General features: G+C 71.7%; 53 protein-coding genes (1 of these 53 only partly in view). 21 read left to right on the top strand and 32 right to left on the bottom strand.

Features of this window, described 5'->3' with window-relative positions; all coding sequences use genetic code 11:
- The 9 genes from ACIQCZ_RS05025 to ACIQCZ_RS04985 form a co-directional block, all read right to left on the bottom strand.
- On the bottom strand, window positions 1-1,365 hold the 5' portion of the coding sequence (locus ACIQCZ_RS05025) for a hypothetical protein (RefSeq protein ID WP_402279806.1). It extends 57 nt beyond the left edge of the window; 1,365 of the gene's 1,422 nt are visible here — the first part of the coding sequence; its start codon is at window positions 1,363-1,365; its stop codon lies off the left edge, out of view.
- An 85-nt stretch (window positions 1,366-1,450) separates the two neighbouring features.
- Complete coding sequence (locus tag ACIQCZ_RS05020) at window positions 1,451-3,283, bottom strand: DUF3492 domain-containing protein (protein ID WP_402279805.1); 1,833 nt, start codon at window positions 3,281-3,283, stop codon at window positions 1,451-1,453.
- A gap of 189 nt (window positions 3,284-3,472) precedes the next feature.
- Window positions 3,473-5,071, bottom strand: a complete 1,599-nt coding sequence (locus tag ACIQCZ_RS05015; protein ID WP_402279803.1) for a dipeptide ABC transporter ATP-binding protein — start codon at window positions 5,069-5,071, stop codon at window positions 3,473-3,475.
- On the bottom strand, window positions 5,068-6,057 hold the full coding sequence (locus ACIQCZ_RS05010; protein ID WP_402279802.1) for an ABC transporter permease: 990 nt from the start codon (window positions 6,055-6,057) through the stop codon (window positions 5,068-5,070). Before ACIQCZ_RS05010 ends, ACIQCZ_RS05015 begins: the two co-directional genes overlap by 4 nt.
- Window positions 6,054-7,043: an ABC transporter permease gene (locus ACIQCZ_RS05005; RefSeq protein ID WP_402279800.1), complete on the bottom strand. Its 990-nt coding sequence runs from the start codon at window positions 7,041-7,043 to the stop codon at window positions 6,054-6,056. The genes ACIQCZ_RS05010 and ACIQCZ_RS05005 overlap by 4 nt, the downstream gene beginning before the upstream one ends.
- A complete protein-coding gene (locus tag ACIQCZ_RS05000; protein ID WP_402279798.1) occupies window positions 7,040-8,764 on the bottom strand; it encodes an ABC transporter substrate-binding protein in 1,725 nt (574 codons plus the stop codon). The genes ACIQCZ_RS05005 and ACIQCZ_RS05000 overlap by 4 nt, the downstream gene beginning before the upstream one ends.
- 230 nt (window positions 8,765-8,994) lie before the next feature.
- Window positions 8,995-9,090, bottom strand: coding sequence for an Ms4533A family Cys-rich leader peptide (locus tag ACIQCZ_RS04995; RefSeq protein WP_322110005.1), 96 nt, complete (start codon window positions 9,088-9,090; stop codon window positions 8,995-8,997).
- A 167-nt stretch (window positions 9,091-9,257) separates the two neighbouring features.
- Window positions 9,258-10,511, bottom strand: a complete 1,254-nt coding sequence (locus ACIQCZ_RS04990) for a DUF3152 domain-containing protein (protein WP_402279796.1) — start codon at window positions 10,509-10,511, stop codon at window positions 9,258-9,260.
- 8 nt (window positions 10,512-10,519) lie between these two features.
- Window positions 10,520-11,482: an alpha/beta fold hydrolase gene (locus ACIQCZ_RS04985; protein WP_402279795.1), complete on the bottom strand. Its 963-nt coding sequence runs from the start codon at window positions 11,480-11,482 to the stop codon at window positions 10,520-10,522.
- A gap of 109 nt (window positions 11,483-11,591) precedes the next feature.
- Between ACIQCZ_RS04985 and ACIQCZ_RS04980 the strand changes: the two genes are divergently transcribed.
- The 4 genes from ACIQCZ_RS04980 (at window position 11,592) to ACIQCZ_RS04965 (ending at window position 13,492) form a co-directional block, all read left to right on the top strand.
- Complete coding sequence (locus ACIQCZ_RS04980; protein WP_351075510.1) at window positions 11,592-11,807, top strand: hypothetical protein; 216 nt, start codon at window positions 11,592-11,594, stop codon at window positions 11,805-11,807.
- A 168-nt stretch (window positions 11,808-11,975) separates the two neighbouring features.
- Window positions 11,976-12,617: a TetR/AcrR family transcriptional regulator gene (locus ACIQCZ_RS04975; protein WP_239227244.1), complete on the top strand. Its 642-nt coding sequence runs from the start codon at window positions 11,976-11,978 to the stop codon at window positions 12,615-12,617.
- Window positions 12,618-12,759: 142 nt separating this feature from the next.
- On the top strand, window positions 12,760-12,987 hold the full coding sequence (locus ACIQCZ_RS04970; RefSeq protein WP_218105578.1) for a DUF3107 domain-containing protein: 228 nt from the start codon (window positions 12,760-12,762) through the stop codon (window positions 12,985-12,987).
- A 235-nt stretch (window positions 12,988-13,222) separates the two neighbouring features.
- Window positions 13,223-13,492: a hypothetical protein gene (locus ACIQCZ_RS04965; protein ID WP_402279793.1), complete on the top strand. Its 270-nt coding sequence runs from the start codon at window positions 13,223-13,225 to the stop codon at window positions 13,490-13,492.
- 214 nt (window positions 13,493-13,706) lie between these two features.
- Here the strand turns inward: ACIQCZ_RS04965 and ACIQCZ_RS04960 are convergent, their stop codons facing one another.
- Window positions 13,707-14,441, bottom strand: a complete 735-nt coding sequence (locus ACIQCZ_RS04960) for a ferritin-like fold-containing protein (RefSeq protein ID WP_402279791.1) — start codon at window positions 14,439-14,441, stop codon at window positions 13,707-13,709.
- A gap of 471 nt (window positions 14,442-14,912) precedes the next feature.
- On the opposite strand from ACIQCZ_RS04960, the gene ACIQCZ_RS04955 reads away from it, so the two are divergent.
- Complete coding sequence (locus ACIQCZ_RS04955) at window positions 14,913-16,742, top strand: DEAD/DEAH box helicase (protein ID WP_402280225.1); 1,830 nt, start codon at window positions 14,913-14,915, stop codon at window positions 16,740-16,742.
- Between the two features lie 364 nt (window positions 16,743-17,106).
- Window positions 17,107-17,955: an alpha/beta fold hydrolase gene (locus ACIQCZ_RS04950; protein ID WP_402279790.1), complete on the top strand. Its 849-nt coding sequence runs from the start codon at window positions 17,107-17,109 to the stop codon at window positions 17,953-17,955.
- 54 nt (window positions 17,956-18,009) lie between these two features.
- Here ACIQCZ_RS04950 and ACIQCZ_RS04945 read toward each other — a convergent pair whose 3' ends face one another.
- The gene (locus ACIQCZ_RS04945; protein ID WP_402279788.1) at window positions 18,010-18,897 is read right to left on the bottom strand and encodes an NYN domain-containing protein; all 888 of its coding nucleotides are present in this window, start codon (window positions 18,895-18,897) and stop codon (window positions 18,010-18,012) included.
- 209 nt (window positions 18,898-19,106) lie between these two features.
- Here ACIQCZ_RS04945 and ACIQCZ_RS04940 point away from each other — a divergent pair, with 209 nt between their 5' ends.
- Window positions 19,107-19,259, top strand: coding sequence for a hypothetical protein (locus ACIQCZ_RS04940; RefSeq protein WP_015611185.1), 153 nt, complete (start codon window positions 19,107-19,109; stop codon window positions 19,257-19,259).
- A gap of 77 nt (window positions 19,260-19,336) precedes the next feature.
- Here the strand turns inward: ACIQCZ_RS04940 and ACIQCZ_RS04935 are convergent, their stop codons facing one another.
- The 3 genes from ACIQCZ_RS04935 to ACIQCZ_RS04925 form a co-directional block, all read right to left on the bottom strand.
- Window positions 19,337-19,942, bottom strand: coding sequence for a MarC family protein (locus ACIQCZ_RS04935; protein ID WP_093897497.1), 606 nt, complete (start codon window positions 19,940-19,942; stop codon window positions 19,337-19,339).
- A gap of 178 nt (window positions 19,943-20,120) precedes the next feature.
- Window positions 20,121-20,996: a PHP domain-containing protein gene (locus tag ACIQCZ_RS04930; protein ID WP_402279786.1), complete on the bottom strand. Its 876-nt coding sequence runs from the start codon at window positions 20,994-20,996 to the stop codon at window positions 20,121-20,123.
- 190 nt (window positions 20,997-21,186) lie between these two features.
- Complete coding sequence (locus tag ACIQCZ_RS04925) at window positions 21,187-21,825, bottom strand: DUF6758 family protein (protein WP_376216094.1); 639 nt, start codon at window positions 21,823-21,825, stop codon at window positions 21,187-21,189.
- Between the two features lie 157 nt (window positions 21,826-21,982).
- Between ACIQCZ_RS04925 and ACIQCZ_RS04920 the strand changes: the two genes are divergently transcribed.
- Window positions 21,983-23,215: an MFS transporter gene (locus ACIQCZ_RS04920; protein ID WP_402279784.1), complete on the top strand. Its 1,233-nt coding sequence runs from the start codon at window positions 21,983-21,985 to the stop codon at window positions 23,213-23,215.
- Between the two features lie 96 nt (window positions 23,216-23,311).
- On the opposite strand, the gene ACIQCZ_RS04915 is transcribed toward ACIQCZ_RS04920, so the two are convergent.
- Window positions 23,312-23,944: a suppressor of fused domain protein gene (locus ACIQCZ_RS04915; protein ID WP_402279783.1), complete on the bottom strand. Its 633-nt coding sequence runs from the start codon at window positions 23,942-23,944 to the stop codon at window positions 23,312-23,314.
- A 409-nt stretch (window positions 23,945-24,353) separates the two neighbouring features.
- On the opposite strand from ACIQCZ_RS04915, the gene ACIQCZ_RS04910 reads away from it, so the two are divergent.
- Window positions 24,354-25,469, top strand: a complete 1,116-nt coding sequence (locus ACIQCZ_RS04910; protein WP_402279781.1) for a magnesium and cobalt transport protein CorA — start codon at window positions 24,354-24,356, stop codon at window positions 25,467-25,469.
- A 12-nt stretch (window positions 25,470-25,481) separates the two neighbouring features.
- Window positions 25,482-26,003: a hypothetical protein gene (locus ACIQCZ_RS04905; protein WP_402279780.1), complete on the top strand. Its 522-nt coding sequence runs from the start codon at window positions 25,482-25,484 to the stop codon at window positions 26,001-26,003.
- A gap of 175 nt (window positions 26,004-26,178) precedes the next feature.
- On the opposite strand, the gene ACIQCZ_RS04900 is transcribed toward ACIQCZ_RS04905, so the two are convergent.
- Window positions 26,179-26,943 carry a hypothetical protein gene (locus ACIQCZ_RS04900; protein WP_402279778.1) on the bottom strand — a complete coding sequence of 255 codons (765 nt, stop codon included), beginning with the start codon at window positions 26,941-26,943 and terminating at the stop codon, window positions 26,179-26,181.
- A gap of 203 nt (window positions 26,944-27,146) precedes the next feature.
- Here ACIQCZ_RS04900 and ACIQCZ_RS04895 point away from each other — a divergent pair, with 203 nt between their 5' ends.
- From ACIQCZ_RS04895 to ACIQCZ_RS04885, 3 genes are all read left to right on the top strand, one after another.
- Complete coding sequence (locus ACIQCZ_RS04895; protein ID WP_402279777.1) at window positions 27,147-28,421, top strand: magnesium transporter MgtE N-terminal domain-containing protein; 1,275 nt, start codon at window positions 27,147-27,149, stop codon at window positions 28,419-28,421.
- Window positions 28,411-28,965 (top strand): DUF1003 domain-containing protein, encoded by a 555-nt coding sequence (locus tag ACIQCZ_RS04890; protein WP_402279775.1) that lies wholly within the window; start codon window positions 28,411-28,413, stop codon window positions 28,963-28,965. Before ACIQCZ_RS04895 ends, ACIQCZ_RS04890 begins: the two co-directional genes overlap by 11 nt.
- A gap of 95 nt (window positions 28,966-29,060) precedes the next feature.
- Window positions 29,061-30,194: an Mrp/NBP35 family ATP-binding protein gene (locus ACIQCZ_RS04885; protein WP_402279774.1), complete on the top strand. Its 1,134-nt coding sequence runs from the start codon at window positions 29,061-29,063 to the stop codon at window positions 30,192-30,194.
- A gap of 61 nt (window positions 30,195-30,255) precedes the next feature.
- Here the strand turns inward: ACIQCZ_RS04885 and ACIQCZ_RS04880 are convergent, their stop codons facing one another.
- From ACIQCZ_RS04880 to sigE, 5 genes are all read right to left on the bottom strand, one after another.
- A complete protein-coding gene (locus tag ACIQCZ_RS04880) occupies window positions 30,256-30,915 on the bottom strand; it encodes a hypothetical protein (RefSeq protein ID WP_402279772.1) in 660 nt (219 codons plus the stop codon).
- A 118-nt stretch (window positions 30,916-31,033) separates the two neighbouring features.
- On the bottom strand, window positions 31,034-31,528 hold the full coding sequence (locus ACIQCZ_RS04875) for a sec-independent translocase (protein ID WP_402279771.1): 495 nt from the start codon (window positions 31,526-31,528) through the stop codon (window positions 31,034-31,036).
- A 99-nt stretch (window positions 31,529-31,627) separates the two neighbouring features.
- Window positions 31,628-33,337 carry a trypsin-like peptidase domain-containing protein gene (locus ACIQCZ_RS04870; RefSeq protein WP_402279769.1) on the bottom strand — a complete coding sequence of 570 codons (1,710 nt, stop codon included), beginning with the start codon at window positions 33,335-33,337 and terminating at the stop codon, window positions 31,628-31,630.
- Between the two features lie 110 nt (window positions 33,338-33,447).
- Window positions 33,448-34,464, bottom strand: coding sequence for a zf-HC2 domain-containing protein (locus ACIQCZ_RS04865; protein ID WP_402279768.1), 1,017 nt, complete (start codon window positions 34,462-34,464; stop codon window positions 33,448-33,450).
- Window positions 34,461-35,222, bottom strand: coding sequence for an RNA polymerase sigma factor SigE (gene sigE, locus ACIQCZ_RS04860; RefSeq protein ID WP_402279766.1), 762 nt, complete (start codon window positions 35,220-35,222; stop codon window positions 34,461-34,463). Before sigE ends, ACIQCZ_RS04865 begins: the two co-directional genes overlap by 4 nt.
- A gap of 181 nt (window positions 35,223-35,403) precedes the next feature.
- Here sigE and ACIQCZ_RS04855 point away from each other — a divergent pair, with 181 nt between their 5' ends.
- Window positions 35,404-36,069, top strand: coding sequence for an O-methyltransferase (locus tag ACIQCZ_RS04855; RefSeq protein ID WP_402279764.1), 666 nt, complete (start codon window positions 35,404-35,406; stop codon window positions 36,067-36,069).
- Between the two features lie 198 nt (window positions 36,070-36,267).
- Here the strand turns inward: ACIQCZ_RS04855 and ACIQCZ_RS04850 are convergent, their stop codons facing one another.
- Window positions 36,268-36,435, bottom strand: coding sequence for a DUF3117 domain-containing protein (locus tag ACIQCZ_RS04850; protein WP_003966491.1), 168 nt, complete (start codon window positions 36,433-36,435; stop codon window positions 36,268-36,270).
- A gap of 313 nt (window positions 36,436-36,748) precedes the next feature.
- Between ACIQCZ_RS04850 and ACIQCZ_RS04845 the strand changes: the two genes are divergently transcribed.
- A complete protein-coding gene (locus ACIQCZ_RS04845) occupies window positions 36,749-37,561 on the top strand; it encodes an enoyl-CoA hydratase/isomerase family protein (RefSeq protein ID WP_402279762.1) in 813 nt (270 codons plus the stop codon).
- 31 nt (window positions 37,562-37,592) lie between these two features.
- On the opposite strand, the gene ACIQCZ_RS04840 is transcribed toward ACIQCZ_RS04845, so the two are convergent.
- A complete protein-coding gene (locus tag ACIQCZ_RS04840) occupies window positions 37,593-38,180 on the bottom strand; it encodes a DNA-3-methyladenine glycosylase I (protein ID WP_402279760.1) in 588 nt (195 codons plus the stop codon).
- Window positions 38,177-38,662, bottom strand: coding sequence for a DivIVA domain-containing protein (locus ACIQCZ_RS04835; protein ID WP_402279759.1), 486 nt, complete (start codon window positions 38,660-38,662; stop codon window positions 38,177-38,179). Before ACIQCZ_RS04835 ends, ACIQCZ_RS04840 begins: the two co-directional genes overlap by 4 nt.
- A 316-nt stretch (window positions 38,663-38,978) precedes the next feature.
- Between ACIQCZ_RS04835 and folP the strand changes: the two genes are divergently transcribed.
- Window positions 38,979-39,851 (top strand): dihydropteroate synthase, encoded by an 873-nt coding sequence (gene folP / locus ACIQCZ_RS04830; protein ID WP_351075575.1) that lies wholly within the window; start codon window positions 38,979-38,981, stop codon window positions 39,849-39,851.
- A gap of 464 nt (window positions 39,852-40,315) precedes the next feature.
- Here the strand turns inward: folP and ACIQCZ_RS04825 are convergent, their stop codons facing one another.
- Complete coding sequence (locus ACIQCZ_RS04825) at window positions 40,316-41,065, bottom strand: TIGR00730 family Rossman fold protein (RefSeq protein WP_402279757.1); 750 nt, start codon at window positions 41,063-41,065, stop codon at window positions 40,316-40,318.
- A gap of 100 nt (window positions 41,066-41,165) precedes the next feature.
- Window positions 41,166-42,245 (bottom strand): succinyl-diaminopimelate desuccinylase, encoded by a 1,080-nt coding sequence (gene dapE, locus ACIQCZ_RS04820; protein WP_402279755.1) that lies wholly within the window; start codon window positions 42,243-42,245, stop codon window positions 41,166-41,168.
- Window positions 42,246-42,339: 94 nt separating this feature from the next.
- Between dapE and ACIQCZ_RS04815 the strand changes: the two genes are divergently transcribed.
- Entirely contained in the window at window positions 42,340-43,290 is a 951-nt protein-coding gene (locus ACIQCZ_RS04815; RefSeq protein WP_402279753.1) for a hypothetical protein, read from the top strand.
- A 283-nt stretch (window positions 43,291-43,573) separates the two neighbouring features.
- Window positions 43,574-43,972, top strand: coding sequence for an ATP-binding protein (locus ACIQCZ_RS04810; protein WP_402279752.1), 399 nt, complete (start codon window positions 43,574-43,576; stop codon window positions 43,970-43,972).
- An 80-nt stretch (window positions 43,973-44,052) separates the two neighbouring features.
- Here the strand turns inward: ACIQCZ_RS04810 and dapC are convergent, their stop codons facing one another.
- Window positions 44,053-45,147, bottom strand: coding sequence for a succinyldiaminopimelate transaminase (gene dapC, locus ACIQCZ_RS04805; protein ID WP_402279751.1), 1,095 nt, complete (start codon window positions 45,145-45,147; stop codon window positions 44,053-44,055).
- A 297-nt stretch (window positions 45,148-45,444) separates the two neighbouring features.
- Complete coding sequence (gene fdxA, locus ACIQCZ_RS04800; RefSeq protein WP_018956287.1) at window positions 45,445-45,765, bottom strand: ferredoxin; 321 nt, start codon at window positions 45,763-45,765, stop codon at window positions 45,445-45,447.
- 117 nt (window positions 45,766-45,882) lie between these two features.
- Between fdxA and ACIQCZ_RS04795 the strand changes: the two genes are divergently transcribed.
- Both ACIQCZ_RS04795 and ACIQCZ_RS04790 read left to right on the top strand, forming a co-directional pair.
- Window positions 45,883-46,884 carry a GNAT family N-acetyltransferase gene (locus tag ACIQCZ_RS04795; protein ID WP_402279749.1) on the top strand — a complete coding sequence of 334 codons (1,002 nt, stop codon included), beginning with the start codon at window positions 45,883-45,885 and terminating at the stop codon, window positions 46,882-46,884.
- Window positions 46,885-46,900: 16 nt separating this feature from the next.
- Window positions 46,901-47,731 carry a tetratricopeptide repeat protein gene (locus ACIQCZ_RS04790; protein WP_402279747.1) on the top strand — a complete coding sequence of 277 codons (831 nt, stop codon included), beginning with the start codon at window positions 46,901-46,903 and terminating at the stop codon, window positions 47,729-47,731.
- 117 nt (window positions 47,732-47,848) lie between these two features.
- Here ACIQCZ_RS04790 and ACIQCZ_RS04785 read toward each other — a convergent pair whose 3' ends face one another.
- The 3 genes from ACIQCZ_RS04785 to ACIQCZ_RS04775 all read right to left on the bottom strand — a co-directional run bounded on the left by ACIQCZ_RS04785 (window position 47,849) and on the right by ACIQCZ_RS04775 (window position 53,797).
- Entirely contained in the window at window positions 47,849-50,176 is a 2,328-nt protein-coding gene (locus ACIQCZ_RS04785) for a HelD family protein (protein ID WP_402279746.1), read from the bottom strand.
- A gap of 202 nt (window positions 50,177-50,378) precedes the next feature.
- A complete protein-coding gene (locus tag ACIQCZ_RS04780; protein ID WP_402279745.1) occupies window positions 50,379-52,481 on the bottom strand; it encodes a GTP-binding protein in 2,103 nt (700 codons plus the stop codon).
- Between the two features lie 143 nt (window positions 52,482-52,624).
- Window positions 52,625-53,797 (bottom strand): LacI family DNA-binding transcriptional regulator, encoded by a 1,173-nt coding sequence (locus ACIQCZ_RS04775; protein WP_402279743.1) that lies wholly within the window; start codon window positions 53,795-53,797, stop codon window positions 52,625-52,627.
- Window positions 53,798-53,952: 155 nt separating this feature from the next.
- Here ACIQCZ_RS04775 and ACIQCZ_RS04770 point away from each other — a divergent pair, with 155 nt between their 5' ends.
- Window positions 53,953-54,525, top strand: coding sequence for a sugar O-acetyltransferase (locus tag ACIQCZ_RS04770; RefSeq protein ID WP_402280223.1), 573 nt, complete (start codon window positions 53,953-53,955; stop codon window positions 54,523-54,525).
- A 367-nt stretch (window positions 54,526-54,892) separates the two neighbouring features.
- Here ACIQCZ_RS04770 and ACIQCZ_RS04765 read toward each other — a convergent pair.
- Window positions 54,893-55,862: hypothetical protein (locus ACIQCZ_RS04765; RefSeq protein ID WP_402279741.1), on the bottom strand; the 970-nt coding region annotated here is incomplete at its 5' end.

The following is a 55,862-nucleotide window of genomic DNA, read 5'->3' as shown; positions in this document are numbered from 1 at the left end:
GCAGAGGACGACGGTGGCGGTGATCAGCAGTCCGAGCGCGGCTGCGCCACAGGCGACGGCGGGTACGGCTCCGGTGCCCGCCGCCGCGACGAGGACGTCGACGGGGCGGGCGAGGAAGTGCAGACCGGGCAGCCGCCCGGCCAGCACCAGGGCGGGAGCCAGGGCTTCTGCGGCACAGGCGGCGGCGAGTCCGGCGGCGGCGTGCCCGGGGAGGCCGTGGACGCTCAGCAGCCGGGCCAGCAGGAGCAGCACCCCGAGCGCGGCCGCCCCGACGAAGGAGCCGCCGCCCCCGTGTCCCAGATGGGCGAGGTACAACAGCCCGGCGAGGGCGCCCAGGTGGAGCACGACGGCCCCGAGCAGCAGGGGGCGCACGCCTGCGGCGAACTCCTCCAGCGCACGACTGCCGTTGAGTCTGCGGTGCGCGTGGGCGGAGAAGAGGTGCGCGCACCAGGCGGCCGGGGCGACGGAGAGTGCCAGCCCCAGCAGCGGTGCGGGGGTGATCGTCCAGGGGCCTTCGGGGCCGCCGCTGAGGACCTGGTCGAGCAGCGCGTCGCCGTAGAGGACGTAGCCGAGGAGCCAGCAACCGTAGACATGGGCGGTGCCCGAGGAGCCCTTCCCGGCGTGCAGGGGGCCGCTGCGCAGGCTGAGGACGAGACCGATGAGTGCGACAACCGCTCCTATGAGGGTGATCACCAGCCGTCCCCGGCCGCCGAGAGCACCCTCCGTGAGCCTCAGCGTTCCGGCGGTCGCGAGGCAGGCAGCGCCCGGTACCAACGCGCGGAGCGTCCAGACGGCGCGTGTTTCGGTGTCACGCTCCGGCGCGCGGAGCCCTGTTGCGGGCTCCCCCGTGACGGCGGGTACCCGGGCGAAGAGCTCCTCGGCGAGCGAGAAGACATCGCGGTGCCGGTAGCGGGCGGCGGCCCGGTCGGTGACGCCATGGGCTTCGAGCCCGGCGGCGATCTCCAGCGGATCGACGGCCCGCTCGCACAGCGCGCGATGGCGGTGCATCAGCGTTTTCACGGGGTCGGCGGGACCGCGGCGCGAAGCGCCGGGCCTGCGTACCGGAGCGGCGCTCGCGATCTCGGGGGCGCGAGGGGCGGCCGCCTGCTCTCCGGCCTCCGGTTCTCCGGTGGGCTGCCCACCGGAGCTCTCCTCTCCGGCGGGCCGTTCTCCGGCACCCGGCACGTCGACGGACTGCGCTGCGGCAGCCGGCCCCCCGGCGACATCGTCCCCGGCGACTTCCTCCGCGACGACGGCCTCGTCGGGCGCGACGGACTCGGAGACCAGGGCCCGGGAGCGGAGGTCCCAGCTTCCGCCCGCTGCTGGTGCGGCGGGTGCGTCGGACACCCCGGTCGGGCGGCCCATGGTGATTCCTCCGTGATCGTCGCCGACTGCGCCGGACCGTCCGGGGGCGCCGCCGCGGCCCGGACCGGCCGTCCCCTGTTCCTGTTCACACATCGCCGCCACCCGCTCCCCGCGCCCCGGCGCAGACGGCGCTGGGCCCGACGGCCCAGCCGGGTGTGCGGTCGGCCGCGGCCGCCGGGGCAATGGCCGTCCACGGGCCCTGGACCTGCGCCTCCGGCGGGGTGGCGAACGGGCGCGGTTCGCCGTCGGCGTCCACCGCGTCGGCCTCCCTGTGCACCGGGGCGCGCGAGATCAGCTCCAGGTACATGCCGCGGAATGCCGCGAGGTTCTGCTCGACGGTGAAGAGTTCGATCGCGCGGGCGCGCGCCGCCGCTCCGAGCCGCGCGCGGCGCTCGGGATCGCGCAGCAGCGCCAGGCAGGCGTCCGCGAGCGCCTTGGGATTGCGCGGGGGCACCACCAGCCCGGTACCGCCGATGACTTCGACCACCGCGCCGACGTCCGTCGACACCGTGGCCCGTCCGCAGAACATCGCTTCGACCAGACCGGTGGGGAAGCCTTCGACCACACTGGACAGGACGACGACCCCACCCGCCGCATAGGCCTCCGGCAGATCCCGCACCTCGGCTCCACCGATGTCCTCGAAGGAGACCGGGTTGTCGCCGACGGCGTGTGCGTCCGTGGCCTCGTCGGGGAACAACTGGGCGGCGAGCGCCCGGCAGTGCGCGAGGTATCCGGCGCCGTCCGGGCCCTGCGCCGCCGCGCCGATGATCCGCAGCCGGGCGTCCGGTTCGGCCTTCCGTACTTCCGCGAAGGCGTGCAGCAGCGCGATCAGGTCCTTGGCGGGCTCGATCCGGCCGACCCACACCAGCGTGTCGTCGGGACCGCTGTCGCCGCTCTCCCCCAGCGCCGCGAACCGGCCGGACTCCATGCCGGCGTGGACGGTACGCAGCTTCTCGCGTGCGGCACCGCACCGTTCCTGCCAGTGGCGGGCGTGGGTGTCGCCCGGGGTGACGATCGCGGCCTGCCGGTACACCTCGCCGGCCAGCCGCCCGTGGAAGCCGGCGAGCAGGGCGCGTACCGGCGCGCTCAGGGGTGAGTCGCTGATGGCGAGGTAGTGCTCCCGCAGCCTCACGCCGTGCTCGGTGACCAGCAGCGGAACCCCGAAGAAGCGTTTGGCCAGCAGTCCCGGCAGGGCCGCGGCCCCGCCCGACGTGGCGTGGCAGAGGTCGACCGCCCCTAGGCTCTCCTCGTCGTACCAGTCGAGGGAGAGCGGGCGCAGCACCCGGTCGATCTCCCGGGCGAGGACGAGGAGGTCGGGGACGGCGGCGGTCCGGACGATGCGTCCGGTGCCCGGGGCGCGGCAGGCGGATTCGAGTACGCGCAGGGCGGCCTCGGAGCGGAGTGCGGCGGGCAGCCCCCCGTGCTCGCGAGCCAGTTCGGCGAGTCCGTACAGGCCCTCGGCGAACCGCGTGTCCGCGACACCGACGGCCCCGCGCCCCTCGTCGGCGCGTTCACCGGAGCCCGCGGTCGTGCCCGCGGCTTCGTCACCACCCGGCGCACCCGGCGCACCCGCCGCGCAGACAGCGGTCACGAGAGCCGTGTAGTGCGCCGTGAACCGCTGCCGTTCGCGCCGTCCGTACGGGCGAGCGCCCCCGCCCGTCACCAACCGGGCGAGCAGCCCCTTGGGGACGCGGCCGCCCGGGGTGTCCACGTCGGCCGTCCACAGCGGTGCCGTGCGCACCCGGCCGACCTGTGTCGGGAGCGGGACCCGGCCCCGTGCCTCCTGTTCGGCCCAGTGACCGAGCGCGAAGAGATCGAACTCGTGTTGCGCGAGCCCGCGCACCAGACGGTCGCACCAGAGCCCGGTCTCACCGGTCGCATACGGGTAACCACCGTCGGTGAGGAGTCCGATCCGCACGAGTACACCCCCGATCTCCCTTGTGGCGGCCGCCGTCGGGACGGCGACTCACAGCGGGACGACCGTAAGCGGATACGCCGGTGGCGCGACGGACGGTTGTCCGTCGCGCCACCGAAAGGGGTGAACCGTCGTAACTTTCCCGCTCCAGCGACGTTCAGTCGCGCTATGGGAGCGATCGGTTACGGGGAGTCAGGTTGCGGCCAGCTCCTTGCGGGCTGCGCGGCGGACCGCCGCGAGCGCCGGGTCCAGCGCGGGAACGGCGGCCAGGAGCTGCTTGGTGTACGGGTCCCGGGGGTCCTGGTACACCCGGTCCACCTCGCCCTCCTCGACGATCCGGCCCCGTCGCATGACGGCGACCCGGTCGCTGACCTGCCGCACGACGGCGAGGTCGTGTGCGATGAAGACCAGCGCCAGACCGAGCTCCCGCTGCAACTGCGCCAGCAGGGCGGTCACCTGGGCCTGGGTGGTGACGTCGAGCGCGGAGACGGCCTCGTCACAGACGATCAGCTCCGGCTCGGCGGCCAGCGCCCGCGCGATCCCGACGCGCTGGCGCTGGCCGCCGCTGAACTCGTGCGGATAGCGGTCGTACTGCGCGGGGTCGAGCCCGACCCGCTCCAGCAGGTCCCGCACCCGTGCCCGGATCACGGCCTCGTCGCGCTCCCCGGCCGCCCGCAGCGGATCGGCGACCGACTCACCTATCGAGCGGCGCGGGTTGAGCGAGGAGACGGGGTCCTGGAAGACCATCTGCACCCGCGCCCGGCGGGTCAGGAGCCCCGAGGTGGGCTCCAGCAGTCCGACGAGCATCCGCCCGAGGGTGGTCTTCCCGCTGCCGCTCTCGCCGACGACGCCGAGGGTCTCACCGCGGCGGACGGTGAGCGAGACACCGTCGACGGCGGCGAGGGCGGACGTGCCCCTGCCGAACACCTGCCGCACGTCGACGGCTTCGACGAGCACCTCGCCGTCCGCGGGTGCCGGGCTCTCCTCGGCGGCCTCCGGGCGGTCCCGGACCCTCGGCTCCGCCACTCTCGGCACCGCCGCCAGCAGCGCCCGTGTGTACGGTTCGCGCGGCGCCACGAGCACCTCGCCCACCGGACCCCGTTCCACCGCCCGTCCCGACTGCATGACCAGCACCTCGTCGACCGATTCGGCCGCCACGCCCACGTCGTGCGTGACCAGCAGCAGCCCCATACCCGTCTCGTGCCGCAGCCGGTGCAGCAGGTCCAGGATCTGCGCCTGGACGGTGACGTCCAGGGCGGTCGTCGGCTCGTCGGCGATCAGCAGCTGGGGCTCGCAGGCAAGGGCCATGGCGATCAGCGCCCGCTGCCGCATCCCACCGGAGAACTCGTGCGGCCGGGAACGGGAGCGCCGTGCCGCGTCGGGAATCCCGACCCGGTCCAGCACCTCGACGGCCCGGGCCCGCGCCGCCCGCCGGGAGACCCGGTTGTGCACCCGGTACACCTGGGCGATCTGGTCGCCCACCGCGTAGTACGGGTCCAGCGAGGACAACGGATCCTGGAAGACCATGGCGGCCTTCGCGCCCCGCAGGGCCCGCAGTTCCGCGTCGTCCGCCGCGGTCACATCCACCCCGGCGACCCGGATCGAACCGCCGACCCTGGCTCCGGTCCCCCGGTGCAGTCCGAGCAGGGCGTACGCCGAGGCGCTCTTGCCGGAGCCGGACTCGCCGACGACGCCGAGCGCGCCACCGGCCTCCAGCGAGAACGACAGCTTCTCCACCGCCCGCACATCACCGAACGAGATCGAGAGATCGGAGACCTCGACCAGGCTCATGCCAGCACCACCCTTCGGTCGGCCGTCGCCTGCAGGATGTCCGCGACGGCATTGGCGAGGACGACGAAGAAGCCGGTGACGAGCACCAGACCGACGACCACCGGAAGGTCCACGTGCTTCACGGCGTCCACGAGTTCGCGGCCGACCCCCGGAATCCCGAAGAGCGATTCGGTGAGTACGGCGCCGCCGAACATCGATCCGATGTCCAGTGCGCCGAGCGCGATCACCGGCGCCAGCGCACCGCGCAGCGCGTGCCGCCCCACGAGCGCCCGTTCGCCGACCCCGTACGCCCTGAAGGTGCGCACGTGGTCCTCGGCCAGGGTCTCCAGCATCGAGGCGCGGGTCATCCGGGCGTACGGGGCCGCGGAGACCAGCGCCAGCGAGATCCAGGGCAGCAGCAGGTTCCAGGCCCACTGCTCCGGGTTCTCGGTGAGCGGCACGTAGTCGGGGAACGGCAGGATCTGGAGCGCCGTGACCAGGATGATGATCAGCAGCAGCCCGATGACGAAGACCGGCGTCGCCATGCCGGCCAGGGTGATCCCGGTGAGGATGCGCTCGGTCGGCCGGCCGCGCCGCCACACCGAGAGCAGCCCGGTCCCGACGCCGAGCAGCATCCACAGCACGAACGCGCCGAGGGCGAGCGAGGCGGTGGCCGGGAGCTTGGCCAGGATCAGCTCGGTGACCTGCTGGTCGCTCTGGTACGAGAGCCCCAGGCAGGGGGCCTGGCAGTGCAGCACCCCGGTCCCGGTCGAGTAGTCGCGTCCGACGAAGAGCCCCTGGAGGAAGTGCGCGTACTGCACGTACAACGGGTCGCCCAGGTTCAGCTGTTCGCTGACCTGCGCCACCTGCGCGGGCGAGCAGCGCGGACCGCAGGCGATCTGCGCGACGTCGCCCGGGGCGACGTAGAAGGCCGCGTAGACGACGACGCTCAGCGCGAGCAGCACGAAGAGCGCACCGCCGAGGCGCCTGAGCAGGAACCACCTCATGCGTCGGCCTCCTTCTTCCGTCCGGTGCCGACCCGCAGCCGGGACTCGGCGCGCGGGTCGAGTGCGGTGCGTACGCCCTCGCCGAGGACGGTCAGCGCCAGCACGGTGACGAACAGCAGCAGGGCGGGGATCAGCAGATAGGTGGGGGCGGCCTGGTACCAGGTGTCCGCGTCGCTGAGCATCTGTCCCCAGGACGGTGTGGGCGGCTTGATGCCGACACCGAGGAAGGACAGCGCCGCTTCGACGACGATGTCGGCCGGGAAGAGCAGCACGGCGTACGTGATGACGGGCGCGGCGAGCGCGGGCAGCAGTTCGCGTCCGGCGATCTGCCAGGAGTTCCACCCGCTGAGCCGGGCGGCGGCGACATGGTCGAGCGATTTCAGCGCGAGCGTCCGGGCGCGCACGATCTTCGAGATGCCGGACCAGCCGACCAGGCCGATGATCACGGCGATCAGGACCGGGCGCGGGAAGCTCCTGGGGACGACGGCGAGCGCGCCGAGCGCGATCACCATCACGGGCAGCGCGACCACGACGTCGGTGACCCGGCTGAGCACCTGGTCGACGAGACGGTTGCCGAGCCCGGCCGCGAAACCGATGCCGACCCCGATGACCACTTGGAGCAGGGTGGCGGCGAGCGCGACGCCGAGCGAGACGCGTGCGCCGTACACGACGCGGGCGAACAGGTCGCGTCCGGTGAGCGGTTCGACGCCGAGCCAGTGCTCGGCGCTGATCCCGCCGAAGGAGCCGAGCGGTACCCCGCCGGTGGCGGAGTCGACGAGATCCGGGTGGTAGGTGGTGGGGTCCTGGCCCTCGATGGCCGCCAGCAGCGGCGCGGCCAGTGCGACCAGGACCAGCAGGGCGACGACGACGGCCGCCACGAGGGCCGAGCGCCGCTTGCGCAGCCGTCGCCAGAACGGATGGGCCCCGGAGGCGGGGGCCTCGACGGCCCCCGCCTCCTCGGCCGGCAGTGCTTCGGCCGTGGTCACTTGACCGCGACCTGCGAGATGTCGAGCACACCGGTCCAGTCACTGATGACGACGTTCTTGACGGACTCGCCGTACAGGCGCTTGTAGACCGGGTGGAACAGCGGCACGGTGAGCGCCTGCTCGCCGACCTTCTCGTCCAGCGCGCCCCAGCGCTTCGCGGCTGCGCTCAGGTCGGTCAGCTTGTTGATCTCGTCGATCTCCTTGTTGACCGCGGGGTCGTTCAGCTGGGCGGAGTTGAAGTTGTAGCCGGCCTTGACGATCTGGCGTCCGTCGAAGACCGGTGCGAAGAACGGACCGCCGGACGGCCAGTCGGCGCCCCAGCCGCCGAGGAAGAAGCCGGGCTCGCTCTTCACGTTGTAGACCGTGTCGGAGTAGTCGTTGCTCTCCAGGCCCTGGAGCTCGACCGTGATGCCCGCCTTCTTCAGCGCTTCCTGGAGCGCGGTGGCGATCTCCGGGCCGGTGGCGAAGTCCTTTTCGTTGGAGTGCGTGAGGGTGACGGTCAGCCCGCCCGGGTAGCCGGCCTCCTTCAGCAGTTCCCTGGCCTTGGCCGCGTTGCCGGACCTCCCTGCCGGGAAGTGGTCGTACGGGGTGTGGCCGAAGGCCTTCTGGTCGGGGAGGAAGGTGGTGGCGGGCTCGGCGAGCGAGGAGCCGCCGGCCGCGTTGACCACGGAGGAGCGGTCGACGGCGTACGCGATCGCCTGACGCACCTTCGGATCGTCGAAGGGCTTCACCTTCGGGTTGAAGGCGATGTAGTTGGTGTAGCCGAAGTGGCCGGTGCCGACACGGGCGGCGAGCTTCTTGTCGCCGGTGATCTTGGCGAGCTCGGACGGGCCGAGATTGGTGTCGGTGGTGACGGCGGCGGCGTCGGCGCCCCGCGACGCGGACAGGCGCTGGTTGATGACGGCGGAGTCCAGCCCGGAGCGGACGTCGATCCGGTCGGGGTAGGCCTTGCGCTCCTCGTCGGTCGCCGCCGACCAGTGCGGGTTGCGCTCCAGGACGAGGCGCTCTCCGTCCCCCTCGTTCCTGACGACCTTGTACGGCCCCGAGGAGATCGGGTGCTCCTCGTACTTGGTGCCCTTGTCCTTGGCCTTCGGCACCGGGGTCGTCTGGGTCTGCGTGGCCAGGAAGGGGAATTCGCCCTCCGGCTTGTTGAGGTGGAAGACGATCGTCTTCGCGTCGGGCGTCTCGATCGAGTCGAGGCCCTTCTTGTCCTTGTACGGGCCCTGGTAGTCGGCCCCGCCGATCAGCCAGTCCCGCAGGTAGGGCGCGCCGCCGGAGAGTTCGGCGGCGAAGGAGCGCTCGATGCCGTACTTGATGTCGGCACTCGTGATCGCGGTGCCGTCCTCGTACTTCAGACCGTTCTTGAGCGTGTACGTCCACACGGTGGCGTTCTTGCTGGGCCTGCCCAGGTCGGTCGCCAGGTCGGGGACGACCTTCGCGCCGGCCGCGCCGTCCTCCCGGTTGCGGGTGGTGAGCGTACGGAAGACGAGGGACGGGACGTTGCCGCCGCCGGAGGTGTAGAGGCGAGCGGGGTCGAAGTCGGACTGCGGTTTGCTGTTGAGGACGGTGAGTGTGCCGCCCTTGTGGGACGTGCCCGCCGCGCCGGTGTTGCCGTCGCTGTCCTTGCTGTCCTGGGGTCCGCAGGCCGCGGCACCCGCAGCCACGACGATTACTGCGGCGGCCGCTGCCACGCGGCGCGATATGACGGACGGTTGACGCATCGGAAGATGACCTCTCGGAATACTGCCTGAAGAAATGAACGAGGGATTTCCGCGCAGGCAGCAACGAGGGCGAGTGGATACAACCGGTCGGCACATGGGAAGAGATGGCCGGAAATCACTGACACTGTCGCGCCTGCGGACGGAGTACGCCCGGAGCGCGGCAGTCAGGGACGGCCGTCCGAGGCCGGTTCAGGTCTCGGACGGGGGGCCGACGCGCACTCGGGCAGGCGTCAGCAACAGTGGATGTCGGCGACGCTGTGCCCGGTCACGCCGATGAGCGCCAGCTCTATGGCGGCGCGCTCAGGGGTGACGGGGCTGCGTGACATGCCGAGAAATATGGATCACCGTCCAGGGGATGTCAACGCGAAATGAGACACCCATCTCGACATACGGACGGATTCTGGGTGTGGCGACCCGGGTCCCTCGGAAGGCACGGCGGCCGGCCCGGTCGGGTGGGCGGCCCAGCACACCCCCGAGCCCTGCCTCTTCCGATTCAACTGGCGGGGTACACCCAGGGGTTGGGCCGGCACTTGATCCCGTCGATGTCCAGGGACTTGGTCTGCTGCTGCATCACCGGAGCGAGCGCTCCCCGCGTGCGGCAACTCACATGGTTGTGGCCCAGCCGGTGACCGACCTCATGGTTGATCAGCATCCGGCGGTAGGCGAAGAGTTTGTCCGGACCGAACGTCGACGACCCCTGCGCCCAGCGGTAGGCGTTGATCATCACGCGTTCGGTCGCGGCGGAGTCGCACGAGACGTTGTCCACCGTCGTGTCCAGGCCCGACTTCCGGCACCAGTCCCCGGTGGTCCCGGGACTGGCCAGGGTGATCACGAAATCGGGGTCGCCGGAGGAGATCCGCTCGAACGTCATGGCGCCGTCGTGCGCCCAGCTGCGGTCGTCGTTGAGCGTCTCCTGGACGGCTCGGGCGAAGAGCCCCGCATCGAGCCCGAGGCCCTTCTCGACATCGATGCGGTAGCGGTACTTGTGCCCGCGGCCCGGGGCCTTCGCCGAGCCCGGAACCGTCTCGAACTTCCCGGACGCGTGGAGCTTCGGAGCGAGCGGATAGGCCTTGGCCATCTTCTCCGCGTACGAAAGGGGCTTGACCTGCGCCGGCTTCGGGGTCGTCCGGTCGTCCGAGCGGGATGCGTCCTCGGTGCCGTCCCGGTCGACGCCCGCGGACCGCGCGGTGTCGGCGCCACCGTCGTCGTGGGCGACCTGTCCGGCCACGACCACCGCGAGCACGGTGGTCACCGCGGCGGCCGCGATGCCGGTGAACGTGCGGCCCCGGGCGCTCCTGGCGGACGCCGGTGCACCGGTGTCACCGCTCGACGGCTGCTCGCCGTGCTCACCGACCGAGCCGTTCGGATCGGCCGACGGGGCGGGCGGGGCGAAAGGCCCCCGGGGTGCGGGCGGAGCGGGTGGCGCGTCGAAGGCCTCGACGAACTCGCGCCGCGGCCCGGGCACCAACGGCCGGGCCCCCGTCTGCTGAGCACGCCGGGGCACCGTCTGCTGCGGGCCGGTCCCCCAGCCGCCGCCGGATTCACGCTGTTCGGGGTGGCCGCCGCGGACCTGGCCGGTGTGCTGGAACGGGGCGTGCCCGTCCGTACCGGCCGGCGCATCGGCCGATTTCCGACGCCGCCCGCTGCCGGGCCCCGAGCGGACGCCTTCCCGGCCGGCGCCCGCGTCCGCGAGGGCCTCGGTATCGCCCCCCGTGGTTGCGGGGCCCTTTCGGCTGTGTCGTCCCACGCCCCGGATCAGCTCCCGCCGAGTTCGTCGAGCAGATCCCGGAACGCCTGGGCGACCGCCTCCGGGTACTCCATCATCGCCACGTGCCCCGCGTCGGGCAGTGTCAGCAGTCGCGAATCGCGGAAGGCCGCGGACGCCCTGCGTGCCATCCGGTACGAGACGAGCTGGTCCCGTCCGCCGTACACGAGCTGGGTCGGTGCGAGCACCCGCTCGGCCTGGCGCCACAGTCCGTGCTGCCCGCCCAGCGTGTACGCGTCGACGATGCCACGTGCCGAGCGCGCCATCGCGTCCCAGAAGTACGGCAGTTCCAGCCGACGCTCCATTTCGGCCACCGCTTCACGGAAGCCCGACTCGGAGACGCGCGCCGGATCGCCGTAACAGAGTGCCATGACACCGCGCGTGCGTTCTTCGGCGGTCCAGTCCCTGGTCATACGGGCGAACATCTTGGCGACACCCGGAACGGCGAGCAGTCCGGTCGGCGCGGCGGAACGCTGCACCCGGATCTCGGGCAGTGCGGGCGAGACGAGGGTGAGGGTGCGCACCAGGTCGGGACGGACCGCCGCGACCCGGGTGGCCACGGCACCGCCGAGTGAATTGCCGAAGAGATGAACCGGTCCGCGCTCCGCCGCGTCGAGGAGGCGGATCACGGCGCGGGCATGCCCGGTGACCGAGTAGTTGCCGTCGTCCGGCGGCGGCGAGTCCCCGAAACCGGGCAGGTCGACCGCCTCCCCGTCCACCAAGTCCTGGAGCAGCGGCATCAGCGCCGACCAGTTCTGGGAGGAGCCGCCGAGCCCGTGCACATAGAGCGCGGGCGGCAGCCCGGTCCGCTCCGGCGGCCGGGTCCGGACGGTCAGTGTCAGACCGGGCAGCGCGACGGAGCGCAGCTCCTCGCCCTCCGCGACCCTGACGGTGCTCACCGTGGGGGCCACCGCGGCGGCGGCACGGGCGCCCGGCAGCTCGGTCGAAGACATGCGGCAATGTTACGAGACGATCACACCACGAATCATGTGTTCGCGGTCACAGACCGCATAGCGGCTCGCAGGGGTAGCTCCTAGGCTCGTAGCGAGGAAGGGAGTCACCATGACGGTCGACCCCAGTGACCCGGAAACCTTCGAGGACATCCAGCCGGACGAACCGGACCAGGAGACGCCCCGGGCGGACGCCGCCGAGCAGCGGACCGATCTCCAGCAGCGGCGCGACGCACCGCTCACGGACATCGACCGGGACAGCGCCAATGAGGCGGATGCGGCGGAACAAGCTCGTGTGGTCGCACAGGATGAAGACGATTACCGCTGATTCGCCCCGTTTTGCCCTACCGGTCGACGAATCTGCGGCTACCGCAGCCGTCCGGTCCGTGAAATTCTGCGTCCGCGCCGCGCGCACCCGGGTTACCCAAAAGTACGATGGCGGTACGGCGCAGCGTGCACGGAAAGGCTGTGTCCGATCACATATTTGGGAGGCGGCGTGACAGCCATCGAGCAGACCGAGGCGGCGCGTCCGCGAGGCACTCGACTGCCTCGCCGCGCCCGACGCAACCAGCTGCTGGGCGCCGCGCAGGAAGTATTCGTGGCGCAGGGTTACCACTCCGCGGCCATGGACGACATCGCGGAACGGGCCGGGGTCAGCAAGCCGGTGCTCTATCAGCACTTCCCGGGCAAGCTGGAGCTCTATCTGGCCCTGCTGGACCAGCACTGCGAGTCATTGCTCCAGGCGGTCCGTACGGCGCTGGCGTCGACGACCGACAACAAGCTCCGCGTCGCCGCGACGATGGACGCGTACTTCGCGTACGTGGAGGACGAGGGCGGCGCCTTCCGTCTGGTCTTCGAGTCGGACCTGACCAACGAGCCCGCCGTCCGCGAGCGCGTCGACCGGGTCTCGTTGCAGTGCGCGGAGGCGATCTCCGACGTCATCGCCGGGGACACGGGACTGTCCAAGGACGAGTCCATGCTGCTCGCGGTCGGCCTGGGCGGCGTCTCCCAGGTGGTCGCCCGCTACTGGCTCTCCAGCCGGTCCGCCATCCCGCGCGACACCGCGGTTCAGCTGCTCACCTCGCTGGCATGGCGGGGCATCGCGGGCTTCCCGCTGCACGGCATCGAGCAGCACTGACGGCTGCGGCCGGGTCCGGCCGGCGCCCGTGTTCGCTGCGGGCGTGGCCCACCGGCCCCTGACGGCTCCCCTCAGCGGGCTAATGTGTGCTGCGTACGGCGCGGTTCACCGCGCAGGGACTGACCGTCGGAGGGACATAGCCGTGGAGGTCAAGATCGGGGTGCAGCACACGCCCCGGGAGATCGTTCTGGAGAGCGGGCTTTCCGCCGAAGAGGTCGAGAGCACGGTCGCCGAGGCTCTCACCGGTAAGGCGCAGCTGCTCAGCCTCACGGACGAGAAGGGCCGCAAGGTCCTGGTGCCGGCCGACCGGATCGCGTACGTGGAGATCGGCGAGCCCAGCACGCGCCGCGTGGGATTCGGCGCGCTGTAGGGCGGCGCGCTCAGTGGTCGTGACAGCGGCCCGGCGGGGATCCCCCCGCCGGGCCGCTGTCCGTTCCGGCACCCGGTCCGGTCCGCGGCTCCGTCCGTGCTCACCGTCCGCGTTTCCGCCCGTCGGGGCGATTCCTGTGTGCGAACCCGGTACGAGGAGGGTTGCGTTCCGCCACCCTCGGGTAGTACCGCTAACGACCGATTTACCCGCCCCGCAACACGCGAGGTGATCATCTGTGATTCTGGAACCTCTCGGCTCCGTCGTGCTCGGACTCGCCCTGGCCTGGCTGGGGCTCCACTCGCTGTCCGACCGGCTCCCGTCCCGCCGTGCCGTCTTCACCACCGGCGCTCTGGGAGCCCTGTTCGGCGCGTTTCTCACGCACTCGGTGCTGGGACCGGGCCACTCGGTGGCCACGCTGGTCGGCGCGGCGCTGGTCGGGGCCGTGACGCTCTCGCTGCTGATCCGCCCCCGAAGTCACCGACTGAGCCGCTCAGCGGCGGCCTGAGAGCCTGTCGGGTGACCTCGGACCGGATGGCGGACGCGGTCCGGTGCGTGCGATTCCGAGGCGGAGGAGGGAGTCGACGCAGAGCGTCGGCGACCGACGACGACGCGGGAAGCGCACGCACCGGGGCGTGGCCGCCCGGTCGGAGGCCACCCGGCAGGCTCTGAGAGCGTCCGGCATCCGTACGGACGGACGCCGGACTGCCGGGGTGAAGGTGCTACGCGGCCAGGCCCAGCGCGGCCATCCGCTTGGTGTGCGCCTCGGTGATCCGCGAGAACATCCGCCCGACCTCCGCCAGGTCGAACCCGTCCGCCACGCCGCCCACCAGCATCGTCGACAGCGCGTCACGGTCGGCCACCACCCGCTGCGCCTGCGAGAGCGCCTCGCCCATCAGCCGGCGCGCCCAGAGCGCGAGGCGGCCGCCCACACGCGGGTCGGCCTCGATCGCGGCGCGCACCTTCTCCACGGCGAAGTTGCCGTGTCCCGTGTCGTCGAGCACGGCGAGGACGAGGGAGCGGGTGTCCGAGTCGAGCCGGGCGGCGACCTCGCGGTAGAAGTCACTGGCGATCGAGTCGCCGACGTAGGCCTTGACCAGGCCCTCCAGCCAGTCGGACGGAGCGGTCTGGCGGTGGAAGTCGTCGAGCGCCTTGGCGAACGGCTCCATCGCGCCGGTCGGCTCCACCTCGATCGCGGCCAGCCGGTCCGTCAGCCGCTCGAAGTGGTGGAATTCGGCGGAGGCCATCTTTGCCAGCTCCGCCTTGTCGGCCAGCGTCGGCGCGAGCTTGGCGTCCTCGGCGAGCCGCTCGAAGGCCGCCAGCTCCCCGTAAGCAAGTGCTCCCAGCAGGTCCACGACCGCTGCGCGGTACTGCGGCTCCACGGATGCGGTGGCCCAGTCCTGGGCGGCGATCCCGGTGAGCACGGGGGCTTCGTTGGCGTTGTCAGGCGTCTCCATGAAGCGCAGAATAGCCCGCCCGACGGGGGACGGAAGGGCCTGGCCGGCCAGTGACATCACACCGTTCCGATGAATTCGCCCAACACACATGCGCAAATCCGGGGTACAGTGGTATTGCGTCTACTCAGTATTTTGGGTTGGTGACGCGAAATTGAATGAGGATGCCCGGTCGGTGGCCCGATCGGCTCCGACCCGACAGCCCTCCGCGCGGGGCGTACGACTCGTACGACCGCAGATGAGGGGCCCCCTCAGCGGCACGAGCGCTCGAGCGACGGCAGTGGTCCCGCGCCACCCGGCCCATCCACGGCCGGATGACCAACCCCGGCACGGTACGACCCCCAGCGTTCGCCTCGGACCGCGTCTCACAGAAGAGGCAGCACCCTGACTACGTTCCGAGAACTCGGGATTCTCCCCGAGACGGCCGAGGCCCTTGAGGCCGTCGGCATCGTGTCCCCGTTCCCCATCCAGGAGATGACGCTCCCCGTCGCGCTCTCCGGTTCCGACGTCATCGGCCAGGCCAAGACCGGCACCGGCAAGACCCTCGGTTTCGGTCTTCCGCTGCTGGAGCGCGTCACCGTCCTCGCGGACGTCGAGGCCGGCCGGGCCAAGCCCCAGGAGCTGACCGAGGCGCCGCAGGCGCTGGTCGTCGTCCCCACCCGCGAGCTCTGCCAGCAGGTCACCAACGACCTGCTGACCGCCGGCAAGGTGCGTAACGTCCGCGTTCTCGCGATCTACGGCGGTCGCGCGTACGAGCCGCAGGTGGAAGCCCTGAAGAAGGGCGTCGACGTGATCGTCGGCACCCCGGGCCGACTGCTCGACCTGGCCGGACAGCGCAAGCTCGACCTCTCGCACGTGCGTGCGCTCGTGCTCGACGAGGCCGACGAGATGCTCGACCTCGGCTTCCTGCCCGACGTCGAGAAGATCATCACCATGCTTCCGGCGAAGCGCCAGACGATGCTCTTCTCGGCGACCATGCCCGGCGCCGTCATCGGTCTCGCACGCCGCTACATGTCGCAGCCGACGCACATCCGCGCCACCTCGCCCGACGGCGAGGGCGCGACCGTCGCGAACATCTCGCAGCATGTCTTCCGGGCCCACTCGATGGACAAGCCGGAGATGGTCTCCCGCATCCTGCAGGCCAACGGCCGCGGACTCGCGATGATCTTCTGCCGCACGAAGCGCACGGCTGCCGACATCGCCGAGCAGCTGGAGAAGCGCGGTTTCGCTTCCGGCGCCGTCCACGGCGACCTCGGGCAGGGTGCGCGCGAGCAGGCGCTGCGCGCGTTCCGCAACGGCAAGGTGGACGTGCTCGTCTGCACCGACGTGGCGGCCCGCGGCATCGATGTCGAGGGTGTGACCCACGTCATCAACTACCAGTCGCCGGAGGACGAGAAGACGTACCTCCACCGCATCGGCCGGACCGGTCGGGCCGGTGCCAAGGGCATCGCGATCACGCTGGTCGACTGGGACGACATCCCGCGCTGGCAGCTGATCAACAAGGCGCTGGACCTGGACTTCAACGATCCGGTCGAGACGTACTCCACCTCGCCGCACCTCTTCGAGGAGCTCGACATCCCGGCCGGCACCAAGGGTGTCCTGCCGCGCGCCGAGCGGACCCGTGCGGGTCTGCGTGCCGAGGAGATCGAGGACCTCGGCGAGACGGGCGGCCGCGGCCGCAAGACCTCCGCGGCGCCCGCCACCCGCGAGGAGCGTGCGCCGCGCACGCCGCGCCAGCGTCGTCGTACGCGGGGCGGTTCGGCCGTCCCCGCCGTCGGGGAGACCGTCGGCACCGCGGCCGTGGTACCGGCCCCGACCGCCGAGGTGACCGACGCCCCGTCCGAGCCGCGTACGCCGCGTACGCCGCGCCGCCGGCGCCGTACCCGCGTCGGAGCCGCGGACATCGCGGCCGAGGCCGCGGTGAGCACGGTCGAGGCTCCTGCCGCCGAGGCCGGGGACGAGCCCGAGGCCAAGCCGCGCCGTCGCCGCACCCGGGCCGCCGTCGTGAAGCCGGTGGCGGAGGAGGTCGACTTCCAGATCGCCCCCATCTCCGAGCCGGCGCCCGCGAAGACGGTGACCAAGCCGCGCCGCCGCACCCGCGTGGTCAAGCCGGTCGAGGACGAGGTCGACTTCCAGATCGCGCCCATCTCCGAGCCGGCGCCCGCGAAGACGCCGCGCCGTCGCACACGTGCGGCCGCCAAGCCGAAGACGGAGGTCGTGGCGGAGGCCCCGGCCGCCGAGGGCGAGGCGAAGCCGCGTCGGCGCCGGGCGCCGCGTGCGACTGCCGCCAAGGCCGAGGGCTGAACGCGCGGCACCGCCTCGTCCGGGTTCGCCCCGGACCCCGCTCCTCCGTCGACCGGAGGGGCCTGATTTCGCCGGACGGGCTTGAGGGTTTCCTCAAGCCCGTCCGGCGTTCGGGGACCTGCTCTTCTGCCCGTCCGGCGGTGCAGGACATAACGGCCTCCCCCACGACAGGGAGTGGGCCGGCGAGCGGCGTCATGCGGCTTCGACTGCAAGGCGGAGGAAGGAATCGGATGGGGCCTCCCCTGCTCGAACGCAGCTGAGAGCTTGGGGAAGGTGAGTCGTTGACCGACGACAACGCCGCAAGCGGAGTCGCAGGGCGCCGGGAGCCCGCTCCCTGTCGCGGGGGAGGCCGTAACCTCGTCCCATGAGCCGGCCGCACACCTTCACCCCGCCCCCCTGCGCCCACGCCCACCAGCTCCGCACCGCGCGCGGGGACTTCGCCGTGCTGGACGCCCCGCCGCGCACCGCGCACCGCGGCACGGCCCTGCTGCTGCCCGGGTACACGGGCAGCAAGGAGGACTTCATCGCACTGCTGGAACCACTCTCCGCCGCCGGGTACCGGATCGTCTCCGTGGACGGTCGCGGGCAGTACGAAACCGAGGGGACGGACCGTCAGGACCAGTACACACAGATCGAGTTGGCCCGCGATGTGCTGGCGCAGGCGGCAGCGCCCGACATCACCCGCGAGGGCTCCGTACATCTGGTCGGGCATTCGCTCGGCGGGCAGATCGCCCGCGCCGCCGTGCTGCTCGACGCCTCCCCGTTCCGTTCGCTGACGCTCATGTCCTCCGGTCCCGCCCAGGTCGCCGAGGCCCAGCAGCTCAAGGTGAAGATGCTGAGCGACGCGCTCGCGACGCTGAGCATGGCCGAGGTGTGGGAGGCGATGCGCGCCCTCGACCCGCCCGAGGACGCGACGACCGACGGCGAGGCGCTGCGCCGGCGCTGGCTGCGCCACCGGCCCGCCCAGCTGATCGCCACCGGCCGTCAGCTGGCGACCGAGCCGGACCGGGTGGCCGAACTCGCCGCCGTGGCGCTGCCGGTCCATGTGCTCTCCGGTGAGCGCGACGACACCTGGCCGGTGCCGCTGCTCGACGAGATGGCCCGGCGACTGGGGGCGCACCGCACCCGGATCGCGGGCGCCGAGCACTCCCCCAACACGGACCGCCCCGAGCAGACGGCGGCCGCGCTCGTCTCCTTCTGGGAAAGCCTGTAGGCGCCACCGCCGGAACTCGACGAGGCCGGAAGGGCGGCGCCGTCACCGCGGAACTCAGTACTGGGCCTGCAGGTGCTGCCAGAAGCCGTCTCGCAGCGCCCGGCGCAGATGCGCGTGGCCGCGCAGCGAGTGCTGCAGCACTCGTTCGGCCTCGACCAGCAGGTCCTGGTCGACCGAGCCCGGCAGATAAGGGTGGCCGGGCAGCAGATCGGCGAGGGACTCCCGGCCCCGGGCGGCCAGCCAGGCCGCGGCGATCTGCGCACCGACGAAGCGGACGTCTTCGCGCGAGGGCGCGGGGGTGTCCTCCTCGTAGGTGGTGACGGGGCGTCTGGTGACGTACGGGCGGCAGAAGTCCAGATCGAAGGTGCGCTGGCTGTCGACCTCCCAGAGCAGCGGTTCGGCCTGGTTGCGCCCCTCCCCGGCCTCGATGCCCCACAGGTGCACGCGGGCCCCGTACCCCTGCGCCGCCTCGACCGCGGACACCAGGTCCTCGTCGCCGCCGACGAGCGCCGCGTCGCTGATGGCACGGTGCCGGGCGAGCGATTCGAGGTCGGTGCGGATGAGTGAGTCGACACCCTTCTGCTGGTTGTTGGCATTGAGGTTGCCGAGTCTGACCTTGACGTCGGGGAGTTCGGCGATGGACTGCTGCTCGACGGTGTGAATGCGCCTCCTGGCTCCGTCGTACCAGTACACGCGCAGCAGTCTGCTGTCCGCGAAGATCGTGCGGGCCTTGTCGATGAAGGCCTCGATCAGCCCTTCCGCGTCGAGGTCGAAGGAGCGGCGGTCCTCGGTGCCGGTGACGAGCAGTCCGGCCGCGGCGTACACATAACCCGCGTCCACGAAGATCGCGTGGGTCGAGGGGGTCTTCGACACCTCGGCGAGCACGCGCTGGAGCAGCTCGTTGGTGCGGTCCAGGCGCTCGCCGATCTCTGCCTCGTTCATACGGGCCTCGTCACCGGCGCGTGCTGGGTGACCTGCTGATGCTTAGACATCCAAAAAATTTCCTTAGCGTAGGGAATGTTTGCCGGAGGCAAGCCGTTGTACACCTCGTGGAGCGCAGGACATCGCTGTCGAGCGCTCTCATCCTTGCGGACGGGTCATCCGTCCTCCCAGTAGTTCTCCAGCAGGAGGATCAGACGAAGGGAAGCCGTATGCGCTTCGAGATCATGCGACTCGACGATGTCGACGGTACCGCCGTGGACAGCACCGTCGTGGACGCCGCCTCCGTCAACCGGATCGTGCAGCAGGCCGCAGCCATGGGCCAGCGCATCTACATCCGCCCGGCCGAATCCTCGGCTTCGTAACGCACAACGACGTACAAAGACGAAGCGCCCCCGTACGGACGGTCCGTACGGGGGCGCTGTGGTGTCCGCGGGCGCCGTCAGGAGTTCTGGATGACCTGGGTGACCCCGTTGATGATCTGCTGTACGGCGATCGCGGAGAGCATCATTCCGGCGAGCCTGGTCACCAGCACGACGCCGCCGTCCTTGATGACCCGGATGATCAGCAACGAGTAACGCATGGTCAGCCAGAGCACGATGTGCATGGCGATGATCGCCGACCAGACGGAGATCTGGCTCCCCACGCTGTCGGCGTGCTGCACCGCCAGGATGACCGAGACGATCGCACCGGGCCCGGCGAGCAGCGGCATGCCGAGCGGCACGAGCGCCACGTTGACGTCCTTCGTCTGCGTCGGCTCGTCGGTCTTGCCGGTGAGCAGATCGAGCGCGATCAACAGCAGGAGAAGCCCGCCCGCGATCATCAGGGCGGGTACGGAGACATGCAGATAGTCGAGGATCTGCTGGCCGAGCACCCCGAAGACCGCGATCACGCCGAAGGCGACGGCCACGGCCTGCAGCGCCATCCTGCGCTGCATCTTGGCGGGGCGGCCCGCGGTGAGGGCGAGGAAGATCGGGGTGATTCCAGGGGGATCCATAATCACAAAAAGCGTGAGAAAAAGGGATCCGAAGACAGCGACGTCGAACACAGTGAGCCTTGCGCGAGAAGAACGAGAAACGGTCTGAAGGAGCGCACCCCGAAACCGGGGCGGCGGCCCGGAGGCCGCGGGTGCGCGGTGGAATGCGGAGGAGGGACGAGCGGCGGTACGCGTCGGGCCGCCGGTGCCGGGCCGCGGGGCTTCGGCCCCGGCCGGGTCGCGTGCGGCGTTACACGGGGCGGGGTCCGCCCGCGCCCGGCACCGGGAAGGCTCCCGTGGCGCGCCGGGTGATCTCGCCGTAGATCTCGGGGTCGGTGGTGCACTCGCCGAGTGCGACGGTCTTGCGGGTGCCGTGGTAGTCGCTGGAGCCGGTCGTCAGCAGCCCCAGCTCCCGGGCGAGGCCACGCAGTCTGGCCCTGGTCGGCTCGTCGAGGCCCTCGTGCTCCGGGTGGTCGACCTCGATGCCGTCGAGGCCCGCGGCGGCGAGCTTCGCGATCGACGACTCGGGAACCACCTCACCGCGCTTGACGGCGAGCGGATGGGCGAAGACGGTGACACCGCCGGCGGCCTTGACCAGCCGGATCGCGTCGAAGGGGTCGAGTTCGTGTTTCTCGGCGTACGCGCGTCCGCCGTTGGCGAGCCACTCGGGCGTGAAGGCGTCGGAGACGGTCTCGACGACGCCGAGCTCGACGAGCGCGGTGGCGATGTGCGGTCGGCCGACCGATCCGTCCCCGGCGATCCTGGCGACCCGCTCCCACTCGATCGGCACGCCGAGCGCCTGGAGCCTGCCCACCATGGTCCGCGCACGCGGCACCCGGTCGTCCCGCACCAGCTCGCGTTCGCGCGCCAGCTCGGGCTCGTCGGGGTCGAAGAGGTACGCCAGCAGGTGCAGGCTCACACCGTCGATCCGGCAGGAGAGCTCGGCACCGGTGACGAGGGTGAGGCCGTCCGGAAGAGCGGCGGTCGCCTCGGCGTGACCGCGCACGGTGTCGTGGTCGGTGAGGGCGACGACGTCGAGGCCCGCGGCGGCGGCCTTGCGCATCAGCTCGGCGGGGGTGTCCGTGCCGTCCGAAGCGGTGGAGTGGGTGTGCAGGTCGATGCGCACGACGCGTACTCCAGTGCTCGGGGCCGGACAGGGGGACGTTCAAGGATAACCGGCATCCGGACACCGCCCGGCCGGGCTCCGTTCGCCCCGGCCGGTGCTGCGACCGGAGACCTCCACCGGCTCCCGAAGCCCGCCCGTGACCACGGGACGGCCCTCGGAGCCTGTCGGGTGGCCTCGGAGCCTGTCGCTCTCAGTCGAGCAGGCGCGGGGTGAGCGCCCCGCACGGCACGAGGTCCATCTCTCCCCCGGCCTCGCGCAGATCGGCGAGCACCAGCTCGTCGTACATCAGCAGCCCCGACTGCTCGGGCCAGACGATCGCCCAGAGCCAGAGCCCGCGCGCCTCGCCCGCGAAGACCGCGCGGTCCTCGGGAGCGCCCTTGACGTGCCAGAGCGGAGTGGGACGTCCGGCGGCGAGCATCTTGACGTCCGGCGGGCCGTCGACATCCAGATGCGGCCCGGGGTCGGGGCCGTCGATCCCGGCATAGCGCGCCCCGAGTCCGACGCCGAGCTCCTCGGTGACGAGCAGCAGCTCGCCCATGCCGCCGACGGGGCCGGGACCTGAGCAGGCGACGACGGTGGCACGGCCGCCGCTGCGCTCGTCACCGGCGCTCGCCACGCCCGTGAAGAGCCAGCCCACCGGCAGCGGCCAGGGCATCCACACCGGCACCCGGGCACGGCCCACGACCACGCCCAGCGCCTCGACGCTGGGCGGGACGACCGGTTGCAGCGGTTGCACACTGCCGTGCAGAGAGCACTGCCAGGTGTCGGCAAAGAGACCGGGCGCCCTGACCCGGCCTCCACACTTCGGGCAACTGGGTTCGCCCCTCATAGCGACCAACGGTCCTCCAGGTCGGCCGTCGCGTCAAGGATGATCACCCGTCCGTAGTGCGGCCCTCACCTGCGGAATTAGATGTAACTTGCACTCATTAGTTCCCCTAACTTATTCTGTGTATAACACAACGATCTAGTGGAGAGCGAGAAGACCCATGCAGGGAGAGGATCCGTTCGATCAGGGGGCGGGCAGCATCCTGCGCCAGCCGAAGGCCGTCTGGGCCACGGCGGGCGCCTCTGTCGTCGCGTTCATGGGAATCGGCCTGGTGGACCCGATTCTGCCGTCCATCGCCAAGGGCCTGGAGGCGACACCGAGCCAGGTGTCCCTGCTCTTCACCTCGTACTTCCTCATCACCGCCGTGGCGATGCTCGTCACCGGCTTCGTCTCCAGCCGGATCGGCGGCCGCAAGACGCTGCTGGCCGGCCTCGCGCTCGTCGTCGTCTTCGCCGCGCTCTCCGGCACCTCGTCGTCCGTCGCCGAACTCGTCGGCTTCCGGGCCGGCTGGGGCCTGGGCAACGCGCTCTTCGTCTCGACCGCGCTCGCCGTGATCGTCGGTGCGGCGGCCGGTGGCAGCGCGGCGGCGATCCTGCTCTACGAGTCGGCGCTCGGCCTCGGCATGGCCTGCGGCCCCCTGCTCGGCGCCCTGCTCGGTGATGCCAGCTGGCGCTACCCGTTCTTCGGCACGGCCGCGCTGATGGCGATCGGCTTCATCTGCATCACGCTGTTCCTGAAGGAACAGCCCAGGCCCGCCGGCCGGACGTCACTGCTCGACCCGATCAAGGCGCTCGGCCACGGCGGCCTGGCCTCCGTCGCGACCTCGGCGTTCTTCTACAACTACGCGTTCTTCACGATCCTGGCGTTCACTCCGTTCGTGCTCGACATGACGCCGTACAAGTCGGGTGCGGTCTTCTTCGCCTGGGGTCTGCTGCTCGCGGTCTTCTCGGTGCTCGTCGCCCCGCGGCTGCAGAAGCGCTTCGGGTCACTGAAGGTGCTCGGTGCCTCGCTGGTGCTGCTCGCCGCCGACCTCCTGGTCCTGGGATACGGCAACCACACCGCCGCCATCGTCTGCACGGTCGTCTCCGGCGCCTTCATCGGCATGAACAACACCGTCTACACGGAGCTGGCGCTCGGTGTGTCGGACGCGCCGCGCCCGGTGGCGAGCGCGGGCTACAACTTCGTCCGCTGGTTCGCCGCGGCCGCCGCCCCGTACCTCGCCCCGAAGATCGAGGAGTGGAGCGACATCCACATCCCCTTCGTCGTCGCCGCGATCACGGCTGTGATCGGTGCGATCGTCGTCTGGATCCGGCGCGCGGCGCTGACCCACGACGCGGAGGAACTGGAGCCGAAGCACGCCACCGAGGACGGTGTCACGGTCTTCGCCGACTGACCACGGCGCCGGCCCGCTCCCCCCGTTCCGCCCCGCCCGCGGCTCCCCCTCCTGGCCGCGCGGCGGGGCTTCCCCGTGCCCGGCACGACGTACGTCTCAGTCCAGGTCGACGGAGGCACGGAGCGGATCACGCAGATCCGTACCGTGCGAGAGCCACCGCTCCTGGAGTTCCTGCGCTCCCCGGACCCGCTTCCACGCGGCCTCGTTGTGCGTCATCGGCAGCAACGGCAGGAACCGCACCGGATCCATGGGGCCGACCGCCTCCGGACCGCCGTCCCGACCCGGGCCGCCGGGTGCGGGCTCATTCGGATCCAGGTCCTCGACCAGCCCGCCCGGCTCGGCGACCAGTACGGAGCTGAACGGCGCCCCGGGCCACAGCGGCTCACCGACGTCCAGCGAGGCGCCGGGCGCCACGATCAGCCCTTCGACCTGCGGGGAGGCCGCCAGCACGGCCAGCGGGCGCAGCACCTTGTCGGTGTCGGCGAGCCCCGCGCGCACGGAGAGGATCAGCTCGGCGCGCGGCCCCTTGACCGGGTCCGCGAGGGTCGCGGTCGGATCGGCCATCGGCTGCGCGGACATGCCGAGCGTGGCGTAACGCACGACGTCGCCGTCGACGAAACGGAGCACCTCGATGCGGTCCGTACCGAGAAACGTCACCGCGGCGCGCGCGTCCGGTTCGCCGAGGGCCGTCAGCAGCCGGGCCTCGACCAGAGCAAGAATTTCTCCCATCCCGCGAGCATAGGACGCGTATGGAACGGGCAAAGTAAGGGATTGACCCTCGGACGGCTGATAGTCTTGGCCGCTGGTCGGGGCAGCACGCAGAAGCGTCGCTCTCAGCCCCGACGACACGTCATCCCCCACGGGGGACCGGCCGGAGGAGGTGGGGCTGCCATGGATCGAAGTCGACCGTGCAGTACCAACCGCTCTTCCGCACCTCACCACACTTCGGTGATCTGAAGCCTTCTCGGTCAAGGCCCATGGCATTGCGCACGACGGAAGAGCACTTCCCTTTTGCCTGTCTGTAGCGACCGCCGTCATCGCGCCGCCGCGGTGCCGCCCGCTTTGCGGACGTGAGCACACGTCCCCATTCCGGGCTGTTCCACGTGCCCGACGACGGCCCTCCGTGAAGGAGCCAGCCATGTCGATGATCCGCGACCTGCGCGCCGCCGTGCGCCCGTCCCTGCGCAAGAGCAACGCCCTGCACAACAGTTACGACACCACCCGGGACCCGTCCGTCTCCAGCGCGGTGGTCGACTGCGCGGTCTACCGCGACGGACGACGCCTGGAGAGCGGCACCTGCCGCACGCCGCACGAGGCGATGCTCCAGGTGCGCGAGGAGGGCGGCTTCGCCTGGATCGGACTGCACGAGCCGACCGAGGAGGAATTCGCCGGGATCGCCCGGGAGTTCGGGCTCCACCCGCTCGCCGTCGAGGACGCGGTCCACGCCCACCAGCGACCGAAGCTGGAGCGGTACGACGACACGCTCTTCACCGTCTTCAAGACCATCCACTACGTCGAGCACACCGAGCTCACCGCGAGCAGCGAGGTCGTCGAGACCGGCGAGGTGATGTGCTTCACCGGCCGGGACTTCGTCATCACCGTGCGGCACGGCGGCCACGGCTCGCTGCGCGCGCTGCGGCACCGGCTGCAGGACGACCCCGAGCTGCTCGCCAAGGGGCCCTCCGCGGTCCTGCACTCCATCGCCGACCATGTCGTCGACGGCTACATCGCGGTGGCGGGCGCGGTCCAGGACGACATCGACGAGGTGGAGATCGAGGTCTTCTCCACCCCCGCGAAGGGCAGCCCGCGCGGCTCCGACGCCGGCCGGATCTACCAGCTCAAGCGTGAGGTCCTGGAATTCAAGCGGGCCGTTTCGCCGCTGCTGCGGCCGATGCAGCTGCTGAGCGAGCGGCCGATGCGGCTGATCGACCCCGACATCCAGAAGTACTTCCGTGACGTCGCCGACCACCTGGCGCGGGTGCACGAGGAAGTCATCGGCTTCGACGAACTGCTGAACTCGATCCTCCAGGCCAACCTGGCGCAGGCGACCGTCGCGCAGAACGAGGACATGCGCAAGATCACGTCCTGGGCGGCGATCGTCGCCGTACCGACGATGATCTGCGGTGTCTACGGCATGAACTTCAAGCACATGCCCGAGCTGGGCTGGAAGTACGGCTACCCGATGGTGCTGGGGGTCATCGGGGTGGTGTGCTTCTCCATCCACCGCACGCTCAAGCGCAACGGCTGGCTCTAATAGAGTTCGGGCATGACTGCTGCTGCCGCTGATGTGCCGCTGGGCCGGGCTCTCGTCGAGGAGGCCACCAAGAAGTCCGGCCTCATCTGGGTGCGGGGCACCGGGCCCGCGCGGGCGCTGTGGCACGTGTGGCACGAGGGCGCGGCGCATCTGGTCGGCGACGGCCCCGGCGAGCAGCCGCTCCCGGCCGGCCTCGTCGACGGTCGTGCCGCCGAGGTGACCGTGCGCAGCAAGGACAAGGGCGGCCGGCTGGTGGCCTGGACGGCCGCCGTGGCGGAGCTCGCACCGCACTCCGAGGAGTGGGAGGCCGCGGTCGCCGAACTCAAGGGCAAGCGGCTGAACGCGCCGGACGCCGAGCGGATGACGGAGCGGTGGGCGCGCGAGTGCCGGGTGCTGCGGCTGACGCCCGGCGCATTCCGCACGGAGCTTCCGGACGGCTCACTGGCCGCGGCGCCCCTGCCGACGCCCGCGACCACGCGACGACCGGTACCGGCCGGGCTGCCGCGGCTGCTGAAGCGGGGACGCAAGGGCTGACCCGGGTCCGGCGGGACCGGCACGGCGATCCGGATCCGGCGCGGCCGGGCGGGCCGGGCGTGGTGACCGGCACCGGGCGCGACCGGTTGGCCGGGCCGGAGCCGAGTTTCCTGATCCGCGCGGCCGGTTCAGTGCTGCTGTCCGTGCGGCCGGTTCGGGTGCCGCTCGGCCCGCCTCAGGACGACGTCTTGGGCAGCTGCTGCCCGTAGTCGACCGTGTCCTCCTTCGCCGGGGCCTGCAGCGGGAAGTCCTTGCCCCAGTCCGACAGCGTCACGATCCCCCCGCCGGCGGCGCGCGCGAACCGCAGCGGATACGGCGTGCCCTCCAGCGAGACGTCGAGCATGCCGCCCTCGCCCTTGCCGCCCGTGATCCGAATGGTCCGGGTCGGTCCGACCGTCCCGCGGTCGCCCTTGTCGAGGGTGCCGTGCAGCGTGAGCAACCCGTCGAGCAGGGTCTTCTTCTCCGTGAAGCCGCGCAGCTGCTTGTACGTGGGGTCGCCCTCGGGCACCTTCACGTATTTGTCCTGGAGCTTGTCCGCGGCGGCCCCGCCCGCGTGGGCGTCGGCGCCGGGCTTCTCGTCGTGGCTCCAGAAGCCCGAGTCCGCCTTGAGGTAGAGATCGTCACCGATCCGCAGCAGCTCGAAGGTGCTGTCCTTCGAGACGACGGAGCCGGTGCCGCCCCTCTCCCTGAGCCGCATGTCGAGCTGGTAGGTGCCGCCCTTGCTGACCAGCTTCCCGGCGAGGCGCACCGCGTCGGCCGAGGCCGCGGCGGTCTGCGCCTTCTTCTCGATCTGTACGGCGGTGAGTCTGCCGACCCCGTTGGTCCCCTTGTCCGGGTCCTCGCCCCCGCACGCCGTGAGGGCGGCGGTCAGTCCCGCGCAGAGCACAACGGCGAGGACGGTCCGGCGTCGGGCCCGGACGGGCGGAACGGAAGCGGTCACGGGCGCACTGCCTCTCATCTGCATGGCGGGGGTGGCAGACGGCAGCGTACCCGTGCCGTTCATGCCTTCCGGCAGGGAGCCGTACGGACGGGTCCACCGGGGCAACCCGGAGCGGTACGGGCTAGCCTGATCCCGTCATAACGGTTAATTAGCTGTCAAACAGACCGGACAGGGAAGTCGTACACGGAAGAAGGAGGCGCACCATGGCGGCAGGCGCCCCCCGGGTCTTCGTCTCGCATCTCGCCGGTGTGCCGGTCTTCGACCCCAACGGCGATCAGGTGGGCCGCGTCCGCGACCTGGTCGCGATGCTGCGGGTCGGCGGCCGGCCGCCCCGGCTGCTCGGCCTGGTCGTCGAGGTGCTCAGCCGCCGCCGGATCTTCCTCCCGATGATCCGGGTGACCGGGATCGAGTCCGGCCAGGTCATCACCACCGGCGTGGTCAACATGCGGCGCTTCGAACAGCGGCCCACCGAACGTCTGGTGCTCGGTGAGTTCCTCGACCGGCGCGTCCGTCTCGTGGAGACCGGCGAGGAGGTCACCGTCCTCGATGTCGCCATCCAGCAGCTTCCGGCCCGCCGCGACTGGGAGATCGACAAGTACTTCGTGCGCAAGGGCAAGGGCGGGGCATTGCGCCGCAAGGGCGAGACCCTGACGGTCGAGTGGTCGGCGGTCAGCGGTTTCTCGCTGGAGGAGCACGGGCAGGGCACCGAGTCCCTGGTCGCCACGTTCGAGCAGCTGCGCCCCACGGACGTCGCCAACGCGTTGCACCATCTGTCGCCCAAGCGACGGGCCGAGGTCGCCGCCGCGCTCGACGACGACCGGCTCGCCGACGTCCTGGAGGAACTGCCCGGGGACGACCAGGTGGAGATCATCGGCAAGCTCCAGGAGGAGCGCGCCGCCGATGTCCTGGAGGCCATGGACCCGGACGACGCGGCCGACCTGCTGTCCGAGCTGCCCGAGGAGGACAAGGAGCGGCTGCTGGCCCTGATGCGTCCGGACGACGCGGCCGATGTGCGGCGCCTCATGTCGTACGAGGAACGGACCGCGGGCGGCCTGATGACCACCGAGCCGATCGTCCTGCGCCCGGACGCGACCGTCGCCGACGCGCTCGCGCGGGTCCGGCAGGCGGACCTGTCCCCGGCGCTCGCCGCCCAGGTGTACGTGTGCCGCTCGCCGGACGAGACACCGACCGGCAAGTACCTGGGCACCGTGCACTTCCAGCGGCTGCTGCGCGATCCGCCGTACGCGCTGGTCAGCTCGATCGTCGACAGTGATCTCGTCCCCCTGGCGCCGGACACCCCACTGCCGGCCGTGACCAGCTATCTGGCGGCGTACAACCTGGTCTCGGTGCCGGTCGTGGACGAGAGGGGATCGCTGCTCGGCGCGGTGACCGTCGACGACGTCCTCGACCACCTGCTGCCGGAGGACTGGCGGGAGACGGACTTCCACGGTGAGGAGGAGATCGCCAGTGGCCGGTGAGGACCGGAAGGGGGTGCCGACGGGGGCCTCGGGCATCACGCGCCCGCCCCGTTCCCGGCTGGACCAGCCGAAGGCCCCCCGGCGTCGGCTGCTGCCCGAGTACGACCCCGAGTCGTTCGGCCGGCTCTCCGAACGGATCGCCCGGTTCCTGGGCACGTGGAGCTTCATCGCCTGGATGACGCTGGTCATCATCGTCTGGGTGGTGTGGAACGCCTTCGCGCCCATGGGGTGGCGGTTCGACGCGTACCCGTTCATCTTCCTGACGCTGATCCTGTCGCTCCAGGCCTCGTACGCCGCCCCGCTGATCCTGCTCGCGCAGAACCGGCAGGCCGACCGCGACCGGGTCACCTACGAGCAGGACCGCAAGCAGAACGAACGCTCCATCGCGGACACCGAGTACCTCACCCGCGAGATCGCGGCCCTGCGGATGGGCCTCGGAGAGGTCGCCACGCGCGACTGGATCCGCTCCGAGCTGGAGGACCTCATGAGGGACCTGGGGGACCGGCACGCGCCGCTCCCGGCCGAGAGCGACGAGGACCACTGATGGGGTTACTCGCGCGTAGCAGCGAGCGCCGCCCGCTCTCCCGCCGCCCGCACCACCCTTTCAAGGAGTGGCGCGCGCACCCGTACTATCAAGGTATGGCTACGGAAGACGCGGTGCTTGAGGCACTGGCGACAGTGAACGACCCGGAGATCCACCGCCCGATCACCGAACTCGGCATGGTGAAGTCGGTCGAGATCGGTGCTGACGGTGTGGTCGCTGTCACGGTCTATCTCACGGTCTCAGGCTGTCCGATGCGCGGGACGATCACCAAGAGCGTGACCGACGCGGTGGCGAAGGTCGAAGGCGTCACCCGCGTCGACGTCACGCTCGACGTGATGAGCGATGAACAGCGCAAGGAACTCGCGTCCTCGCTCCGCGGCGGTACGGCGGAGCGCGAGGTGCCGTTCGCCAAGCCCGGCTCGCTGACCCGGGTCTACGCGGTCGCGTCCGGCAAGGGCGGCGTCGGCAAGTCGTCGGTCACGGTGAACCTGGCGGCCGCGATGGCGGCCGACGGTCTCAAGGTCGGTGTCGTGGACGCGGACATCTACGGGCACAGCGTGCCCCGGATGCTCGGTGCGGACGGCAAGCCGACCCAGGTCGAGAACATGATCATGCCGCCGTCGGCGCACGGCGTGAAGGTCATCTCCATCGGCATGTTCACCCCGGGCAACGCCCCGGTGGTGTGGCGCGGACCGATGCTGCACCGGGCACTCCAGCAGTTCCTCGCCGATGTGTACTGGGGCGACCTGGACGTCCTGCTGCTCGACCTGCCGCCGGGCACCGGTGACATCGCGATCTCGGTGGCGCAGCTCGTGCCGAACGCCGAGATCCTGGTCGTCACGACCCCGCAGCAGGCGGCGGCCGAGGTGGCCGAGCGGGCCGGTTCGATCGCCGTGCAGACGCACCAGAAGATCGTCGGCGTCGTCGAGAACATGTCGGGGCTGCCCTGCCCGCACTGCGACGAGATGGTCGACGTGTTCGGCACCGGCGGTGGCCGGAAGGTCGCCGAGGGGCTGACGAGGACGACCGGCGCGGAGGTGCCGGTGCTCGGCTCCATCCCGATCGACGTACGGCTGCGCGAGGGCGGCGACGAGGGCAAGCCGGTCGTCCTGTCCGACCCCGACTCCCCGGCCGGCAAGGCGCTCCGCACCATCGCGGACAAGCTGGGAGGCCGTCAGCGCGGCCTGTCCGGCATGTCGCTGGGGATCACCCCGCGCAACAAGTTCTGAGCCGCGCAGCGGGCTGCGAGGGGCGGCCGACCCGGACCGGTCACCGCCCCACCGCCCGGCCCTACGCGTACGCCGTGATGTCGCCGATCACCGAGAATCCCAGCCCGTACGCGCTCATCCCCCGCCCGTACGCCCCGATGTGCACCCCGCCGCGCGCCGACCCCGCGAGCACCCAGCCGAACTCGGACTCGCGGTAGTGGAACGGCACGGGGACGCCGTCCACCGGCAGCGACAGCACCGACCACGCGGGGCCGTCCAGATCGTCGGCGAGCTCGAACGCCGTCTCCGTCTGCTGGTCCAGCCAGTCGTCACGCAGCGAGTGATCCATCTGCGGAGGCCATGTGCAGGCCAGCAGACCGGACCCGGCCAGCCAGGCCGCGGAGGAGACCGTGGTCGCGTCCAGCACCCCCGTACCGTCCCCGCTGTGCCGCACCGGGCTGCTGGCCACCGTCACGACGACGGCGAATCGTTGCCTCTCGGCACCCCCCTCGGCCCGTACCGACGGCTCGTCACCGTGCCCGACGGAGCCGTGCTGCACCGTGCCGTCCGCGGCGGTGCCCACCTGCATCAGCCGACGCGGGCCGGTGAATGCCTCGTCCAGTGCGTACCAGGGAAACGGAGCAGCCAGAAATCCGTCGACAGTACGCCGGGCCGCCGGCTTCCCCTCCGCGGTGGCTGTGTCCGGCGCGCCTTCCGCGCCCACCCGACTGGTCGTCTCCATCTGCCCGGCCGCCTCCTCGATCCCTGAGGTCCGGAGCGGCCCGCCCCCCACGGGCGTCCTCACAACCGGACAGATGGAGAATAGCCATACCGTCCGGACGAGTCGGGATTGACCGCGGTCAGGTGGCGTCGGCGTCGAACGGCGGGCGGTCGTCCTTCGCGGGCTGTTCACGCTTCTTGAGCAGGTCCGGAGTCCCGGCGGAGCCGTTGGCGGCGGTGCTCGCCGAGCTCGCCGAGCCGCTCGACACGCCGCTGCGGGAGTCCGCGGACTCCACGGCGGCGCTTTCCCTGCCGTTCACCGCGTCGGTGACCTCTGCCAGGTCCTTGCGCAGGTCGAAGCTCTCGCGGATCTCCTTCAGCCCCAGGTCGTCGCCGCCGTCCATGAGCTGCTTGCGGACGAACGTCTTGGGGTTGAGGTCCTCGAACTCGAAGTCCTTGAACTCCGGGCCGAGCTCCGTACGGATGTCCTCCTTGGCGCTCTCGGAGAACTCGCGGATCTTACGGATGAAGCGCGAGGCGTCCTGGATGACCTTGGGCAGCTTGTCCGGGCCGAAGATCAGTACGCCCAGGACCGCGAGCGTCACCAGCTCCAGTGGGCCTATGTCATTGAACACCCTGTTGCTCCTCGTGTTCTCCGCGACCAGGTCGGTTGTGGTCCGGACCCGGCCCACGGTACCGGTCGAAACTACCCGCGCGGTAGCGTCCCGTGGCCGTCACGTGCCGGTTGCGGAGCCGAGCGTCAAAGAGATGGACAGGTCTTTACCACCACGGGTCAAGGTGAGGTCCAGACGGTCGCCGGGCCGGTGGGCGCGGATCTTCACGATCAGCTCCTCGCCGCTGTGCACCCGCTGGCCGTCGACCGCGGTGATGACGTCCCCCGGCTTGATCCCGGCTCTGGCCCCGGGCCCGTCGGGCGCCACCGCGGACTTGCCCGCAGCGCCCTTCGCGCCGACCTTGGCACCGTCGCCGGTGTACTTCATGTCCAATGTGACGCCGATCACCGGGTGGGTGGCCTTTCCGGTGTTGATCAGCTCCTCGGCGACGCGCTTGCCCTGGTTGATCGGAATGGCGAAGCCGAGACCGATGGACCCGGCCTGCCCGCCCTCGGTGCTCGATCCGTTGTCGGCGGCGCGGATGGCGCTGTTGATGCCTATGACATGGGCGTCGGTGTCGACGAGCGGGCCCCCGGAGTTGCCCGGGTTGATCGGGGCATCGGTCTGCAGCGCGTCGACATAGCTGATGTCGCTGCCGTCGCCCTTCTCGCCGCCCGCGGTGATCGGCCGGTCCTTGGCGCTGATGATGCCGGAGGTCACCGTGTTGGACAGGTCGAAGGGGGCACCGATGGCCACCACCGGGTCACCGACCTGCACATTGTCGGAGTTGCCCAGCGGCAGCGGCTTGAGGCCGGAGACGCCGGTGACCTTGACGACGGCGAGGTCGTAGCCGCTGTCCTTGCCGACGACCTCGGCGCGCGCGGTCTCACCGCCGCTGAACGTCACGGTGATCTCGCCGGAGGACCCGGCGGGGGCGACGACATGGTTGTTGGTGAGGATGTGGCCGCGGTTGTCGAGAACGAATCCGGTGCCGGTGCCGGACTCGGTCGTGCCGCTGACGTGGAGGGTCACCACGCTGGGCAGGGCGCTGGCGGCGATGCCCGCGACGCTGTCGGGGGCGCGGCCGCCGCTGTTCCGGCCGGCCTGCGGGAGCTCGACCCGGGTGAGACCGCCGTTGCGCTCGATGTAGGAGCCGATGCCGCCGCCGATGCCGCCGGCCACCAGCGCGAGCAGCACCGCACCGATGAGGAGGGAACCGCGGCGGCTCTTCTTCCGGCCGTTGCCTGCCCCGAGCGGCGGACCCGGATCGGTCAGCGGCTGCCGGGGCGCACCCCAGGGGTCGTACTGGAGCCACTGCGTCGACTGGGGCTGCTGGGGCTGGAGCACGGGCTGCGCACCCAATGGGTGCTGCGCCGGTGAGTGCTGCGGCGGGGGTGTGAAACCCGGGGCCGCGGTGCCGGCGTCGGGGACGCCCGCCCCGTTCGTCGCGGCGTACTGCGGGGGTACGGGGGTGCCGTGCGCCGGGGTCGGGACCGGTCGCTGCACGGGCGGTGCGGGCGCCCAGGGGCCGGGTCCGCCGTACGGCGGGGTGCTGTACTCATCGGGCTCGTGCAGGGGCGCGGGCCGCGCGGCCGGTACGGATGCCACGGGCTCCACCGCCGGGGGCCGCACCACCGGTTCGGCCGCCGGCGGCTGGAGCGGCGCGTCGGGCGCGGCCGCCCGTGTCCCGCCCGCCGGGTCCGTCACATCAGCCGTGGGCAACGCGTCCTCGACGGGGGACGGCTCGTCCGGCGCTGTGCGGGCGGTACGTCCCGGCGCGGGCCGGCTCCACCACTTCGCCTTCGACCCGGTGGACTTCCCGTCTTCCATGCTCTCCCCGCAACTGCCGCGACTGGCCTCTGCACGCCCCGGAAAGGGCGTGCCTCCCGGAATTCCTCCCGGAATTCAACCAGGTTTGCGAAGGTCTGCGCAGACCTTGGTCAGCGCCGGGAGGAAAGCGGTAGTCCGCGATCGGCGGGGGTGGGGAGAGCGGAGGCCGACGGAGGCGTCCAGGACGGCTGCACGGAGGGCGACGGGGGTGACGGGGTCGGCGGGGCGAGTGTTCCGAGCACTCGGGCGAAGAGCGGGGAGGTGCCGGTCGGACGTATCAGCGGTGGCGCGGACATATTGGTCAGGACCGGAACCGCGAAGGTGCTCTCCGTGAGGTTTCCGGAAGTGAGCAGCGCGGGGCCGGCGGAGAGCGCGGCCGGTGTGGCCTCCGGCACGGGCGGCGGTCCGGCGGCGGCGATCGAGCGGTCGCCCGCCTCCGTCGCGGCGAGCGTGCTCTGGCCACCACCGCCGCGACGGCTCGCGGGGCCGGTGTTCTCACCTCGGGAAGCCGTGTCGAGCGGGGTCACCGTGTTTCCGGTGCCCGCGGCCCGCATCGGGGTGCTGGAACCCGCGCCCGTCTGCAGGGCTCCGCCCAGCGCGATGGCCGCCAGCGACACGGCGCCGGCGGCTGCGAAGGCGAATCTCCGGCCGCGCCACGGCGAACGGTCCCCCTCGCGGCCCACCTCATGGATCCGGAAGCCCGGACGGGAGGAACCACCCGGCAGTACGGCGGTCGATCCGTGCGGATCCGGGAGGAAGCCGAAACCGCCCAGGGGCGAATCACCCGGCGACTCCGTGCGGCTGCCGGGCGGCTGGATCACGGGGAAGAGCCCGTCGGCGAAGCGCCCGGAGCCGAATGGTCTTCCCTGGCGGTCGTCGTCACCCCCCGGTCCCCCGGGAAGGCCCTGCAGCCGGGCGAGGAACCCCTCGGACGGCGAAGGCGGGGCGGACTGAGCGAAGACGCTCTTCAGGCGCCGCTGGGCGGCAGCCTCGGCCTTGCACTTGGCACAGGTCGCGAGATGCGCGAGCACGCGCTCGCGGGCGTCATGTTTCAGTTCGCCGTCGACAAGCGCGGCGAGTCGGTCCCCCAGGTGCTGCTCCGCAGGGGTCGGACTTGTGCCACTCACGCCGTTCCGCCCTCCCCTGCCAGGATCGCGCCCGCCAGCGAGCGCTGCTCGGCACGGGCCTCGGGCGAACGGTGCCGCAGCGCCTTGCGCAGGTGCGAGCGACCGCGGTGGATGCGGCTGCGCACGGTACCGAGCTTCACGCCCAGCGTCGCGGCGATCTCCTCGTACGAGAGGCCCTCGATGTCACAGAGCACGACGGCGGCACGGAATTCGGGCGCGAGGGTGTCCAGCGCCTGCTGGACGTCCGCGTCGAAGTGGGTGTCGTTGAAGACCTGCTGCGGGGACGGCTCACGGCTCGGCAGCCGCTCGGCGGCGTCGTCGCCGAGGGAGTCGAAGCGGATCCGCTGCTTACGGCGGACCATGTCCAGGAACAGATTGGTCGTGATGCGGTGCAGCCAGCCCTCGAAGGTGCCCGGCGTATAGGTCGACAGCGACCTGAACACGCGGACGAAGACCTCCTGGGTGAGATCCTCCGCGTCGTGCTGATTGCCCGTCAGCCTGTAGGCAAGGCGGTAGACACGGCCGCTGTGCGTGCTGACGATCTCTTCCCATGAGGGTGGCGTCCACGCCTGGGAATCCGCATCCGAGGCGAACGTCGCGGTCGTTGCGGAGTCGTTGGAAGAACGGTCAGCAATGTTGGTCACGGATTTCGGCTCACCCGCCGACCTGAGGAAGCGCCGTAGCACTCCTCCCCGATCCACAGGCGCAGCCGCACCTCCCCTATCGGCTCTGGTGGTGTCCAGTGGAGTCCCTACCATAGCCACCTCGCCCGTTAGCTCCGGATAAGCCTTTTTCCTGCTGGGGCCGGGGATCGCCCCGGGTACCGTCGGCCCATGGCTCCGGACCCGATCCGCGGGCCGATTCCATGCGCTTTCCCCTGCTCCTGCACAACGCCTGGTCCCATCAGCGGGTTCCCGGGTGCAGCGGATACAGTCACCGTTGCGCCAACTACGGGGACAGGAGAGGGTCATTACCGCCAACCGGCAGACGAGCTGGGCGTTCGCCGACGCCTTTGTCGCCGAGGACGAAGCATTGCGCTGGGCCAGGGACCGGGCCCGGGAGGCAGGGCTTCGCTCGGTGTCGCCAGGTACCGGCGCCGCGCTGCGCTTGCTCGCTGCCACGACGGACGCCAAAGCGGTGGCCGAGATCGGCACCGGGACGGGCGTGTCCGGACTCTATCTGCTGCACGGCATGCGGCCCGACGGGGTGCTGACCACGGTCGATCCGGAGCCCGAGCGCCAGCAGTTCGCCCGTCAGGCGTTCCGGGCCGCGGGGTTCGCCACCAACCGGGCCCGCTTCATTCCCGGCCGCGCCCTGGACGTACTGCCACGGCTCGCGGACGGCGGGTACGACCTGGTGTTCTGCGACGGCGACCGGCTGGAGAGCCTCGACTGTCTCGCTGAATCGTTGCGCCTGCTCCGGCCGGGCGGCCTGGTCTGTTTCGAGGGCGTGTTCGCCGACGGCCGTACGGTCGATTCCGCGGCACAGCCGGCGGAGGTGCTGCGGCTGCGGGAGTTGCTGCGCGCGGTGCGGGAGAGCCAGGAGCTGATGGCGACACTGCTGCCGGTGGGGGACGGGCTGCTGTGCGCGGTGCGGCGGGGCTGAGGCGATGGCGGCGCGGAGCGGGGCACGGCCCCCGTCCCGTGCCCGGGGCGTCCGGGCGCGTCCTCCGTCGCCGGACCGGTCCGCTCGCGCCGCGATGGTTCCGACCGCCGGACGGGCCCTGCCACGTCGGGCGTGAACGCATCACTGCCCCGGCACGGACACCGTGCCGGGGCAGTGATGAAGTGTGGGCGCCTCTGCTCAGCCGACGACCTTCTTGAGGGCGTCGCCGAGTGCATCGGCCTCGTCCGGGGTCAGCTCCACGACAAGCCGACCGCCGCCTTCGAGCGGAACGCGCATGACAATGCCCCGCCCCTCCTTTGTCACCTCGAGCGGGCCGTCGCCCGTCCGCGGCTTCATGGCCGCCATGCTCGTTCCCCTTCCTGAAACCAGCTCATCGCAACCGGCGGCCCCATGACAGGCGCTGTGTCACCGGCATCGAACACATTGCTTCCAGGCCATTATCCCGCATCACAGACCCCGATGACCAACATCGGTCTGCATCGCTTGAGCAACGCGCTTTCTCAAAACCACCCAATTCGGCGATCCAGCTGCGATACTCCGTCCCCTTCACCCCTCCATCGGGGCGCAATTGTTAGACGCAGGTCACATGTTCGCTCGCGCCCGAGTCGGCCATGCTTGCGTGGACAGGCATTGCCCGAGGCGCAGAGGGGACAGCGAAATGGCCGACCGGATGGCGGACAGCGTGCTCTACGAGGTGGGCGAGGGGCTCGCGACGATCACGATCAACCGTCCCGACGCGATGAACGCCATGAACACCGCGGCCAAGGTGGCGCTCCGTGACGCGCTGCGGTCCGCGGCCGCCGACCCCGACGTTCGGGCCGTTCTGCTCACCGCGACGGGGCGTGCCTTCTGTGTCGGCCAGGACCTGAAGGAGCACATCGGCAAGCTCGACGAAGCCCGCGAGTCCGGCGGCGGCAATGCGCTGAGCACCGTGCAGGAGCACTACAACCCGATCGTGCGGGCCATCACCGGGATGCCCAAGCCGGTGGTCGCCGGGGTGAACGGTGTCGCGGCCGGGGCCGGTTTCGGGTTCGCGCTCGCCTGCGACTACCGGGTGGTCGCCGACACCGCCTCGTTCAACACGTCCTTCGCCGGGGTGGCCCTCACCGCCGACTCGGGCGTCTCCTGGACGCTGCCCCGGCTGATCGGACAGAGCCGCGCCGCGGACCTGCTGTTCTTCCCGCGCTCGATCTCCGCGAAGGAAGCCCACGAGCTGGGCATCGTCAACAAGCTGGTGCCCGCCGCCGAGCTGGCCGCCGAGGCGACGGCCGTGGCGCGCGCCCTGGCGTCCGGTCCCACGGTGGCGTACGCCTCGCTCAAGGAGTCCCTGGCCCACGGCACCACTCACACGCTGAGCGAGGCGCTGGAGAAGGAGGACGAGCTCCAGACGAGGGCGGGCGCCTCCGAGGACCACGCGACCGCGGTACGGGCGTTCCTGAACAAGGAGAAGCCGAAGTACCTCGGCCGGTAGCCACGGGGGCCGGTCCGGCCCCGGACGAGTCCTACGCCCCGGCTCCGCGCGCCACGCAGTCGGCCAGGTGGTCGTCGACCAGGCCGCAGGCCTGCATCAGGGCGTAGGCCGTCGTGGGTCCGACGAAGCGCAGGCCGCGCTTCTTGAGGTCCTTGGCCAGCGCCGTGGACTCCGGGGTGACAGCGGGCACGTCTTCGACGGTGCGCGGGGCCGGGCGGGCGGCCGGATCGGGGGCGTGGGACCAGATCAGCTCGTCCAGCTCACCGGCGCGCCAGTCGGCCAGCACCTTGGCGTTGGCAAGGGTCGCCTCGATCTTCGCCCGGTTGCGGATGATCCCGGCGTCGGCGAGGAGCCGCTCCTTGTCGGCGTCGGTGAACTCCGCCACCGCGGCGATCTTGAACCCCGCGAAGGCGGAGCGGAAGCCCTCCCGGCGACGCAGGATCGTCAGCCAGGAAAGACCGGACTGGAACGCCTCCAGACAGAGCCGTTCGAACAGGGCGTCGTCACCGTGGACGGGGCGGCCCCATTCGGTGTCGTGATACGTGAGGTAGTCCTCGGTGGAGAGCCCCCACGGGCAGCGCAGGCCGCCGTCCGGGGCCGCTTCCGGGCCGCCGCTCATCGCCGGGGCTCCTCTCCGTGCTCGTCGGGCCGTCGGGCGTCCTGCCCCGGATCCCGCCCCGGGTCCTGCCGAGGCTGCCGGAGGGGGGCTTCCCACGGTGCTCGCTCACGGTCCTCCGGTGGCTCCCACGCCGGCTGTGGCCGGCCCTCCGGCCGTTTGAGCAGATCCGGGCCGCCGACCGCGGTCGCCTGCGCCCCGGCCAGTGCCGACTCCAGCTCCGCGATCCGCGCGTCCCGCTCGGCAAGCTCCGCACCGAGCCGGTCGAGTGCCTCGTCGACATCCGTCATGCGGTAACCGCGCAAGGCCACCGGCAACCGCAGAGCCTCGACGTCCGCGCGGCCCACCGGTCGCGTCGCGGGCAACGGGTCGGTCAGTTGCTCGGGCGCCACGTCCTGCAGGACGGCGCTCTTCCCTCCGCCGACCACCGCGAGGGTGACCGCGGCCACGACCACCACCATCGCCAGCAGCAAGAACCAGAACACGCGCATCTCCCCGGGAGCGGAAACCTGTCCGGGTCCGATCGTGCCATGCGGTACTGACAGCCACGGCCTCCCGGGGGACAGGCAGTGGATCGCGAGCGACGTCGCGCGGCTCGGACGGCGGGCGGAGGAGGGAGCCGGATGGGGTCTCCCCTGCTCGAACGCAGCTGAGAGCTCGGGGAAGGAACGTCGGCGACCGACGCCAACGCCGGAGGCGGAGGCGGAGGTCCCGGACGCCGCGACGCCGCTGCCGATCGTGGGCGGGGCCGTTAGGGTCGCAGGCGACCCATGGGGCGATCTACCAGAGGAGAAACACGGGATGCGAAGCGGTGCGCTCAGGCTGGGCCGACGTGAATTCGGTGCGCACGAGCCGGTGATCATGGCGATCGTGAACCGTACCCCGGACTCCTTCTACGACCAGGGCGCGACGTTCCGGGACGAGCCGGCGCTCGCCCGGGTCGAGCAGGCCGTCGCGGACGGCGCGGCGATCGTCGACATCGGGGGCGTGAAGGCGGGCCCCGGCGAAGAGGTGACCGCCGAGGAGGAGGCCCGTCGCACGGTGGGGTTCGTCGCCGAGGTGCGGCGCCGCCACCCGGACGTCGTGATCAGTGTCGACACCTGGCGCCACGACGTCGGCGAGGCGGTCTGCGAGGCCGGGGCGGATGTGCTGAACGACGCGTGGGGAGGCGTCGACCCGAAGCTCGCGGAGGTCGCCGCGCGGTACGGCGCCGGTCTGGTGTGCACGCACGCGGGCGGCGCCGAGCCGCGGACCCGGCCGCACCGGATCGCCTACGACGACGTGATGGCGGACATCCTGCGGGTGACGGTGGGACTGGCCGAGCGGGCGGTCGAGCTGGGCGTGCGGCCGGACGGCATCATGATCGACCCCGGTCATGACTTCGGGAAGAACACCCGGCACTCGCTGGAGGCGACGCGTCGGCTCGGCGAGATGACCGAGACCGGGTGGCCGGTCCTCGTCTCGCTGTCCAACAAGGACTTCGTCGGCGAGACGCTCGACCGGCCGGTGAAGGAACGGGTGATCGGGACACTGGCGACGACGGCCGTCTCCGCATGGCTGGGGGCACAGGTGTACCGGGTGCACGAGGTGGCGGAGACGCGGCAGGTGCTGGACATGGTGGCCTCCATCGCGGGGCACCGGGAACCGGCGGTCGCCCGGCGAGGGCTCGCCTGACGGCCTCGCCCGTGATGGGCAGTGGGAGAAGGAGCGGCGTCCGGGGCCTTCGGATCCGAGGCGGAGGAGGGAGTCGGATGGGGTCTTTCCTGCTCGAACGCAGCCGAGAGCTCGGGGAAGGAGCGTCGGCGACCGACGACAACGCCGGAGGGGGAGGCCCCGGGCACCGCGACGCCGCTGCCGATCGTGGGCGAGACCGTAAGGGCTGTCCCGTAACCCCTGGCGGGCGCGCGCTGCTCCACCAGGGATGACGGGACACCCCTCAGCCGGGACGCGGGGCGGCGGTACAGCGCGGGCGGCCGCCCGGAGAGGGCCGGCACCCGCACCCCTGCCCGTGACCGGGAGGCCGCCGGGCAGGACGACGAAGCCCCGGGCGTACTTCACGACCACCGTCTTGCGGACGAAGAAGCAGCGGAAGTCGACCCCGATGCCGACGTGCGGGTTGATCGCCGCGGAGGCCCGGACTACCGGCCGACCTCCTTCGTCACGAGGTCGACCGCCTCCTCCACGTCGTCCGTGACGTGGAACAGCAGCAGGTCGTGCTCGGACGCCTTGCCCTGCGCCACCACCGTGTCCCGCAGCCAGTCCACCAGCCCGCTCCAGTACGCCGTGCCGAACAGCACGATCGGGAAGCGGGTGACCTTGCCCGTCTGGACGAGGGTGAGGGCCTCGAAGAGCTCGTCCAGCGTGCCGAGGCCGCCGGGCAGGACGACGAAGCCCTGGGCGTACTTCACGAACATCGTCTTGCGGACGAAGAAGTAGCGGAAGTTGACCCCGATGTCGACGTGCGGGTTGAGACCCGACTCGAAGGGCAGCTCGATGCCGAGCCCGACCGAGACGCCCTTCGCCTCACGCGCCCCCTTGTTCGCCGCCTCCATGGCCCCGGGCCCGCCCCCGGTGATCACCGCGAAGCCGGCTTCCACCAGGGCCTTGCCGATGCGTACTCCCGCCTCGTAGTCCGGCCCGCCGGCCTTGCTGCGGGCCGAGCCGAAGACGCTGATGGCGCTCGGCAGCTCGGCGAGGGCGCCGAATCCCTCGACGAACTCCGACTGGATGCGCATCACCCGCCATGGGTCGGTGTGCACCCACTCGGAGTCGCCCTCGGTGTCCAGCAGCCGCTGATCGGTGGTGCCGGGCTGTACCTGTTCCCTGCGGCGCAGTACCGGTCCGAGCCGCTGCTCCTCGGGGACGTGCGCTCCCTCGGGGTTGCCCATGATCCGCTCCCTCCGACGACGATCGACGGCCACCGGCGGTGACCATCCGTGTCAGGTCAGGGTAGATCCACGGAGGTTACGGACAGGCGAATGCCGTGGGTCAGCCGGTGAGCCAGGCGCGGAGCCGCTCCTCGCAGTGGGTGATCCGTTCGACCACCACGTGCTCGTCGCGCTTGTGCGCGAAGAGCGGGTCGCCGGGGCCGTAGTTCACCGCCGGGACGCCGAGAGAGCCGAAACGGGAGACGTCGGTCCAGCCGAACTTGGGCCGGGCGGTACCGCCGACCGCCGCCATGAACGCCTCGGCCGCCGGGTGGGAGAGGCCGGGCATGGCCGCTCCCGAGTGGTCGTCGACGGTGAATTCGACGACGCCGCAGTCCGCGAAGACCTCGTGGACGTGGGCCAGCGCCTCCTCGGCGGTGCGGTCGGGGGCGTACCGGTAGTTCACGACGACGGTGCAGGCATCGGGGATGACGTTGTTGGCGACGCCGCCCTCGATCCGGACCGCGTTCAGGCCCTCGTGGTACTCCAGCCCGTCGATGACCGGGCGGCGCGGTTCGTACGCGGCGAGCCGGGCCAGGACCGGAGCGGCGGCGTGGATGGCGTTGGAGCCCATCCAGCCGCGCGCGGAGTGGGCCCGCTCCCCCTCCATGCGCAGGAAGACCCGCAGGGTGCCCTGGCAGCCGCCCTCGACCTCGGCGTCGGAGCCCTCCAACAGGACCGCGAAGTCGCCCGCCAGCCAGTCGGGGTGGGCGTCGGCGATGTGGCCGAGCCCGTTGAGGTGCGCGGCGACCTCCTCGTTGTCGTAGAAGACGAAGGTGAGGTCGCGGTTGGGTTCGGGCACGGTCGCGGCGATCCGCAGCTGGACGGCGACGCCCGACTTCATGTCGGAGGTGCCGCAGCCCCACAGCACGCCGTCGTCGTCGAGCCGCGACGGGACGTTGTCGGCGATCGGCACGGTGTCGATGTGCCCGGCGAGCACGACCCGCTCGGCCCGGCCCAGGTTCGTCCGGGCCACGACGTTGTTGCCGTGCCGGTCGACGGTCAGATGCGGCAGGGTGCTCAGCGCCGATTCGATCGCGTCGGCGAGCTCCTTCTCCTGGCCGCTGACCGAGGGGAAGTCGACGAGCCGGGCGGTCAGCGCCGGGCCGTCCAGGGTGAGGTCAAGCGTGCTTTCGGGCATGAACCGACCCTAATGGAAGGGGAACGGACCGGCGGGAACGGGCCGGAGGGACGGGGCCCTCGGCCCCTGCGGAGCACTCCAGTACGGTGGCCCCGTGCCCCGGACCGTCTCCCCCACCCGCCGACACACCAGCCGCAGCCGCCTCTCCCGTATCGCGGCCGCTTTCGTCGTGCTCGCCGCCCTCGGCGGCTATCTGACCGTGCAGTACATATCCGGCACCATGGTCCTCGAAGGGTGCACCGTGGAATCCGCCGACGGTTCGGCCGGCAAGGGCCGCACCTACCGGATGAGCCCGGAGCAGGCCTCGAACGCCGCGACGATCTCCGCGGTCGGCACCTCGCGCGGGATGCCGGAGCGAGCGGTGACGATCGCGCTGGCGACCGCGTTGCAGGAGTCCGGGCTGCGCAACATCGAGCACGGCGACCGGGATTCGCTGGGCCTGTTCCAGCAGCGCCCCTCGCAGGGCTGGGGCACCGGGAAGCAGATCCTCGACCCGGTCTACTCCTCGGGGGAGTTCTACCGGCATCTGGCCGAGGTCCCCGGCTATTCGCGGCTGCCGCTGACGGTCGCCGCGCAGCGGGTCCAGCGCAGCGGCTACCCGCAGGCGTACGCGAAGCACGAGCCGGACGCGGCCTTGCTGGCGGCGGCGCTGACCGGCCGCACCCCCGCCGCGCTGAACTGCGCGCCGCCGCGGGCCACGGCCGCGACGGCCGATGCGGCCAAGGTGCGGGCGGAGCTGGTACGCGCGTTCGGCAAGGACGTGCTCCCCGCGCAGGCACCGTCGACGAAGGACGGGAAGGGCGCGGCCGGTACGGCGGCGACGAGCACGGTCTCGGTGCCGGTGCGGGCGTCCCGCGCCTCGGGGACGAAGGACCCGGCGCGGCGCGGCTGGGAGCTCGCGCACTGGGCGGTCGCACAGTCCGAGGCGCTCCGCCTGGACGAGGTCGCGTACGCGGGCCGGGTGTGGGAGGCCGGGTCGGGCTGGCGGACGGACCGTACGGAATCGGGCACCGACGAGGTCCGCATACGGCTCGCACACCAGTAGGGGCGTTCCCCCTCAGGCGTCGTCCGGACGCTCCGGGACGGCCCGTCGCCCGGCGCCCTCACCGCCCCTCCCCCACCCCCGGATTCTCTTGAGGACAAAGGGAAGCGACGGTTCATCGGGCCGTTCGGGAATGCGGCGTCTGCCCCGATTCATCCGTTGCGGATTATGTGACGCATTGCCGACTCTTTGCCTCGCCCCACCGCAACCTCCCCCACCCTTTCGACGGTTGTCATTGCGTCCGGTCAACGGACCGACCGATTCCTCATCCCGTCGAAGGAGCATCATGTCCCTCCCCCTGACCCGCCGGATCGCCCGTGCCGCGCTGCTGATCGCCGCGGGTGCGGCCCCCGTGGTCGGTGCGGCCGGATCCGCAGGTGCCGCGGCGCTCCCGCAGACCCCGGAGCTCGGCGGTCTGACCACCGTCGACGGCGCCGGCCTCGGCAAGACGGTCGACGGCACGTCCCAGCAGGGCACCAAGGCGGCGGGCGAGACCGGCGGCAAGATCGTCGGTACGACCCTCCCGGCCGCGGGCAAGACCGTCGGCAAGGCCGGCTCCCAGGCGGCCCCCGCCGTCCAGAACGCCACCGGGGGTGCGGCGGGCAGCGCCGGCGAGGTCCTCGGCGGCGCCACCGGTGCCGCGACCCGGGGCGGTCTGCCCACGAACGGCCTGCCGGTCGGCTGACCCGATCCGTCGGCACGACATCCGCGCGGGGCCCCGGGAGTGCGCACTCCCGGGGCCCCGCGCGGATGATCGCCGGACTGTCAGGCCAGCCGCTTGACCGCGGCGGCCACCCGCTCGTCCGTCGCGGTGAACGCCACGCGTACGAAGCGGTCACCGGCCGGCCCGTAGAAGTCGCCGGGCGCCACCAGAATGCCGAGTTCCGCGAGGTACGCCACGGTCTCCCAGCACGGCTCGTCCCGGGTCGCCCACAGGTAGAGGCTCGCCTCGCTGTGCTCGACGCGGAAGCCGTGGGCCTCCAGCGCCGTGCGCAGGGCCGCGCGCCGCTCCGCGTACCGGGTCCGCTGCTCGGCGACGTGCTCGTCGTCGCCGAGCGCCACGACCGTCGCCGCCTGGACCGGGGCCGGCGTCATCATTCCGCCGTGCTTGCGGATCAGCAGGAGCTCGCCGAGCACGGCCGCGTCCCCCGCGATGAAGGCCGCGCGGTACCCGGCCAGGTTGGACCGCTTGGAGAGCGAGTGGACGGCGACGATGCCCTCGTACGTGCCACCGCAGACGTCGGGGTGCAGTACGGAGACGGGTTCGGCCTCCCAGCCCAGTTCCAGGTAGCACTCGTCGCTGAAGACCAGCACGTCGTGCTCGCGTGCCCAGGCGACGATCCGGGTCAGCTCGTCCTTGGCCAGGACGCGGCCGGTCGGGTTGGACGGCGAGTTGAGCCAGAGCAGCTTCAGGCCGGCCGGGTCGAGCTCGGTCGGGTCGTCGTAGACCACGGGCTCGGCGCCGCAGAGCCGGGCACCCACCTCGTACGTCGGGTAGGCCAGGCGCGGATACGCCACCTTGTCGCCCGCGCCGAGACCGAGCTGGGTCGGCAGCCAGGCCACCAGCTCCTTGGAGCCGACGACCGGCAGGACGTTCTCGTGCCCCACGGAGACCGCGCCGAGCCGCCGCTCCACCCAGCCCGTGATCGCGTCACGCAGTTCGGCGGTCCCCCACACCGTCGGATAGCCGGGGCTGTCCGCCGCGGCGACGAGCGCCCGCCGGATCAGCTCGGGCACCGGGTCGACGGGCGTGCCGACGGAGAGGTCCACGATGCCGTCCGGGTGGGCGGCGGCCGTCGACTTGTAGGGCGCGAGCTTGTCCCAGGGGAAGACCGGGAGACGGGAGGAGACTGCGGACACGGATCTCTGCTTTCTCGTACGGGGGGTTACGGCCTGGTGCACGATGGCGAGCGGGCTCCCGGCGTCATGCGGCTCGCCTCCGGCGTTGTCGTCGGTCGACGACGCTCCGCGTCGCCTCCCTCCGCCTCGGATCCGAAGCCGCGTGAGGCCGCTCGCCGAAGCCGCGTGATGCCGCTCGCCGATCCGCTCTCCATCGTGCACCAGACCGTTGCTCGGGCCGCTCGGCCGTGGAAACGCCTCGGTCCCGCACGGTGACGAGCCGTACGGGACCGGGGCGACCCACGCGCCTGCCGCTGACTACTGGTTCTGCGGCGGCAGCGCGGCGATGAACGCGTGGTCGCGTTCGATCAGGCCCAGCTTGGAGGCACCACCGGGCGACCCGAGGTCGTCGAAGAACTCGACGTTCGCCTTGTAGTAGTCCTTCCACTCCTCCGGGGTGTCGTCCTCGTAGAAGATCGCCTCGACCGGGCACACCGGCTCACAGGCTCCACAGTCGACGCATTCGTCCGGGTGGATGTACAAGGACCGCTGGCCCTCGTAGATGCAGTCGACGGGGCACTCTTCGATGCAGGCCTTGTCCTTCACGTCGACACAAGGCTGCGCGATGACGTAGGTCACGCTGTCGTTCCTCCTCGGTAGGGCGTTGGCTCTCGCGCGGGAGCGCGGCGTCGTCGATGCCCGCCCCTAGTATCTCCGTTCCCGGGCACGAACCGAACAGGAGGGGCTGAGAGAGCTGTGGAATTCACCATCGGCGGACAACTCGAAGTCCGAATTACACCGGCTGACGTGGGCAAACGTGTATCAGTCCGGCGCGTGACCGAGCGTGGCCCGCAGGGAATGAAGTTCACCGACACGGTTGGCGTTCTCACATCATGGGACAGTGGTGTGCTGTCGATCACAACGAAGAGCGGTGACTCCGTCCGTATCACGGAATCGACGCTGGTGGCGGGCAAGGTCGTACCCGCGGCGCCGGCCCGGCGGCGCGGCCCCGCGGCCTCCTTCGACGAACTCGCGCGGGTCTGTGCCCGCGCCTGGCCGCCGGTGGAGAGCGAGCCGCTGGGCGACTGGCGGCTGCGCGCCGCGAAGGGGTTCACCCGGCGCGCCAACTCCGTCCTGCCGCTCGGCGATCCGGGCATACCGCTCGACGAGGCACTCGGGCGCGTCCGGCGGTGGTACGAGGAGCGCGGTCTGCCCGCGTACATCCAGACCGCGACCGGCGCCGAAGGCACCCAGGAGCGGCTCTGCGCGGAGCTGGAGGAGCGCGGATGGCGGCGCGAGGTGACGGCGGAGGTACGGATCGCCGCGGCGGCGCCGATCGGTGATCTGGACGCCGATGTGTCGGGGGTACGGCTGAGCCGGGATCTCGACGAGGCGTGGCTCTCCCGCTATCAGCGCTTCGAGACACCGGGAGCGCACGTCCTGGAGGTGCTGCGCGGCGGCCCTTCGGTGTGGTTCGCCTCCGTGCCCGGTGACGCCGGGGACGCGGCGCCCGCAGCGATCGGACGGTGCGTGGTGGACGGGCGATGGGCGGGATTCATGGCCGTCGAGGTCGATCCCGCGCAGCGGCGCCGAGGGCTCGCCACCGCCGTGATGACCGCGCTCGCCCGCAAGGCCCTGGACGAGGGCGCGTCGGCTGCGTGGCTGCAGGTGGAGACGGACAACGAGGGGGCGCGGGCGCTCTACGAGGGCATGGGGTTCGCGGTCCATCATCGGTATCACCACTTCCGGCCGGCGTGACGGAGGCAGGCATCCCATGAACCCCGAGAGCGAGGATCCGCGCAGCCGGTTCGCCGAGGAGGCGCGCGCCGAACGGCCGGACCTCGCGTTGCTCTGCCTGCTGCTGGCGGCGGTGGCCGATCCCGCGCTGGACACGCGGGGGATCGACGCGGCGCAGATCGAACTGGACGAACTGGCGGGCCGGCTCCCGTACGGGATGCGGGGCGGCCGCGAGTGGGCCTCGGCCCTGGCGGAACTGCTCGGCGAGCGGTGCGGCTTCGCGGGCTCGTCGGCGGACTACCACCGGCTCGGTTCGTCACTGCTCCACGAGGTGCTGCGGCAGCGGCGCGGGCTGCCGATCCTGCTGTCCGTGGTGTGGATCGAGGTGGCGCGGCGGGCGGGCGCGCCGGTGTACGGGGTGGCGCTGCCCGGTCATTTCGTCGTCGGGTTCGGCGATCCGGCCGAGCGGGTGCTGGCCGACCCCTTCGACGGCGGACGGCCGATGACCGGGCAGGACGCGGAGTTGCTGGTGGCGGGGGCGACCGGGGAACCGCTCGACGAGTCGATGCTGGTGCCCGCGCGGCCGCTGGAGATCGTGCTGCGGATCCTGAACAACATCAGGGCCTGGGCGGCGGCCCGTCCGGAGCGGACGGATGTCGCGCTGTGGGCGGTGGACCTCTCACTGCTGCTTCCCTCGCATCCGGCCCGCCTGCGCTACGAGCGGGCCCAGCTGCTCGTTCAGAGCGGGCAGTTCGCGCGCGGGGCCGCGGAGATGGAGGAGTACGCGGATGTGGTCGAGGGGGTCGAACCCGAGACGGCGGAGGCGATCCGGCAGCGGGCACGGGCGGCACGGGCGTTGCTGAACTGACGGACGCGGGCGGCAGGGTGGCCGCCGGACCGGGGGCGGGGGCGGGAGCACACCGGCCGGTGCCGGACCGGCCGCACCGGCCCGCCGTTCCTCGTCCCCCGCACCCCGTCCCCCGCGTCAGCGCAGTTCCGTCACCGCCTCCGCCAGCACTCCGGGGGCCGGTCCCTCGTGGATGACGCCCAGTCGCCGTGTCGCCCGTGTGAGTGCCACGTACAGGTCGTTCAGGCCCCGTACCGAACGGTCGAGCACGGCCGCGGGGTCGGCCAGCAGCACCACGTCGAACTCCAGTCCCTTCGCCTGCCGCACGCCGAGGACCACGACCCGGTTCTCCAGGTCGGGCTCCTCCCCGTACGCCGCTCCCGGCACCGCGCGCGCCACCGCGGCCCCCAGTTCGTCGCGCCGCGCGTCGGGGACGATCACGGCCAGCCTGCCCTCGTCCAGCGCCGCCGCCTCCTTCGCGGCCAGGTCGGCGAGGGTGCGGACGGTGTCGTCGGTGCGCAGCCGCCAGGGGGCGACGCCCGTCTCCCGCACCGAGCGCGGCGGTTCGAGACCGGGGCCGAGCGCGGCGAGCACATCGGTGGTGGACGCCATGATCTCGGCGGGGGTGCGGTAGTTGACGGTGAGCGATGCCTGCCGCCACCGGTCGCCGACGTGCGGGGCGAGCGCGGACGCCCACGAGGACGCCCCGGCCTCGTCTCCGGTCTGGGCGACGTCGCCGACCAGGGTCATGGAACGGGTCGGGCAGCGCCGCATCAGCAGTCGCCAGGCCATCTGGGAGAGTTCCTGCGCCTCGTCGACGATGATGTGCCCGAAGACCCAGCTCCGGTCGGCGAGGGCCCGCTCGACGACGGTACGGGTGGTGCGTTCCTCGTGGCGCTCGGCGAGGGTCTGCGCGTCGACCGGTCCGGCCGGGCCGCCGTCCTCCTCGTCCTCCCCGTCGGCCGCGGCGAGGTCCAGGACGCCCTGTGCGTACGCGACGCCCTCGGCGCGCTCCTGCGCGGCGGCCGCTTCGGCCGCCCGGTCGTCCCGGCCGAGCAGTTCGGCGGCCTCGTCGAGGAGGGGTACGTCGGCGGCGCTCCAGCCGCCGTCGTCCGGCGCGCGGAACAGCAGCCCCCTCTCCTCGTCGGTGAGTCCGGTCGCGGCCGGGGCGAGGCGCGCCGGCTGTCCGTACAGCTCGGTGAGGAGCTGCTGCGGGGTGAGCGGCGGCCACAGGGCGTCGAGTGCGGCCCGTACGTCGGCGTCGGTGGCGAGCAGGCGCCTCGCGTCCGCGATGTCCTGGGCCTCGGTGCGTTCCCGGGCGGCGGCCGCGTCGTCGTCGAGGAGCCCCGGCAGGGAGTCCAGGTCGGCGCGCACGGCGCGGTCGAGACCGGCTTCCGCGAGCACGTCGGCGACCTCCGCCTCCAGCCGGTCGGCGAGCGCACGGGTGGCCGCCACGGAGCGCCGGGCGAGCTCCGTCACCATCTCGCGCCGGAAGACGGGCGCGGCGAGGTTGTGCGGCAACCGGGTCGCGCGGGCGGTGTCGGCGGCGCGCAGACACTCCTCGTGACCCAGGCGGACCACATCGCCGTCGAACTCGACTTCGAGCGTCGTGCCCGCCGGCACCTGCCGGTCCCGTACCGCCGCCGCGATCACGGCCGCCATCTCCGCACGGCCCTTGAGCTCGGCGGTCTCCGGCTCCTCGGAGCGGTCGGCCCGGACCCCCGGGTACAGCTCTCCGACGGTGGACAGCAGCACGCTGTTCTCACCGAGGCCGGGCAGGACCTGTCCGATGTACCCGATGAAGGTGGGGTTGGGACCGACGACCAGCACACCGCGGGAGGCCAGCTGCTGGTGGGTGTAGAGCAGGTACGCGGCCCGGTGCAGGGCGACCGCGGTCTTGCCGGTGCCGGGCCCGCCCTGGACGACGAGGACCCCGCGGTGGTCGGAACGGATGATCGCGTCCTGCTCGGCCTGGAGGGTGGCGACGATGTCGTGCATGCGGCCGGTGCGCCCGGCGTCGAGGGAGGCCAGCAGGGCCGCCTCGCCGGTCAGTTCGCTGTCCGGCACTCCGTCCCGGTCGAGCACCTCGTCGTCGAGCCGGACGACCCGTCTGCCACGGGTGGTGAGGTGGCGGCGCCTGCGCACCCCGTGCGGGGCCGCGGGCGTGGCGACGTAGAAGGCGCGGGCCGCCGGGGCCCGCCAGTCGAGCAGCAGCGGATCCTCGTCGGCGGACTCCGCGGGCAGCCCGATCCGGCCGATGTAGTGGCATTCCCCGTCGCGCAGGTCGAGCCGCCCGAAGCAGAGACCGTTCTCGGCCGCGTCGTACCGCGCGACCTGCCCTGCGTACCGGGCGGCGGCGGCCTCCCGCTCCAGCCGCCCCTGTCGGGTCCCGCCGGTCTCCCGCAGCACACCGGTCAGCTGCTGCCCGGCGTACGCGCGCAGCGCCTCCACACGGGCGTGAAGCATGTCGAGATGGTTCTGTTCATGTGCGATCTCAACCCTGGACAACGGTCTGCTGACCCCCTGCGGGTGGTGGTGGGCGGCAGCCCAGGGTGCCCTACAACGGGGCGGAACGGGAGCCGCGCAGGTCCGGGCAGGTGCGGGCACGGACGCGGCGGCCGCCGCAGGGCCCGGCACGGACAGCGGACCGTGCCGGGCCGGGCCGGTGTCAATCCCCTCGTGCGGCGATCCTGCGTACCGTCTGCAGCAGGTACTCCTTGCGGTTGAGCGGATTGCGGTCGGTGCGCGGCCGGTCCGGGACCGTACCGACGACGGCCCGGTAGCAGTCGAAGTCGGACTCCAGGACCCCTTCGCCACGCGTCAGGGCCGGAAGCTGCTGTTGCAGCTCATGGATCCGGGCCGCCGGGATCTCCCCCTCCAGCACGCACGCCGCACCCCGCACGGCCGGTGTTGCCGGGACGGCCCGCAGGTGTGCGAGTACGGGCAGGAGCGGGCCGAGCAGGTCCGCGGGGAACTCCAGGCGGAAGCGGTGCATCGGCTCGTACACCGTGGTGCCGGCCTGCTCCAGCGCGCTCATGAGGACCAACGGGGTCAGATTGCGGAAGTCCCCGGCGGTGCTCGACATGCTCTTGTCGAAGACGGCGTGGGAATGGCTCTGCCGGGGCCAGTAGCCGGAATGCGTCATGGTGACGACGCAATCGGTGACCTGCCAGCCGTGGATTCCCTGACGCAGGGTCTCGCCGACGGTCTCCTCCACCGCCCTCATCAGGGAGAACGGCATCGATCCCAGTTCCACCTCCAGCCGGTACTCGATACCGCTGCCGATCGGGGCGGGATCGACGCGAAGGCCGATGGTCGCCAGAAAGGGATTGGGCTCCTGGTCGCCGACCTCGTACGCCGAACCGCTGCCGTTCGGTCGCTCCAGACAGATGGTCGTGGTCTCGCGGAAGGTGACGTCGATTCCGAATTCATCGGCCAGCGTCGCCTGGATGACTTCCTTCTGCACCTCGCCGTAGAGCGAGACGGACACCTCTTTCCGGATGTCGTCCTGACGCAGATTGATCAATGGGTCCTGCTCGGCGAGTTGCGCCAGCGCGAAATGCAGCTCGCCCCTGCTCGCCGGAGGACGGGGGACCACGACCGATTCCAGCGTCGGCGGGGCGAACCAGCGGTCCGGCGTGCTCGTCCCCGGTTCGCCGACCGTATCGCCGATCCGGATGTCACCGAGGCCCCGGAGCTTCGCGATCCGGCCCGCGCCGACCGAGAGCTCCGACACGGCCGCGCCGCGGTCGAAGACACTGATGCCGGTCACTTTCCCCTCGCCGCGCCCGTCGTCCCGCTTCCCTTCGCCCCGCTTTCCCCCGCCTTTCCCGTTTCCCCCGCCCTTCCCGTTTCCTTCGCCCTCTCCGTCGCCGTGCTTCGCTTCGCGTCGGTCGAAGGGCAGCCGGTCGCGGACGCGTACCGTGCCCGAGAACATCCGGACGTACGCGATCTTCTCGCCGCCCGGACCCCGCTCCACCTTGAAGACGGTGCCCGAGACCGGCCCGTCCGCATCGCCCCCGCTCACCGGCAGCAGTTCCTTGATCCCGCTGATCAGGGCGTCCACTCCGGCCCCGGTGATCGCCGAGCCGAAGAACACCGGATGCACCAGCGCCCGCCCGGTCTGCGCCGACAGCGCCTCGCGCAGCCTGCCGTACGGAAGGGCCGCCGCACTCTCGACGTAGGCCGCCAGCAGCGCGTCGTCGTGATCGGCGAGCAGCTCGGTCAGCCGGTCCGTGAAGCCCGCGTCGGCGGCGGTGTACGGCGTGCAGCGGGCGGCCCTGCCACCCGCCCCGTCGACCGATCCCATGGCGACGACGGCCGGGGTCAGCTTCTCGAAGATGCCGCGCAGGACGGATTCCTCCCGCGCACCCCCGCGATCGACCTTGTTGACGAAAATGAGCGTCGGAATGCGCAGGCGGCGCAGCGTCCGCATCAGAACGCGGGTCTGCGCCTGGACGCCCTCCACCGCGGAGACGACCAGCACGGCGCCGTCGAGCACATTCAGCACCCGTTCCACCTCGGCGATGAAATCCGGGTGCCCGGGTGTGTCGATCAGATTGACGGTGATGTCGTCGATGGCGAACGAGACGACCGCGGATTTGATCGTGATGCCGCGTTGCCGTTCCAGGGCCAGGGAATCGGTCTGGGTGTTCCCGTCGTCGACGCTGCCGATCTCGTCGATGACACCGGCGGCGTGGAGCAGCCGCTCGGTCAGGCTCGTCTTACCGGCGTCGACATGCGCCAGAATTCCCAGATTCAGCGTGTGCACGAAACTCCATGTATTCGAAGGCGGTGGCGATTTCCGTCTGAATGAACATGAGAGTTCCGCGCATGATCTTCTCCTCGGCCGGTCGACTGCTGCGGGGAGTACAGCAGGTGTCTCCCCGCACGACAACCGATTTACCGGCGGCTTCACCGTCGGCGGTCGTTCACTTTCGTTTCCGGGGCGGCGGCGGTGCTGGAACGGACGACGAGACGGGTGGGCAGTTCCAGGGCCGCCGCGGCGGGCGTGGCGGACCGCTGCCCGATGCGTTCGAGCAGCAGCCGGGCCGCAGTCTCGCCCTTGCCGTCGGTGGGCTGGTGCACGGTGGTGAGAGGCACGGACGCGGTGGCCGCCGCAGGGCTGTCGTCGTAGCCGAGGACGGACAGGTCGTGGGGGACGGAGAGACCGTGCTCGTGGGCCGCGTGACAGGCGCCGAGCGCGAGACTGTCCGACACGGCGAGGACGGCGGTCGGCCGCGGGCCGTGCCGGGAGAGCAGTCCGCGGACCGCCCGGCGGGCGGCGGCGGGGTCGTTGGTGCCGCATTCGACGACACCGAGGTCCTCCGGCGACAGCCCGCCCTCCGTCCAGGCGTCCCGGTAGCCGGTCAGCCTCTGACGCACCACCGCGCTGGTCACATCGGCCATGGCCCTGGTCCAGGGGAGCGGGCCGATACGGGGCTGGGCGGCGAGGCGGTCGACGAGAATCACGGCGCGGCGGTGTCCGAGGCCGGTCAGGTGACGGGCGGCTGCGTACGCGCCGGCGCGGTCGTCGACCGTGACGAAGCCCGCCCACGCCGCGCCGAAGCGGGCCGCGCCGCTCTCGCGCCCCGGCGAGTCGACGGCCAGCACCGGAAGTCCGCGTTTGGCGAGGACGGCCAGCCCATCGTGGTCCTCCTCCACGCTGTGGAGCAGGGCCGCGTCGATGACGGCCTTCTCCAGCGCGGCGAGCGGAGCCCGCGCGACCTGTTCGAGCGGCGTCTCGACATCCCGGCCGAGCGGTCCGACGGCGGGCGGCAGGGCGAGCAGCGTCATGCCCGTCCCATGCCGGTGGAAGGCGCGGGCGACGCCCTGGAGGAAGGCGGTCATGGCCGGGTCGGCGAAGGCCGTCTCCAGGGGAAGCGGCAGGACGACGCCGATCGTGCCGGTTCGCCCCCGTCGCAGCGAGGCGGCGGCCGGATCGGGCCCCGCGTATCCGACCTGCTCGGCGGCCTCCCGGACGCGGTCGCGCACCTGGGCGGAGAACCTGCCGGTGCCGTTGAAGACGTTGGAGACCGTCATCACCGAGACCCCGGCCGCGCGGGCCACATCCTTCAGCGTCGCCATCGGCGTCCTCTCCGTCCGTCGCGCGTCGCGCGTGTCATGTCCTTGTTGCTTGCTGGTCCACGGGAGCGTATGACACTGTGCTTTATCGATACATCACCGGGTCGGACACGCCACCGAGCAGGAGGAACAAGAACGTGACCAGCCAGAAGGAGCGCATGCTCGCCGGGGAGCCCTACATCGCCGACGACCCCGAGCTGGCCGCCGACGCACTGCGTGCGGCCGTGCTGAGCGAGCGGTTCAACGCCACTTCGGCCGCCGATCCGGAGGGTCGGCGCGCCGCGCTCACCGCGCTGCTGGGAAAGCTGGGCGAGGGTGTGGAGGTCCGGCCTCCGCTGCGGGTGGACTACGGCTCGCAGATCACGATCGGCGCGGGCACCTTCATCAACTTCGGCGCCGTCCTCCTCGACGTGGCACCGATCGTCATCGGCGCCGACGTGCAGATCGGCCCGAACGTCCAGCTCCTCACCCCGACCCACCCGGTCGAGCCCGAGCCCCGCCGGGCGAAGTGGGAGGCGGCACGGCCCATCACCATCGGCGACAACGTGTGGCTCGGCGGCGGGGTCATCGTCTGCCCGGGTGTGACGATCGGTGAGAACACCGTGGTCGGCGCGGGTGCGGTCGTCACCAAGGACCTGCCGGCCGATGTCGTCGCGGTCGGCAATCCGGCCCGCGTCGTGCGGGAGATCCGGGCCGGTCAGGAGTCCGTCCGGGACAGCCCGGCCACCTGACGAACAGCCGACGGGCGGGGCGGGGCATCGCGGCGACCGCCCCGCCCCCGCGCACCACCTCCTCGATCACACCGAGGCGGCCGAGGGCAAGCAGCCCGGCTTTCGGCGTGTCTCCGGCCCGCAAGCACCGCCACGCGGATCGGAGGGTGATCGCCGACGGCACCCCATCGGACGTCACACCTGGGAACCTCACCGTACGCACGGCGAGCGACATCCGAACTCCCCCTGGTCCAGGCGGTGTTCACGCCGATCCGAGCGATCACTCACGGCCGGGAGCGCGGCCGTCCGGCGGTGTCGCCGTGCGAGCAAACGGGTGGCGGGGCACCGCCCAAACCTCGCGCGGCACCGCGTGCAGTCCAACGGGTGATTATCGGCGCTTCGCCACCCGAAGGGCCGAGGGCGTAGCTCCAATGCGGCGCTCCCCGATGGCGCGGACCCGCATTTTGGCTGACGGTGGATCACGTCGCCACTGCTTCACACTGAGTCGACACCCCGTCACTCTTCGCAGTCGCGGCGGAAGGAATGTGTTCAGATGCGCTCTGCCCGCACACTGTTCGCTTCGGCCGCTGTCACAGCGGTCCTCGCCATCACCGGCCCCTCCGCCTACGCCATGGTCACGGCGGCGGACGCAGGGCCCCACAACGGCGCAACGTCCTCGCGCGACGACCACGGACGGGACGAAGGCGGCGACCGCGGCGGAGACCGCGGCGGCCGTGACGAAGGCAGCGACCGCGGCGGAGACCGCGGCGGCCGCGACGAAGGCGGTCGCGGTGGAGACCGCGGCGGCCGTGACGAAGGCGGTCGCGGTGGAGACCGCGGTGGCCGCGACGAAGGCAGGCCCCGCGGTGGCGTCCAAGCCGGTGGCGGCTTCCTGGCCGGCATCATCGCCGGCGACGAGGGCGGTCGTGGCGGCGACCGCGGCGGCCGTGACGAGGGTGGCCGCGGCGGCGACGAGGGCGGCCGCGGCGGCGACCGCGGCGGCGACGAGGGCGGTCGTGGCGGCGACGAGGGCGGCCGCGGCGGCGACCGCGGCGGCCGTGACGAAGGCGGCCGTGGCGGCGACCGTGGCCGCGACGAGGGCAAGCCCCGTGGCGGCGTCCACGCCGGTGGCGGCTTCATGGCCCGGGTCACCACCAGCGACGAAGGCGGCCGCGGCGGCGACGAGGGCGGTCGCGACGACGAGGGCGGCCGTGGCGACGACGAGGGCGGCCGCGGCGGCGACTACGGCGGCGGCCGTGGCGACGACGAGGGCGGCCGCGGCGGCGACCGCGGCGGCCGTGACGAAGGCGGCCGTGGCGGCGACCGTGGCCGCGACGAGGGCAAGCCCCGTGGCGGCG

It is taken from the genome of Streptomyces sp. NPDC093149 (assembly GCF_044754145.1).
Lineage (GTDB): Bacteria > Actinomycetota > Actinomycetes > Streptomycetales > Streptomycetaceae > Streptomyces.
The sequence above is the reverse complement of the archived record's forward strand: the minus strand, read 5'-3'. Positions and strand labels throughout refer to the sequence as shown.

Excerpts from the sequence above, each read along its gene's own strand:
- ACIQCZ_RS05015 (WP_402279803.1), bottom strand. The coding sequence starts at position 5,071 with ATGAGCCTGGTCGAGGTCTCCGATCTCTCGATCTCGTTCGGTGATGTG.
- ACIQCZ_RS04785 (WP_402279746.1), bottom strand. The coding sequence starts at position 50,176 with ATGCTTCACGCCCGTGTGGAGGCGCTGCGCGCGTACGCCGGGCAGCAG.
- sigE (WP_402279766.1), bottom strand. The coding sequence starts at position 35,222 with ATGGTAGGGACTCCACTGGACACCACCAGAGCCGATAGGGGAGGTGCG.
- ACIQCZ_RS04985 (WP_402279795.1), bottom strand. The coding sequence starts at position 11,482 with ATGTCTTCGACCGAGCTGCCGGGCGCCCGTGCCGCCGCCGCGGTGGCC.
- ACIQCZ_RS04850 (WP_003966491.1), bottom strand. The coding sequence starts at position 36,435 with ATGGCGGCCATGAAGCCGCGGACGGGCGACGGCCCGCTCGAGGTGACA.
- ACIQCZ_RS04905 (WP_402279780.1), top strand. The coding sequence starts at position 25,482 with ATGACTGCTGCTGCCGCTGATGTGCCGCTGGGCCGGGCTCTCGTCGAG.
- ACIQCZ_RS04920 (WP_402279784.1), top strand. The coding sequence starts at position 21,983 with ATGCAGGGAGAGGATCCGTTCGATCAGGGGGCGGGCAGCATCCTGCGC.
- ACIQCZ_RS04940 (WP_015611185.1), top strand. The coding sequence starts at position 19,107 with ATGCGCTTCGAGATCATGCGACTCGACGATGTCGACGGTACCGCCGTG.
- ACIQCZ_RS04880 (WP_402279772.1), bottom strand. The coding sequence starts at position 30,915 with ATGGAGACGACCAGTCGGGTGGGCGCGGAAGGCGCGCCGGACACAGCC.
- ACIQCZ_RS04870 (WP_402279769.1), bottom strand. The coding sequence starts at position 33,337 with ATGGAAGACGGGAAGTCCACCGGGTCGAAGGCGAAGTGGTGGAGCCGG.
- ACIQCZ_RS04980 (WP_351075510.1), top strand. The coding sequence starts at position 11,592 with ATGACGGTCGACCCCAGTGACCCGGAAACCTTCGAGGACATCCAGCCG.
- ACIQCZ_RS04775 (WP_402279743.1), bottom strand. The coding sequence starts at position 53,797 with ATGGCGACGCTGAAGGATGTGGCCCGCGCGGCCGGGGTCTCGGTGATG.
- ACIQCZ_RS05000 (WP_402279798.1), bottom strand. The coding sequence starts at position 8,764 with ATGCGTCAACCGTCCGTCATATCGCGCCGCGTGGCAGCGGCCGCCGCA.
- ACIQCZ_RS05010 (WP_402279802.1), bottom strand. The coding sequence starts at position 6,057 with ATGAGGTGGTTCCTGCTCAGGCGCCTCGGCGGTGCGCTCTTCGTGCTG.
- ACIQCZ_RS04840 (WP_402279760.1), bottom strand. The coding sequence starts at position 38,180 with ATGAGCGGCGGCCCGGAAGCGGCCCCGGACGGCGGCCTGCGCTGCCCG.
- ACIQCZ_RS04950 (WP_402279790.1), top strand. The coding sequence starts at position 17,107 with ATGAGCCGGCCGCACACCTTCACCCCGCCCCCCTGCGCCCACGCCCAC.
- ACIQCZ_RS04790 (WP_402279747.1), top strand. The coding sequence starts at position 46,901 with ATGAACCCCGAGAGCGAGGATCCGCGCAGCCGGTTCGCCGAGGAGGCG.
- ACIQCZ_RS04995 (WP_322110005.1), bottom strand. The coding sequence starts at position 9,090 with ATGTCACGCAGCCCCGTCACCCCTGAGCGCGCCGCCATAGAGCTGGCG.
- ACIQCZ_RS04810 (WP_402279752.1), top strand. The coding sequence starts at position 43,574 with ATGTCCCTCCCCCTGACCCGCCGGATCGCCCGTGCCGCGCTGCTGATC.
- dapE (WP_402279755.1), bottom strand. The coding sequence starts at position 42,245 with ATGCCCGAAAGCACGCTTGACCTCACCCTGGACGGCCCGGCGCTGACC.
- ACIQCZ_RS04915 (WP_402279783.1), bottom strand. The coding sequence starts at position 23,944 with ATGGGAGAAATTCTTGCTCTGGTCGAGGCCCGGCTGCTGACGGCCCTC.
- folP (WP_351075575.1), top strand. The coding sequence starts at position 38,979 with ATGCGAAGCGGTGCGCTCAGGCTGGGCCGACGTGAATTCGGTGCGCAC.
- ACIQCZ_RS04845 (WP_402279762.1), top strand. The coding sequence starts at position 36,749 with ATGGCCGACCGGATGGCGGACAGCGTGCTCTACGAGGTGGGCGAGGGG.
- ACIQCZ_RS04825 (WP_402279757.1), bottom strand. The coding sequence starts at position 41,065 with ATGGGCAACCCCGAGGGAGCGCACGTCCCCGAGGAGCAGCGGCTCGGA.
- ACIQCZ_RS04945 (WP_402279788.1), bottom strand. The coding sequence starts at position 18,897 with ATGAACGAGGCAGAGATCGGCGAGCGCCTGGACCGCACCAACGAGCTG.
- ACIQCZ_RS04770 (WP_402280223.1), top strand. The coding sequence starts at position 53,953 with ATGCTCGCCGGGGAGCCCTACATCGCCGACGACCCCGAGCTGGCCGCC.
- ACIQCZ_RS04885 (WP_402279774.1), top strand. The coding sequence starts at position 29,061 with ATGGCTACGGAAGACGCGGTGCTTGAGGCACTGGCGACAGTGAACGAC.
- ACIQCZ_RS04960 (WP_402279791.1), bottom strand. The coding sequence starts at position 14,441 with ATGGAGACGCCTGACAACGCCAACGAAGCCCCCGTGCTCACCGGGATC.
- ACIQCZ_RS04925 (WP_376216094.1), bottom strand. The coding sequence starts at position 21,825 with ATGAGGGGCGAACCCAGTTGCCCGAAGTGTGGAGGCCGGGTCAGGGCG.
- ACIQCZ_RS04895 (WP_402279777.1), top strand. The coding sequence starts at position 27,147 with ATGGCGGCAGGCGCCCCCCGGGTCTTCGTCTCGCATCTCGCCGGTGTG.
- ACIQCZ_RS04910 (WP_402279781.1), top strand. The coding sequence starts at position 24,354 with ATGTCGATGATCCGCGACCTGCGCGCCGCCGTGCGCCCGTCCCTGCGC.
- ACIQCZ_RS04955 (WP_402280225.1), top strand. The coding sequence starts at position 14,913 with ATGACGCTCCCCGTCGCGCTCTCCGGTTCCGACGTCATCGGCCAGGCC.